The 56680-nt window shown below is 68.2% G+C and carries 53 protein-coding genes (1 of these 53 running past the window's edge); 37 read left to right on the top strand and 16 right to left on the bottom strand.

All coding sequences use genetic code 11. From position 1 onward, the window contains the following. Positions 1 to 29 precede the first annotated feature (29 nt). Both HLH28_RS11545 and HLH28_RS11540 read left to right on the top strand, forming a co-directional pair. Positions 30 to 1160 carry a type III PLP-dependent enzyme gene (locus HLH28_RS11545; RefSeq protein ID WP_182959212.1) on the top strand — a complete coding sequence of 377 codons (1131 nt, stop codon included), beginning with the start codon at positions 30 to 32 and terminating at the stop codon, positions 1158 to 1160. Between the two features lie 31 nt (positions 1161 to 1191). Then, complete coding sequence (locus HLH28_RS11540) at positions 1192 to 1542, top strand: copper resistance protein CopC (protein ID WP_182959210.1); 351 nt, start codon at positions 1192 to 1194, stop codon at positions 1540 to 1542. Between the two features lie 34 nt (positions 1543 to 1576). Here the strand turns inward: HLH28_RS11540 and HLH28_RS11535 are convergent, their stop codons facing one another. From HLH28_RS11535 to ccmA, 3 genes are read right to left on the bottom strand one after another with little or no spacing between them, the layout of a single operon-like run. Then, a complete protein-coding gene (locus HLH28_RS11535; protein WP_220790054.1) occupies positions 1577 to 2014 on the bottom strand; it encodes a GNAT family N-acetyltransferase in 438 nt (145 codons plus the stop codon). A 30-nt stretch (positions 2015 to 2044) separates the two neighbouring features. Next, a complete protein-coding gene (gene ccmB, locus HLH28_RS11530; RefSeq protein ID WP_182959208.1) occupies positions 2045 to 2725 on the bottom strand; it encodes a heme exporter protein CcmB in 681 nt (226 codons plus the stop codon). Next, entirely contained in the window at positions 2722 to 3369 is a 648-nt protein-coding gene (gene ccmA, locus HLH28_RS11525) for a heme ABC exporter ATP-binding protein CcmA (RefSeq protein ID WP_182959278.1), read from the bottom strand. Before ccmA ends, ccmB begins: the two co-directional genes overlap by 4 nt. A 253-nt stretch (positions 3370 to 3622) precedes the next feature. Between ccmA and acnA the strand changes: the two genes are divergently transcribed. From acnA to HLH28_RS11505, 4 genes are all read left to right on the top strand, one after another. Next, entirely contained in the window at positions 3623 to 6316 is a 2694-nt protein-coding gene (acnA, locus tag HLH28_RS11520) for an aconitate hydratase AcnA (protein ID WP_182959206.1), read from the top strand. Positions 6317 to 6392: 76 nt separating this feature from the next. Next, positions 6393 to 7136: an ATP-binding cassette domain-containing protein gene (locus HLH28_RS11515; protein WP_182959203.1), complete on the top strand. Its 744-nt coding sequence runs from the start codon at positions 6393 to 6395 to the stop codon at positions 7134 to 7136. 353 nt (positions 7137 to 7489) lie between these two features. Then, on the top strand, positions 7490 to 8989 hold the full coding sequence (locus HLH28_RS11510) for an ABC transporter substrate-binding protein/permease (protein ID WP_182959200.1): 1500 nt from the start codon (positions 7490 to 7492) through the stop codon (positions 8987 to 8989). 125 nt (positions 8990 to 9114) lie between these two features. Then, positions 9115 to 10008 (top strand): LysR family transcriptional regulator, encoded by an 894-nt coding sequence (locus tag HLH28_RS11505; RefSeq protein ID WP_182959197.1) that lies wholly within the window; start codon positions 9115 to 9117, stop codon positions 10006 to 10008. Positions 10009 to 10144: 136 nt separating this feature from the next. On the opposite strand, the gene HLH28_RS11500 is transcribed toward HLH28_RS11505, so the two are convergent. From HLH28_RS11500 to HLH28_RS11490, 3 genes are read right to left on the bottom strand one after another with little or no spacing between them, the layout of a single operon-like run. Further along, positions 10145 to 11143 carry a hypothetical protein gene (locus HLH28_RS11500; protein ID WP_182959195.1) on the bottom strand — a complete coding sequence of 333 codons (999 nt, stop codon included), beginning with the start codon at positions 11141 to 11143 and terminating at the stop codon, positions 10145 to 10147. A gap of 35 nt (positions 11144 to 11178) precedes the next feature. Next, positions 11179 to 12447 (bottom strand): AAA family ATPase, encoded by a 1269-nt coding sequence (locus HLH28_RS11495; RefSeq protein ID WP_182959191.1) that lies wholly within the window; start codon positions 12445 to 12447, stop codon positions 11179 to 11181. Beyond that, the gene (locus HLH28_RS11490; protein WP_182959188.1) at positions 12444 to 13046 is read right to left on the bottom strand and encodes a hypothetical protein; all 603 of its coding nucleotides are present in this window, start codon (positions 13044 to 13046) and stop codon (positions 12444 to 12446) included. Before HLH28_RS11490 ends, HLH28_RS11495 begins: the two co-directional genes overlap by 4 nt. A 199-nt stretch (positions 13047 to 13245) precedes the next feature. Between HLH28_RS11490 and rimP the strand changes: the two genes are divergently transcribed. The 6 genes from rimP (at position 13246) to HLH28_RS11460 (ending at position 20401) form a co-directional block, all read left to right on the top strand. Next, the gene (rimP, locus tag HLH28_RS11485) at positions 13246 to 13851 is read left to right on the top strand and encodes a ribosome maturation factor RimP (protein WP_182959185.1); all 606 of its coding nucleotides are present in this window, start codon (positions 13246 to 13248) and stop codon (positions 13849 to 13851) included. A gap of 18 nt (positions 13852 to 13869) precedes the next feature. Then, positions 13870 to 15429 (top strand): transcription termination factor NusA, encoded by a 1560-nt coding sequence (gene nusA, locus HLH28_RS11480; RefSeq protein WP_182959181.1) that lies wholly within the window; start codon positions 13870 to 13872, stop codon positions 15427 to 15429. Positions 15430 to 15472: 43 nt separating this feature from the next. Continuing rightward, the gene (locus tag HLH28_RS11475) at positions 15473 to 16129 is read left to right on the top strand and encodes an RNA-binding protein (RefSeq protein ID WP_182959178.1); all 657 of its coding nucleotides are present in this window, start codon (positions 15473 to 15475) and stop codon (positions 16127 to 16129) included. A gap of 12 nt (positions 16130 to 16141) precedes the next feature. Next, positions 16142 to 18850: a translation initiation factor IF-2 gene (gene infB / locus HLH28_RS11470; RefSeq protein WP_182959174.1), complete on the top strand. Its 2709-nt coding sequence runs from the start codon at positions 16142 to 16144 to the stop codon at positions 18848 to 18850. Further along, the gene (gene rbfA, locus HLH28_RS11465; RefSeq protein ID WP_182940619.1) at positions 18847 to 19284 is read left to right on the top strand and encodes a 30S ribosome-binding factor RbfA; all 438 of its coding nucleotides are present in this window, start codon (positions 18847 to 18849) and stop codon (positions 19282 to 19284) included. The genes infB and rbfA overlap by 4 nt, the downstream gene beginning before the upstream one ends. 367 nt (positions 19285 to 19651) lie before the next feature. Beyond that, positions 19652 to 20401, top strand: coding sequence for an SDR family oxidoreductase (locus HLH28_RS11460; RefSeq protein ID WP_338029721.1), 750 nt, complete (start codon positions 19652 to 19654; stop codon positions 20399 to 20401). Positions 20402 to 20456: 55 nt separating this feature from the next. Here HLH28_RS11460 and HLH28_RS11455 read toward each other — a convergent pair whose 3' ends face one another. Next, positions 20457 to 21476 (bottom strand): MlaD family protein, encoded by a 1020-nt coding sequence (locus HLH28_RS11455; protein WP_182959171.1) that lies wholly within the window; start codon positions 21474 to 21476, stop codon positions 20457 to 20459. A 159-nt stretch (positions 21477 to 21635) separates the two neighbouring features. Here HLH28_RS11455 and truB point away from each other — a divergent pair, with 159 nt between their 5' ends. From truB to HLH28_RS11435, 4 genes are all read left to right on the top strand, one after another. Then, complete coding sequence (gene truB, locus HLH28_RS11450; RefSeq protein ID WP_182959168.1) at positions 21636 to 22556, top strand: tRNA pseudouridine(55) synthase TruB; 921 nt, start codon at positions 21636 to 21638, stop codon at positions 22554 to 22556. Between the two features lie 24 nt (positions 22557 to 22580). Beyond that, a complete protein-coding gene (gene rpsO, locus HLH28_RS11445) occupies positions 22581 to 22850 on the top strand; it encodes a 30S ribosomal protein S15 (protein ID WP_182959165.1) in 270 nt (89 codons plus the stop codon). 320 nt (positions 22851 to 23170) lie between these two features. After that, positions 23171 to 25312, top strand: coding sequence for a polyribonucleotide nucleotidyltransferase (gene pnp, locus HLH28_RS11440; protein ID WP_182959161.1), 2142 nt, complete (start codon positions 23171 to 23173; stop codon positions 25310 to 25312). Between the two features lie 133 nt (positions 25313 to 25445). Beyond that, positions 25446 to 26864 carry an NAD(P)H-dependent flavin oxidoreductase gene (locus HLH28_RS11435; RefSeq protein WP_182959274.1) on the top strand — a complete coding sequence of 473 codons (1419 nt, stop codon included), beginning with the start codon at positions 25446 to 25448 and terminating at the stop codon, positions 26862 to 26864. A gap of 147 nt (positions 26865 to 27011) precedes the next feature. Here HLH28_RS11435 and HLH28_RS11430 read toward each other — a convergent pair whose 3' ends face one another. Next, positions 27012 to 27941 carry a cupin domain-containing protein gene (locus HLH28_RS11430; RefSeq protein WP_182959158.1) on the bottom strand — a complete coding sequence of 310 codons (930 nt, stop codon included), beginning with the start codon at positions 27939 to 27941 and terminating at the stop codon, positions 27012 to 27014. A 187-nt stretch (positions 27942 to 28128) separates the two neighbouring features. Here HLH28_RS11430 and HLH28_RS11425 point away from each other — a divergent pair, with 187 nt between their 5' ends. Beyond that, positions 28129 to 29091 (top strand): LysR family transcriptional regulator, encoded by a 963-nt coding sequence (locus HLH28_RS11425; RefSeq protein ID WP_338029720.1) that lies wholly within the window; start codon positions 28129 to 28131, stop codon positions 29089 to 29091. A gap of 113 nt (positions 29092 to 29204) precedes the next feature. On the opposite strand, the gene HLH28_RS11420 is transcribed toward HLH28_RS11425, so the two are convergent. From HLH28_RS11420 to rph, 3 genes are all read right to left on the bottom strand, one after another. Continuing rightward, a complete protein-coding gene (locus HLH28_RS11420; protein WP_182959155.1) occupies positions 29205 to 30722 on the bottom strand; it encodes a hypothetical protein in 1518 nt (505 codons plus the stop codon). 104 nt (positions 30723 to 30826) lie between these two features. Beyond that, positions 30827 to 31462, bottom strand: coding sequence for an RdgB/HAM1 family non-canonical purine NTP pyrophosphatase (rdgB, locus tag HLH28_RS11415; RefSeq protein ID WP_246396012.1), 636 nt, complete (start codon positions 31460 to 31462; stop codon positions 30827 to 30829). Then, a complete protein-coding gene (gene rph / locus HLH28_RS11410) occupies positions 31459 to 32208 on the bottom strand; it encodes a ribonuclease PH (RefSeq protein ID WP_182959152.1) in 750 nt (249 codons plus the stop codon). Before rph ends, rdgB begins: the two co-directional genes overlap by 4 nt. Positions 32209 to 32371: 163 nt before the next feature. Between rph and hrcA the strand changes: the two genes are divergently transcribed. From hrcA to HLH28_RS11355, 11 genes are all read left to right on the top strand, one after another. After that, positions 32372 to 33439, top strand: coding sequence for a heat-inducible transcriptional repressor HrcA (gene hrcA / locus HLH28_RS11405; RefSeq protein WP_182959268.1), 1068 nt, complete (start codon positions 32372 to 32374; stop codon positions 33437 to 33439). 84 nt (positions 33440 to 33523) lie between these two features. Further along, complete coding sequence (locus tag HLH28_RS11400) at positions 33524 to 34414, top strand: aldo/keto reductase (protein ID WP_182959149.1); 891 nt, start codon at positions 33524 to 33526, stop codon at positions 34412 to 34414. A gap of 139 nt (positions 34415 to 34553) precedes the next feature. Continuing rightward, on the top strand, positions 34554 to 37280 hold the full coding sequence (locus tag HLH28_RS11395; protein ID WP_182959146.1) for a penicillin-binding protein 1A: 2727 nt from the start codon (positions 34554 to 34556) through the stop codon (positions 37278 to 37280). Between the two features lie 60 nt (positions 37281 to 37340). Next, positions 37341 to 38472 (top strand): peptide chain release factor 2 gene (prfB, locus tag HLH28_RS11390; protein ID WP_182959143.1). Its coding sequence is split into 2 segments (ribosomal slippage): positions 37341 to 37409 and positions 37411 to 38472, totalling 1131 coding nucleotides; the frame shifts between segments, so codons are not numbered across the junction. Positions 38473 to 39080: 608 nt separating this feature from the next. Further along, complete coding sequence (locus tag HLH28_RS11385; RefSeq protein ID WP_182959140.1) at positions 39081 to 39740, top strand: energy transducer TonB; 660 nt, start codon at positions 39081 to 39083, stop codon at positions 39738 to 39740. A 90-nt stretch (positions 39741 to 39830) separates the two neighbouring features. Further along, positions 39831 to 40871 (top strand): MotA/TolQ/ExbB proton channel family protein, encoded by a 1041-nt coding sequence (locus HLH28_RS11380; protein WP_182959137.1) that lies wholly within the window; start codon positions 39831 to 39833, stop codon positions 40869 to 40871. 2 nt (positions 40872 to 40873) lie between these two features. Further along, on the top strand, positions 40874 to 41299 hold the full coding sequence (locus HLH28_RS11375) for an ExbD/TolR family protein (protein WP_182940647.1): 426 nt from the start codon (positions 40874 to 40876) through the stop codon (positions 41297 to 41299). 143 nt (positions 41300 to 41442) lie between these two features. After that, a complete protein-coding gene (locus HLH28_RS11370) occupies positions 41443 to 41877 on the top strand; it encodes an ExbD/TolR family protein (protein ID WP_182959135.1) in 435 nt (144 codons plus the stop codon). A gap of 46 nt (positions 41878 to 41923) precedes the next feature. After that, positions 41924 to 43123 (top strand): tetratricopeptide repeat protein, encoded by a 1200-nt coding sequence (locus tag HLH28_RS11365; protein ID WP_182959266.1) that lies wholly within the window; start codon positions 41924 to 41926, stop codon positions 43121 to 43123. Positions 43124 to 43283: 160 nt separating this feature from the next. Beyond that, complete coding sequence (locus HLH28_RS11360) at positions 43284 to 44063, top strand: response regulator transcription factor (RefSeq protein ID WP_338029719.1); 780 nt, start codon at positions 43284 to 43286, stop codon at positions 44061 to 44063. Positions 44064 to 44068: 5 nt separating this feature from the next. Beyond that, complete coding sequence (locus HLH28_RS11355) at positions 44069 to 45469, top strand: ATP-binding protein (RefSeq protein ID WP_182959132.1); 1401 nt, start codon at positions 44069 to 44071, stop codon at positions 45467 to 45469. On the opposite strand, the gene HLH28_RS11350 is transcribed toward HLH28_RS11355, so the two are convergent. Then, positions 45427 to 46401: a YncE family protein gene (locus HLH28_RS11350; protein ID WP_246396009.1), complete on the bottom strand. Its 975-nt coding sequence runs from the start codon at positions 46399 to 46401 to the stop codon at positions 45427 to 45429. The genes HLH28_RS11355 and HLH28_RS11350 overlap by 43 nt on opposite strands. 383 nt (positions 46402 to 46784) lie before the next feature. On the opposite strand from HLH28_RS11350, the gene HLH28_RS11345 reads away from it, so the two are divergent. The 4 genes from HLH28_RS11345 to rimI are packed head-to-tail and all read left to right on the top strand — an operon-like array spanning position 46785 to position 49123. Continuing rightward, positions 46785 to 47348 (top strand): NifU family protein, encoded by a 564-nt coding sequence (locus tag HLH28_RS11345; RefSeq protein ID WP_182959126.1) that lies wholly within the window; start codon positions 46785 to 46787, stop codon positions 47346 to 47348. Between the two features lie 37 nt (positions 47349 to 47385). Then, positions 47386 to 47970 (top strand): malonic semialdehyde reductase, encoded by a 585-nt coding sequence (locus HLH28_RS11340; protein WP_182959124.1) that lies wholly within the window; start codon positions 47386 to 47388, stop codon positions 47968 to 47970. Between the two features lie 5 nt (positions 47971 to 47975). Next, on the top strand, positions 47976 to 48662 hold the full coding sequence (tsaB, locus tag HLH28_RS11335; RefSeq protein WP_182959121.1) for a tRNA (adenosine(37)-N6)-threonylcarbamoyltransferase complex dimerization subunit type 1 TsaB: 687 nt from the start codon (positions 47976 to 47978) through the stop codon (positions 48660 to 48662). After that, positions 48659 to 49123 (top strand): ribosomal protein S18-alanine N-acetyltransferase, encoded by a 465-nt coding sequence (gene rimI, locus HLH28_RS11330; protein ID WP_182959118.1) that lies wholly within the window; start codon positions 48659 to 48661, stop codon positions 49121 to 49123. The genes tsaB and rimI overlap by 4 nt, the downstream gene beginning before the upstream one ends. Here the strand turns inward: rimI and HLH28_RS11325 are convergent. Next, positions 49120 to 49398, bottom strand: coding sequence for a sulfurtransferase TusA family protein (locus tag HLH28_RS11325; protein ID WP_182959115.1), 279 nt, complete (start codon positions 49396 to 49398; stop codon positions 49120 to 49122). The genes rimI and HLH28_RS11325 overlap by 4 nt on opposite strands. Positions 49399 to 49488: 90 nt before the next feature. Between HLH28_RS11325 and HLH28_RS11320 the strand changes: the two genes are divergently transcribed. The 5 genes from HLH28_RS11320 to HLH28_RS11300 all read left to right on the top strand — a co-directional run bounded on the left by HLH28_RS11320 (position 49489) and on the right by HLH28_RS11300 (position 53806). Continuing rightward, on the top strand, positions 49489 to 49893 hold the full coding sequence (locus HLH28_RS11320; RefSeq protein WP_182959262.1) for a MucR family transcriptional regulator: 405 nt from the start codon (positions 49489 to 49491) through the stop codon (positions 49891 to 49893). Between the two features lie 91 nt (positions 49894 to 49984). Then, positions 49985 to 50482: a Fur family transcriptional regulator gene (locus HLH28_RS11315; RefSeq protein WP_246396007.1), complete on the top strand. Its 498-nt coding sequence runs from the start codon at positions 49985 to 49987 to the stop codon at positions 50480 to 50482. Then, positions 50479 to 51324, top strand: coding sequence for a GNAT family N-acyltransferase (locus HLH28_RS11310; RefSeq protein WP_182959112.1), 846 nt, complete (start codon positions 50479 to 50481; stop codon positions 51322 to 51324). Before HLH28_RS11315 ends, HLH28_RS11310 begins: the two co-directional genes overlap by 4 nt. Positions 51325 to 51415: 91 nt before the next feature. Beyond that, on the top strand, positions 51416 to 52897 hold the full coding sequence (lnt, locus tag HLH28_RS11305; RefSeq protein ID WP_182959258.1) for an apolipoprotein N-acyltransferase: 1482 nt from the start codon (positions 51416 to 51418) through the stop codon (positions 52895 to 52897). A 384-nt stretch (positions 52898 to 53281) separates the two neighbouring features. Further along, on the top strand, positions 53282 to 53806 hold the full coding sequence (locus HLH28_RS11300) for a helix-turn-helix domain-containing protein (protein WP_182959110.1): 525 nt from the start codon (positions 53282 to 53284) through the stop codon (positions 53804 to 53806). Positions 53807 to 53909: 103 nt separating this feature from the next. On the opposite strand, the gene HLH28_RS11295 is transcribed toward HLH28_RS11300, so the two are convergent. The 3 genes from HLH28_RS11295 to sdhA form a co-directional block, all read right to left on the bottom strand. Continuing rightward, positions 53910 to 54572, bottom strand: coding sequence for a beta-lactamase hydrolase domain-containing protein (locus tag HLH28_RS11295; protein ID WP_182959107.1), 663 nt, complete (start codon positions 54570 to 54572; stop codon positions 53910 to 53912). A 107-nt stretch (positions 54573 to 54679) separates the two neighbouring features. Beyond that, positions 54680 to 55462 carry a succinate dehydrogenase iron-sulfur subunit gene (locus HLH28_RS11290; RefSeq protein ID WP_182959104.1) on the bottom strand — a complete coding sequence of 261 codons (783 nt, stop codon included), beginning with the start codon at positions 55460 to 55462 and terminating at the stop codon, positions 54680 to 54682. A 28-nt stretch (positions 55463 to 55490) separates the two neighbouring features. Next, positions 55491 to 56680 carry the 3' portion of a succinate dehydrogenase flavoprotein subunit gene (gene sdhA, locus HLH28_RS11285; RefSeq protein WP_182959101.1) on the bottom strand. Its footprint extends 622 nt past the window's final position, so 1190 of the gene's 1812 nt are visible here — the last part of the coding sequence; its start codon lies beyond the right edge, outside the window; its stop codon occupies positions 55491 to 55493.

Below are 56680 nucleotides of genomic sequence, written 5' to 3'. Positions count from 1 at the left end.
ATGGATCATACAGAAGGGATTTGGGTGCGATGACTCCCAAAATCGCCCGTTTTCTGGCCGAACAGGCCCCCGCGACGCCATGCCTGGTCGTCGACGTCGATCGTGTCGAGGCCCGGTACCGTGCATTGCGCACGGCCCTGCCCCTGGCGCGCGTCTATTACGCCGTGAAGGCCAACCCGGCGATGGAGATCCTGCGCCGGCTGGTATCGCTCGGCTCGTCGTTCGACGCCGCGTCGGCCGAGGAAATCCGCCTGTGCCTCGCCGCCGGGGCGGAGGCCGGGACCATTTCCTTCGGCAATACCGTCAAGAAGGCCTCGGCCATCGCCGAAGCCCATCGGGCCGGCGTCAACATGTTCGCCTTCGACAGCATCGAGGAGCTGGAGAAGCTGGCTCGCCATGCCCCGGGCGCGCGCGTCTATTGCCGCCTGATCGTCGAGAACGAAGGCGCGGAATGGCCGCTGTCGCGCAAGTTCGGCACGACGCTGGACAGCGCGCGCGACCTGATGCTGCGTGCGCGCGACATGGGCCTGGATCCCTATGGCCTGTCGTTCCATGTCGGCAGCCAGCAGACCACGACCGATGCCTACGAGGCCGCGATCGCGCGCGTCGGCATGCTGTTCACCGATCTGGCCAGCGCCGGGCTGAACCTGCGCATGGTCAATCTGGGCGGCGGCTTCCCGATCCGCTACCGCGAGGACGTGCCGGAGATCGACCGCTTCGCGCTGGCCATCAGCCACGCGATGACCGCGCATTTCGGTAACGACCTGCCGGAAATGATCGTCGAGCCCGGCCGTTTCATCGTCGGCGACGCCGGCGTGGTGTCGGCCGAGGTCGTGCTGGTCACCCGGCGCGGCCTGCCGGGCGACACGCGCTGGGTCTATCTGGATATCGGCCGCTTCGGCGGCCTGGCCGAGACCGAAGGCGAGTCGATCCGCTACGGCATCCGTACGCCCCGCGATGGGGCGCCGACCGGACGCGTGGCGATTGCCGGCCCGACCTGCGACGGTGCCGACATCATGTATGAAAAGGCGCCCTACGCCCTGCCGCTGGACCTCGCCAGCGGCGACCGGATCGAACTGCTGTCCACCGGGGCGTATGTCTCGACCTACTGTTCCACCCGCTTCAACGGCTTCGCGCCGCTGAGCGAGCATTATATCTGACATGGCGGGGGGCGCCGTCGGCATCCGGTCCGTGCGGCGTCTTGCCCTGCTGTCGGTCCTGCCGGTCCTGCTGGCGCCCGTGTCCGCCTCGGCACGGGTGCATCTGCTCTCGGCGACGCCGGCCGCGGGGTCCATCGTCACCGCCGGGACCGTGCCCGTGTCGCTGCATTTCGACGCGGCGCTCGATCCCGTGCGGTCGCGCGTGATGCTGACCGGGCCGTCCGGCGCGCCGATGCTGATGATGGTGCCGCCGTCCCCCGACGACCATGCCATCTCGACCACCGCCCCGGTTACCCCCGGATCCTATCAGCTGCACTGGCAGGTCTGGGACCGGGGTGGCCGGATGGCGCAGGGCGACCTGCCCTTCTCGGTGGCACCGTAGGACTGTGGTCGCACAGAAGGCGTAACGGCGGATATCACGCCAGGGTCTTCCGCATGAAATATCGGGGATAATAGGGGGACGGGCCGTCGATCTGGCCGAACACCTCGAAGCCATGTCGTTCGTAGAATCGGCGGCCCTGAAAGGCATGCGTATCGAGCCACATGTGATGACACGCACGTCGCCGGGCTTCCTGTTCCGCCGCGGTAAACAGACGGGCGCCCAGTCCTCTCCCGCGCAGCGCCTCCGGGAGCGCCAGCATCTCGATATGAAACCCACCCCAGCGTGAGGACGCGATCAGACCGCCAAGTATCTTGCCGGTGTCTGCGGTCACCAGCGCCGCAAAATCACGATTATCGAGAACCGGAACGGCATCACGCGTAAATTGCCTCAACGTGTCCAAAACGGCGGCGCACTCGTCAGGGGAGGGCTGATCCGTGATCCGTATTGTCGTTTCTGTCATCCCCTTGCTCATGCCTCGCTCCTAAGGGCAGCGTTCCGGGTGTTATTCCACCGCCGCGCGTAGACCCGCCCCGGCCGCCAGCGGACACAGCGGCAGGGCCGCCGCCAGGAACGCGCCCAGCAATTCCAGGTCCGGCTGCCAGGACAGGCCGGTCTGGGCCGCGTCCAGCGCCGCCGCGCCGAAGATCAGGGCCGGGGTGGCCAGCGGCAGGACCAGCAGCGGCAGCAGCACCCCGCCGCGCCGCGCCCCCAGCACGACCGACGCCGCCATCCCGCCGATCAGCGACAGCACCAGCGTGCCCAGCAGCAGCCCGGTCAGCAGGACCGGCAGTACGGGCGCGGGCAGGCCCAGCATGATCGCCAGCGGCCCCGCCGCGAACAGCAGCGGCAGGCCCGTCGTCAGCCAGTGCGCCGTCATCTTGGCCAGCGCCACCAGCGACGGCGGCAGGCCGGTCAGCATCAGCTGGTCCAGCGACCCGTCCTCCAGCTCGGATCCGAACAGGCGGTCCAGCGGCAGCAGGGCGGCCAGCAGGGCGCAGACCCAGACGATGCCCGGCGCCATCCGGCGCAGCAAATCGGGCGACGGCCCCAGCGCCAGCGGAAACAGCGCGCCCGCCAGGACGAAGAACAGGACGGCGCCCAGCGTGTCGGCCCCATGCCGGACGGCCAGGCGCAGGTCGCGGCCCACGACCGCCAGGACCAGGGCAGGGATCGGCAGGTTCATGTCGCATCGTCCACGGTTGCGCGGACGTCGTCGCGGGCCGCATCGTTCAAATCGGGCAGAATCAGGGATTTCGGGTGGGCCAGCGGCAGGGGGACGTGGGTGGTTGCGATCACGATTCCGCCAGTGTCCCGATGGGCGCGAAACAGCCCGTCCAGCAGCCCGATCGCGCGGCTGTCCAGCCCAAGGCTGGGTTCGTCCAGCAGCCACAGCGGTGCCCGCGCCAGCTTCACCCGTGCCAGCGCGGCACGGCGTTTCTGCCCTGCCGACAGCATGCGGGCCGGCAGGTCGGCCAGTCCCGAAAGGTCCAGCGCCGCCATGGCCTCATCCGGATCCGACCCGGCCGCGCGCGCCGCCAGCGACAGGTTTTCCCGCAGGGTCAGCCCGGCCTTCAGCGCGTCCTGGTGGCCCAGATAGGCGACGCGGGCGGCATGGGCCGTCCGGTCGGCCAGGGCGTCGATCCCTGCCCACAGCACATGGCCGCCTTCCGGTTTGCGCAGTCCTGCCAGAACGCGCAGCAGGGTCGATTTTCCGGCACCGTTCGGCCCGGTCAGCAGCAGTGCGTCACCCGCGTCCAGTGCCAGCCCGACCCCGTCCAGGACCAGCCGTTCCCCGCGGAAAACGGAGATATTTTCAACATCCAGCAGCGGGCGGGCCGGGGTGGGGGAGGCAGGAATGACGATGCTCCTCGGGTCGTGCGCGGCGGAACCGGTCGGGTAGCGGAACAAGGTCTTCCCGCGTTCTTGTTACCGGGGCCAGCTTGTGTCGGAACCGGGTCCGGGTATGTTCTACCACCGTTGGGAGATCAAGCCGGTTGTCCAGATGGATCACACCGCCATCGAACGCGGATGTCGTGCTTCAATTGGATAATCCGTTGCTGACGCCTCGGAGGAAAAACCAATGAAGTCGGTTGGGCACGATTCACTTAAGACGGGCCGTTCGCTCGAAGTAGACGGCAAGACGTACCATTATTTCTCGATCCCTGAAGCGGAGAAGACGATCGGCGATGTCAGCCGACTTCCGGTCAGCCTGAAGGTGCTGCTGGAAAACGTGCTTCGTTTCGAGGACGGGCGCTCCTACAGCGTCGACGATGCCAAGGCGATCGCCGCCTGGCTGCCGAAGGGCTGCAGCACGCAGGAAGTGCCGTTCAAGCCCGCGCGCATCCTGATGCAGGATTTCACCGGCGTTCCCGCCGTCGTCGATCTGGCGGCGATGCGCGACGGCATCCTGAAGCTGAAGGGCGACCCGCAGAAGGTGAACCCGCTGGTCCCCGTCAACCTCGTCATCGACCATTCGGTGATGGTGGACGTCGCCGGCACGCCCGAGGCGCTGCAGAAGAACGTCACCATCGAATTCGAACGCAATGGCGAGCGCTACGCCTTCCTGCGCTGGGGCCAGGAAGCGTTCGAGAATTTCTCGGTCGTGCCGCCGGGAACGGGCATCTGCCACCAGGTGAACCTGGAATACATCGCCCAGGCGGTGTGGACCGCGCAGGTTGACGGCAAGGACTACGCCTACCCCGACACCCTGTACGGCACCGACAGCCACACCACGATGGTGAACGGCATGGGCGTCCTGGGCTGGGGCGTGGGCGGCATCGAGGCCGAGGCCGCGATGCTGGGCCAGCCGATCGCGATGCTGATCCCCGACGTCATCGGCTTCAAGCTGATCGGCAAGCTGCCCGAGGGCGCGACGGCGACCGATCTGGTGCTGACCGTCACCCAGATGCTGCGCAAGAAGGGCGTGGTCGGCAAGTTCGTCGAATTCTTCGGCCCGGCGCTCGATCACCTGCCGGTCGCCGACCGCGCGACGATCGCCAACATGGCCCCGGAATACGGCGCGACCTGCGGCTTCTTCCCCGTCGACGACCTGACGCTGGATTATCTGCGCCAGACCGGCCGTGACGAACACCGCATCAGCCTGACGGCCGAATATCTGAAGGCCCAGGGCATGTTCCGCACGGCCGACTCCGCCGAGCCGGTGTTCACCGACACGCTGGAACTGGACCTGTCGACCGTCGTCCCGTCGCTCGCCGGCCCGAAGCGTCCGCAGGACCGCGTGCCGTTGAACAACGCCACAAGCGCCTTCGAGACCGAACTGACCGGCGGCCTGGGCGTTCCGGCCGCCGACGCGCACAAGAAGGCCAAGGTGGCCGGCACGAATTACGAGATCGGCCACGGCGACGTGGTGATCGCGGCCATCACCTCCTGCACCAACACGTCCAACCCGGCGGTGCTGATCGCGGCCGGCCTGGTCGCGAAGAAGGCCCGTGCGCTGGGCCTGAAGCCGAAGCCGTGGGTGAAGACGTCGCTGGCCCCGGGCTCGCAGGTCGTGACCGACTATCTGGACCGCGCCGGCCTGACGGAAGAGCTCGACGCGATGGGCTTCAACACCGTCGGCTATGGCTGCACGACCTGCATCGGCAATTCCGGCCCGCTGGAAGACCACATCGTCGACGCGATCGAGGGCAACAAGCTGGTGGCGGTGTCGGTCCTGTCCGGCAACCGCAATTTCGAGGGCCGCATTTCCCCGAACGTGCGCGCCAACTACCTGGCCAGCCCGCCGCTGGTGGTCGCGTACTCGCTGCTGGGCACGATGCGCGAGGACATCACCACCGTGCCGCTCGGCACTTCCACGGACGGCAAGCCGGTGTACCTCAAGGACATCTGGCCCACGAACAAGGAGATCGCGGACCTGATCGGTTCCTCCATCACGCGTGAGGAATTCATCCACCGCTACAGCCAGATCAGCAAGGGCACCAAGGAGTGGCAGGCCCTGAAGGTCGCGACCGGGTCCGAGACCTACAAGTGGGATCCGACCTCGACCTACGTGCAGGATCCGCCGTACTTCCAGGACATCACGCCGGAGCCCAAGCCGAAGGGCGACATCGTCGGCGCGCGCGTCCTGGCGCTGCTGGGTGACAACATCACCACCGACCACATCTCGCCGGCCGGCGCGATCAAGGAAAGCGCGCCCGCGGGCGTCTACCTGAAGGAACATCAGGTTTCCAAGGCGGACTTCAACTCCTACGGGTCGCGTCGCGGCAACGACCGCATCATGGTGCGCGGCACGTTCGCCAACATCCGCATCAAGAACGAGATGCTGCCGGGCACCGAAGGGGGCCTGTCCAAGCACTTCCCCGACGGGAAGGAAGGCTCGATCTATGATGTGGCGATGGAGTACAAGCAGGAAGGCGTGCCGCTGGTCGTCTTCGGCGGCAAGGAATACGGCATGGGTTCGTCGCGCGACTGGGCGGCGAAGGGGACCCTGCTGCTGGGCGTTCGCGCGGTGATCGCCGAAAGCTTCGAGCGCATCCATCGCTCCAACCTGGTCGGCATGGGCGTCCTGCCCCTGCTGTTCAAGGACGGCATGACGCGCAAGACGCTGAACCTGAAGGGTGACGAGGTCATCGACATCAAGGGCCTGGACACCATCACGCCTCGCATGACGCTGACGATGTCGATCACCCGCGCCGACGGCACGACCGAGGAAGTGCCGCTGCTCTGCCGCGTCGATACGCTGGACGAGGTCGAGTATTACCGGCATGGTGGCATCCTCCAGTACGTCTTGCGTGGGATGACCAAAGCTGCCTGAGCCGCTTTTTTCTCTGTCTGACGAGTACCGCGCCGGCCCGGATCATTCCGGGCCGGCGTTTTTTGCCGAACCCGTCGTGCGCGCCGAACAGGTGCGCAAGATCTTCGACGGGCACGAGGTCCTGCGGGGCATTTCGCTGTCGGTGACGCGCGGCGAACTGGTGTCGATCATCGGGCCTTCGGGCTGCGGGAAATCGACCTTCCTGCGCTGCCTCAATTTCCTGGAAATTCCCGATGGCGGCGCGGTCACGATCGCCGACGTCGCCATCACCCGCACCGGCGGCCGCTGGACCCGCGCGGACGAGGATGCGGCCCATCGCCTGCGCGCGCATGTCGGCATGGTGTTCCAGTCCTTCAACCTGTTTCCCCACCGCACCGTGCTGGACAACGTGATGCTGGCGCCCATGCGGGTGAAGGGCCTGCCCGCCGAGACGGCCCGGGCCGAGGCCCTGGCCCTGCTGGACAAGGTCGGCCTGTCCGCCATCGCCGCGCGTTATCCCGACACCCTGTCGGGCGGCCAGCAGCAGCGCGCCGCCATCGCCCGCGCACTGGCGATGCGTCCGGACGTGATGCTGTACGACGAACCGACCTCGGCCCTCGATCCCGAACTGGCCGAGGAGGTCCTGTCCGTGATGCGCACCCTGGACGAAGACGGCATGACCCAGATCGTGGTGACGCACGACATGCGCTTCGCCCGCGCGGCGTCGGACCGCGTCGTGTTCATGGAAGGCGGCGAGATCGTGGAAATCGACGACCCCGACATTCTCTATGTGTCGCCACAGGACGTGCGGACCCGGCGCTTCCTGAGATCCGTCCTGTGAATTTCGGCCAGCAGACGCGGTTTGCCGGCGATCCGACGTGCGTTTGCTGCGCTCCGGTGCTCACGGCCGATAAGGCCGCTCCGCTCCGGTGCTCGGAAACACACGCCGGGCGTGCCGCTTCGCGGCACTCTCACTCGGCAAACCGCGTCTGCTGGCCGAAATTGCTGCCGGATGCGGGCCCGGCGACGATGTCTGCCGGCGATCCGACGTGCGTTTGCTGCGCTCCGGTGCTCACGGCCGATAAGGCCGCTTCGCTCCGATGCTCGGAAACACATGCCGGGCGCGCCGCTTCGCGGCACTCTCACTCGGCAAACCGCGTCCGCTGGCCGAAATTTATACTTTCTGCGTGTCTGATGGCCGTGCTGCTGATGATGGTGACAGGGCTTGCGGGTATCGCCCGTGCGGCGCCGCTGCGCTGGGCGTCGGATGCCGAGGCGAATGTGCCGTTCGTCTTTCACGATCCGGCGAATCAGTCGCGCCTGATCGGATATGAATATGAAATCGCCCAGGCCATCGCCCGCCGCCTGGGCCGGCCGACGCAGTTCGTGCAGAACGATTGGGACGGACTGATCCCCGGCCTGCAGCGCGGCCTGTACGACATGGTGATCGACGGGATCGAGATCACGCCGGAACACGAACAGGGCGTCGCGTTCAGCCGTCCCTATTACGTGACGTCTGAACGCATCACCGTCCGCCGCGATCAGCAGGGACTCGACACCCTGGCGGCGCTGCGCGGCCATGTGGTCGGCACGCTGAAGGACACGACGGCGGAACGGCTGCTCCAGGCCGATCCCGGCGTCCGCGTCCGGTCTTACGAGGAAGAAACCAACGCCTATACCGACCTGAAGAACGGACGGCTGGACGCGGTGCTGCTGGACGGCACCATCTCGCTCTATTACGGCGCGCCGGATCCGGACCTGAAGCTGGTGGGCGGCCCGATCGGGCGCATTTCCTACGGCGTCGCCTTCGCCACCGGCAATACCGCCCTGCGCGACCAGGTGAACGGCGCGCTGGACGCGATGATGCGCGACGGCGAACTGCACCGGATCCTGGCGCGGTGGAAATTGTGGACGCCCGAAATGGCGGACCTGACCGGCGATCACGGCACTTCCGACGTCGCTCCCGACGCCTGGCAGCACTACATGCAGGCCACCGCGCCCACTACGGGCTGGCACGCGCGGCTGGCGCGCTATGTCGGCTTCCTGCCGCTGCTGCTGCACGGGGCGGTCCTGACCCTGGCGGTGTCGGCCTGCGCGATGGTGGTGGCCGTGGGGCTGGGGCTGGCGTTGGCGCTGGCCCGGCGCTACGGGCCGCGCTGGCTGGCGATGCTTGCGACCCTGTATGTCGAAATCGTGCGCGGCACGCCGTTGCTGATCCAGATCCTGTTCATCTTCTATGCCCTGCCGGGCATCGGGCTGCGCCTGTCGCCCTTCGTCGCCGGCGTGCTGGCGCTGGGCATGAATTATGCGGCGTACGAGGCCGAAAATTATCGCGCCGGCCTGCAATCGGTCGCACGCGGGCAGATCGAGGCCGCGCTGGCCCTGAACATGACGCATATGCAGGCCCTGCGCTTCGTCGTCGTGCCGCAGGCGGTGCGGATGGTCATCCCGATCATGACCAACGATTTCATCTCGTTGCTCAAGGACTCGTCGCTGGTCAGCGTCATCACCCTGACCGAACTCAGCCAGACCTATGTCCGGCTGTCCTCGACCTATTACGATTATTTCGGCACCGGCCTTCTGATCGGCGCGGCATACCTGCTGCTGGGCCTGCCCTTCGTGCGCCTGGCGCGCATGGCAGAGGCCCGGTTCCTGACGGGACAGCGTCGGCAGGGGCGCAGCGGGCATCCCTGATCGCCTGATCTGACGACATTTGGCCAATGCGTCTGGCACATGTCGGCGCTGTTTTATGCTACATTGTGCATAAATGAACCGAAGTTTAGAACGGCGTTCATTGAAATACTGAAAAATCGGTGGCCATGGACCTGCTATCTGCCCTCCACAGTTTCGTCCGCGTCGCCGCGACGGGCTCGTTTTCGGCGGTTTCCCGTGAAACCGGGGCCAGCCAGCCGACGATTTCCAGGCATATCGCATTGCTCGAGGCCCATTACGGCGCGACCCTGTTCGCCCGGACCACGCGCAGCCTGATGATGACCGAGGACGGGCGCAGCCTGCTGCCCCATGCCTACGAGGTCCTGGAAATCCTGGAAACCGCCGAAACCGCGCTGGGCCGCCGGCGGGCCTCGGTCTCCGGCCTGGTGCGGCTGGGCGTGACCACGGCGTTCGGCCTGTACATGACCGGCCGGCTGGGCGAACTGCTGGACAAGCATCCGGACCTGTCGGTCGAACTCATCATGCGCGACGGCTTCGGCGACCTGGTCGAGGAAGGGCTGGACCTGGCGGTGCGCGTCGGCGAAATCGCCGAAGGCTCGCTGATCGCCCGCCGTCTGGGCACGGTCCGGCGCATCGCGGTGGCGTCGGGCGACTATCTGGCCCGGCGCGGCATGCCGGAACATCCGCGCGACCTGCTGTCCCATCCCTGCATCGCCTACACCTATGGCGGCACCCGTCACGACTGGCATTTCGAAGGCAATGGCGAGGAAAGCGTCGTCGCCGCCAGCGGCCCCTTCCGCGCCAACAGCAGCGAGGCCGTGCTCAATGCCGTCGTCGCCGGCCTGGGCATCGGCCTGCTGCCGTCCTTCCAGGTGCGCGAGGAAATCGCGGCCGGTCATCTGGTGCATCTGTTCCCCGAATGGTCGGTCCCCGATCTGCCCTTCTATGCCGTGCATACCGGCCCGCGCACCCTGCCGCTGCGGACCCGGACCGTGCTGGATTTCCTGATCGATATCTCGGACGTTCTGCGCCAGGGGTGAAGGAAGGTCGGGCGCTGCCCGAACCCGGCAAGGGCCTCGGCCCTTGCATCCCATTCGTTTTATGAAATCCCGGGTTTGGGTTTCCTAGGGGGATACGCCCCTTGGCGGGTCAAGGGCACAAAGCCCTTGCCGCATGTCAGTCCGCATTCATGACCGACGCCGGATCGCGCGCGGCGACCGCCAGGTCCGGGGCGCCCGCGGACAGGGTACCGTGGAAGCCGCGGCGCAGCATCGCGGTCCAGCCCTCCATCCAGTCATTGGCCTGGTGCACGAAGCGTTCGGCCCCCGGGTTTTTCGGCAGAAGCTGCTTCATCCACTGGTCGGGCGGGGCGGGCAGGGTCATCGTGCCCTTGCGCGCGGGACTCAGCAGGATGGTCACGTTCTCGATATTCGCACCGTGGTCGGCGGAGATTTCGGCGTAATCCCAGGTCGCGACCAGCATGATGTAGGGAATCGGGAAGCCCAGCACATGCAGGCGGTTGAAGGCGGTCTGGATATCGACGCTGTCGCTCAGCGGCTGTCCCTCGATCTGGACGTGGCCGGTGAACCAGCATTCCATTACCTTGGGATCGGTCGTCACCAGGCGCGAGAGGTAATTCCGGTCGTCGTGGCAGCCGTTGTTCATGGCATCGACGGTCGAGAGCGGCAGGGATTGCGTGCTGCCGCGCGCGATCACCACGCCAGTGACGACGCCGCCTTCGGCCCGGACCAGGACATTGCTCAGCAATTCGCCGTGCGGGCCGCTCTGCGTCGTCAGCACCGGATGCCAGATCCCCGCCGGCAGCGGCAGGATGCGCCCGGCGAACGGAATCGCCCCCGACAGGTCCGATGTGATGGGCGGGGCCGCGACCTGCGTTCCCCCCGGGCCGGCCGGCGGCGCGCCGGCTCCGTCGGCCTGCTGGCCGGCCGGCGCATCCGGCGGCGCATCGGGCAGGGGGGGGGTATCGGGCACGGGCGCGGGCGTGGTGCGGCCCAGCGTCCGGTTGATCCGGTCGATGACGGGTTGCAGCGCCGGAATCGCCCGCGTCAGGTACGCCGGCGGATACAGCAGCGTCAGCGCCGTGAAGATCAGGATGGAAAACACGCACGTGCGCCACAACGGCGCACGGTGCCAGAGACGGGAGGCAGCGGACATTCAGACGAACCGGGACAAGGGAAGGGAGGGACGGATCAGCGGGCGATCCGTGCCCGCTGTGCCTCGGCATCGTTCGCGATTTCGGCAGTGACGCCGTTTTCGCCCGACACGACGCGCACCAGCTTGGCGCCCTGCTGCCGGGCGGAAATCAGCGAATCGCTCATCATGTCCTCGATCGAGCGGACCAGGTCGCGGGCGCTGGCGGCCGCGCCCATCCGGTTCTGCCGGCGCATGACCTCGAACAGCAGCGTCGGGTCGATGCCGCCGGTCTCGACCTTCAGGCCGTAGCTGTCGATCATCGCCTCGATCTCCAGCGCCGCGACGCGGGCGACGTCCAGGCCCGTCAGCGACCGGAAGACGAAGATCCGGTCCAGGCGGTTCAGCACTTCCGGGGCGAACCCGGCCTGGCGCAGGGCCTCGACCGACTCGGCGCGCATGCGGTCGGGCTCGTCCGCCAGGCGATCGGCGATTTCCGACAGCGCCTCGGTCGCGATGTTGGACGTCAGGACGAAGATGGACCGCACGGTCGAAACCTGCTGCCCGGTCGAGGCCTCGGTCACATGCCCGTCATTCCACGCGGTCAGGAATTTCTTGAAGACGTCGGGATGCGCCTTCTCGATCTCGTCCAGCAGCACGACGGCGTCGGGCTTTTCCTTCAGGCCGCCGGTCAGCTTGCCGAACGTGTCGGACCCGACATACCCCTTGGGCGAGCCGAACAGCTGCGTCGCTGCGTGCGGCGAGCTCATCTGCGTCATGTCGAAATGCAGCAGCGGCCGGTCCAGCAGCCGGGCCATCTGCTTGGCCAGGTAGGTCTTGCCGGTGCCCGGCGGGCCGGCCAGCAGGAAGATCCCCACCGGCTTGCCGCGCACCTGCAACGCCATGCGGCGGCGCAGCTGGGCGGCGATGTCCTCGCACACCTGGTCCTGCCCGATGACGCGGGCGCGCATCCCCGCCGCCAGCTCCTCGGCGTCGATGACCGTTTCCCTGCGTTCCTGCGCCATCATCTCTTCCAGCGCGGTGCGGTTTGTCAGCCTGGCTAATACGTCCATCATCCATCCCCGTCGGCGTCGGAGCCCCTTGCGTGCCAGCCGTTCGGCGCGGGTCTCGAACATCAGTCCCGCCAGGGCCAGAAGGCTGCTCCCGGCCGTCAGCACGGGAAAGGCCGGTGCACACCATTCCATGAAATGCGCAAGGCTGGCGAGTGAAAGATGCAGCGACGCCGCGGCCTGCAGGCTCGCCAGGATCAGGAAGATCACCATCATCACCGGCATCAGCCGGTTCAGGGCGGGCAGAAGCGCCTTCATTGAACGATCACATTCAGCACAAGCATTTCGTCCCGATGGATGACGGGCAACGGGGTCGGACCCAGCACCGTGATGGCCCCTGGCGCCACCCCTGCCGGTCCGGGATCGGCGACCGGCGTGATGTCGACCTCGCCGGATATGCGGATCGGCAGCAGCACGACACGCGGCTGCGCGCCCAGCGGCACGGTCTGGGCGATGCCACCCGACCGTACGGTGACGACCCCGCCCGTGCCGGCCTCGTCATAGATCGGCATGCGCACCAGACGGTATTCGCGGCGCCGGATACCCGCCAGGATCGTCGCCTGCTGGTTCGGCGTCAGGCCGGATTGCGCCAATGCCTGCGGGGCGTTGTCGGGTGATATCATGGCGAACTGCTCGGCGGCGGTCAGGGTGTGGGCGGCCGCGGGGATGGCCCCGGCGGTCGTGCCGTCGCTGATGGCAGGGGCCGGCGCGCGCTGCGGGCTGTCGTTCGCCATCCGCGCGCTGAAGCCTGCGGCGACGATCACGCCCGCCGCAAGCCCGTACCACAGCGCCCGGCGGCTGCCGGGGCCGGATTCGTCCGGTGCGGGTCGTGTCGCGGGATCTGGCACCTGCGTCATGTCCGGCATCATGCGGGTGACGATGGCCGGCGTGCAAGTATCGAAAGAACGATCTTATTGTAATGTAATGTGCCGCACACGAGCTTGTGTGACGCCCCCGCGCCGGGACCTTGCAGAGCGGAGCGTTGTGCCCTATATCCGCACCATTCCTTCATCTTCCGCTTTTTGGGGGGTGGCCTGACCGGCCGCCTTTTTTGTCTTGGACGCAGATCTGCCTTTCCTGACCGGCCTGGATGCCAAGGTGGCCGCCATCGTGGCGCCCGTCGTGGCGGACATGGGATTCGAACTGGTGCGGGTCGCGATCCTTGGCCGCGAAAGCCCGACGGTCCAGATCATGGCCGACCGCGCCGATGGCACCCTGATCAGCATCGAGGATTGCGAGCAGATCAGCCACGCGGTGGGTGCGGTCCTGGATGTCGAGGATCCGCTGCCTGGCATGTGGACGCTGGAAGTGTCCTCGGCGGGAATCGACCGTCCCCTGACGCGGACGAAGGACTGGAACCGCTTCGCCGGCCATCTGGCCAAGGCCGAGGTGAATATCCCGATCAACGGCCGCAAGCGCTTTTCCGGCATTCTGCTGGGCGCCGAGGACGGTATCGGGCGGTTGCGCCTGGATGACGGGACCGAGGCGGCGCTGCCGCTGTCGGACCTGCGCAAGGCGAGGCTGGTCCTGACGGATGAACTGATCGCGGCCAGCGCCCAGATGATGCGTGCGCCCGACGCGGAGGCAGAGCCCTCTGCCGGGGCCGAGGCCCCGGAATCGACCCCGCAGCCCGGCGCCGCGCCGGTGCGCAAGACCCACTGAGACGCCTTGGAGGCTCTGATGGATACGTCCGTTTCCCGTCCTGAACTGCTGCTGGTGGCCGACGCCGTCGCGCGAGAGAAGGCGATCGACCGGGAAGAGGTGCTGGAGGCGATGGAGCAGGCCATCCAGAAGGCCGGCCGCGCCAAGTACGGGCATGAAAAGGACATCCGCGCGACCATCGACCGGCGGACTGGCGACGTGCGCCTGTCCCGCTGGACCGAGGCCGTCGAGGTCGTGGAGAACGAGGAAACGCAGATCCCGCTCCATATCGCGCGCAAGTTCAAGCCGGAGATCCAGCTCGGCGAGCATCTGATCGACCCGCTGCCGCCGATCGATTTCGGCCGCATCGCCGCCCAGACCGCCAAGCAGGTGATCGTCCAGCGCGTCCGCGAATATGAGCGCAAGCGCCAGTACGACGAATTCAAGGATCGCGTGGGCGAGATCGTGAACGGCACCGTCAAGCGGACCGAGTACGGCAACCTGATGGTCGAGATCGGCAGTTCCGAGGCCCTGCTGCGCCGGGACGAGTTGATCGCGCGCGAAAGCTTCCGCAATTCCGACCGCGTGCGGGCCTATATCTATGACGTGCGCGACGAACCGCGCGGCCCGCAGATCTTCTTGTCGCGCACCCATCCGGCTTTCCTGGCCAAGCTGTTCGCGCAGGAAGTGCCCGAAATCTATGACGGCATCATCGAGATCAAGGCCGTGGCCCGCGATCCCGGATCGCGCGCCAAGATGGCCGTGATTTCCCGCGATGCCTCGATCGACCCGGTCGGTGCCTGCGTCGGCATGCGCGGATCGCGCGTCCAGGCGGTGGTGCAGGAACTGCAGGGCGAGAAGATCGACATCATTCCCTGGAGCCCGCAGGCCGCGACCTTCGTGGTCAACGCGCTGGCGCCGGCCGAAGTCACCAAGGTGGTGATGGACGAGGAAGCTGGCCGGGTCGAGGTCGTGGTCCCTGACGAACAGCTCAGCCTCGCGATCGGCCGGCGCGGCCAGAACGTCCGCCTGGCCAGCCAGCTGACCCGCTGGGACATCGACATCCTGACCGAGGCCGAGGAATCCGAGCGCCGGCAGGAAGAATTCCGCCGTCGCAGCAATTTGTTCGTCGAGGCGCTGGACGTCGATGACGTCATCGCCGGCCTGCTGGTGACCGAAGGCTTCCATTCGATCGAGGAACTGGCCTACGCCGACGCCGACGAACTGGCCGAGATCGAAGGCTTCGACGAGGACGTGGCCGGCGAACTGGTCCGCCGCGCCGAGGGCTTCCTGGCCCGGCGCGAGGACGAGCTGGATGAGAAGCGCCGTGGACTGGGCGTGTCGGACGACGTCGCCGTGCTGGGCGTCTTCTCGAACCAGATGCTGGTCACCCTGGGCGAGAAGGGCGTGAAGACGCTCGACGACCTGGCCGACCTGGCGGGCGACGAACTGGTCGAGATTCTCGGCAGCGACGTGATCGACGAGGAAGCGGCGAACGAGATCATCATGGCCGCCCGCGCCCACTGGTTCGAGGGCGAGGAGGCCGCGCCGACCGCCGCGACGGATGCCGCGGCAGATGGGGAGGCATCCGACGCCTGATCGGCGCGCGATCGCACGGGACGGCATGGATCGGGATATGGACATGGGCGGGGACCTGGACGAAAACCAGGAGATCGACCGGGAGGACGAGGCGGAACGCGGGCCCCTGCGGCGCTGCATCGTCACCCGCGACCGCGCCGCGCCCGAGACCATGGTGCGTTTCGTGCTCTCCCCGGACCGGGTTCTGACGCCTGATCTTTCCGCGCGTCTGCCCGGACGGGGAATCTGGTTGAGCGCGCGGCGGGATGTGCTAGAAACGGCCCGGACACGGGGGGCGTTTGCACGTGCCGCCCGTGGGCAGGTTGTTGTTCCGCCCGATTTGGCCGACATTCTGGAGAGCGGGCTTCTGCGCCGGATGATGGAGACAGTGGGACTTGCGCGGCGCGCCGGGCAGGTCGTCTGCGGTTTCGCGAAGGTGCGGGAATGGATTGCGGGCGGTCGCGCCGGTCTGGTCATCCAGGCCGAGGACGGCAGCCCGGACGAGAGGACGAGGCTGTTGTCCGGCGCACGGGACCTTCCGGTTGCGGAAGTTCCTACGGCGGCGGGTCTGGGGGCGGCATTCGGCCGTGACCATGTCGTGCATGCGGCAATGTCGCATGGCGAGCTGGCGCGGCGTTTCCGCGTCGATAATGAACGTTTTACGGGGTTGTCCGGCAGGACGGTCCCCGGTTCGGCGGACCGATCCGCCGGACGGGTGTGAACAGGCGGGTACATGAGCGAAGGCAACGATCAGGATCAGGGTAAGGGACGCTTGTCCCTGCGGCCGGCGGGCCGGAGGGAGGTCGGACGGACGGTCGATGGTGGCTCCGTGCGACAGAGTTTCAGCCATGGTCGTTCGAAGGTGGTTCAGGTCGAGGTGCGCAAGAAGCGCGGCCCCGGTCCGGCCCCCGCGGGCAGCGGCTCCGGTCCGTCCGGCGGCGGCAGGGCCGGCGGCCGGGGCGGGAGCGGTGGCCGTGCGCTGACCGCGGCCGAGCTCGCCACCCGCCAGCGCGTCCTCGACGAGCAGCGGGCCGAGGCCGTCCGCCGCGAACAGGAACGGCGCGAGCAGGAAAAGATCATGATCCTGTCGGCCGCCGAAGAGGCACGCCGGCGGGAGGAAGACGCCCGCCGCGCCGCCGAGGACGAGGCCCGCGCCCAGGAAGAAGCCCAGGCCGAGGCCCGCGCGCAGGAAGCCGAGCGCCGTGCGGCGCAGACCGCCGCCCGGCCCGAGCCCGAGCCCGAACCCGCCGTGGGCGGCCCGGTCGTGTCGGCCGTGCCGATCCCCGGCGCGGTCACCCTTGCCCCGCCGATGGAGCGTCTGCGCCCGCTGGCCGAGCGCGCCATCATGCCGACCCGTCCGGTCACGCCCAGCAGCCGTCCGGCCGCGGCCCCGGCACCGGCGGCAGCGCCGGGCGAGACGCTGCGCCTGCGCACCGGCCGCGCCGCGGAAGGCGAGGACGACCGTCGTCCCGCGCGCCGTCCCGGCGGCAGCGTGGTCCCTCCCCGCAAGCCGTCCGCCTCGCCCAAGAAGGGTGGCGACAGCCGCCGTTCGGGCCGCATCGACGTCCAGGCGGCGATCGAGGGCGACGACGACAAGACCCGTTCGCTGGCCTCGGTTCGCCGTCAGCGCGAGCGTGAGCGTCGCCAGGCGGAGCTGGAGCGCCTGCGCGCCGACCAGGTGCGCGTGGTGCGTGATGTCGTGCTGCCGGAAACCATCACGGTCCAGGAACTGGCCAACCGCATGGCGGCCCGCCAGGGCGAGGTCATCAAGGCCCTGATGAAGATGGGCGTGATGGCGACCGTCACCCAGTCGCTGGACGCCGACACCGCCGAACTGGTGGTGCAGGAATTCGGCCATCGCGTCCGCCGCGTCGCCGACAGCGATGTCGAGATCGGCATCGAAGGCATCGAGGACCTGCCCGAGGATCTGCGGCCGCGTCCGCCGGTCGTCACCGTCATGGGCCATGTCGATCACGGCAAGACGTCGCTGCTGGATGCGCTGCGCACCACCGACATCGCCGCGGCCGAGGCCGGCGGCATCACGCAGCATATCGGTGCCTATCAGGTCACGCTGGAATCCGGGGCGAAGATCACTTTCATCGACACCCCGGGCCACGAGGCGTTCACCGCCATGCGCGCCCGCGGCGCGTCGGTGACGGACGTGGTCGTCCTGGTCGTCGCGGCGGATGACGGCGTGATGCCGCAGACGATCGAGGCGATCAAGCACGCCAAGGCGGCCAACGCCCCGATCATCGTCGCGATCAACAAGTGCGACAAGCCGGGCGCCAACCCCGCCCGCGTGCGCCAGGAACTGCTGTCGCACGAGATCGTGGTCGAGGAGATGGGTGGCGAAACCCAGGATGTCGAAGTCTCGGCGCTGAAGCGCACCGGGCTGGACAAGCTGGAAGAAGCCATCCTGCTGCAGTCGGAAATCCTCGATCTGCGGGTCAATCCCGACCGCGTGGCCGAAGGTTCGGTGATCGAAAGCCGGCTGGACCGCGGACGCGGTCCGGTGGCGACGATCCTGGTCCAGAAGGGCACGCTGCGGCGTGGCGACATCGTGGTGGCCGGGGCCGAATGGGGCCGCGTCCGCGCGATGCTGGACGACCGCAACCGCCAGATCCAGGAAGCCGGTCCCTCGACCCCGGTCGAGGTGCTGGGCATCACCGGCGTCCCCGGCGCCGGCGAGCCCTTCGTGGTGGTGGAAAACGAGAATCGCGCCCGCGAAATCTCGGAATTCCGCCAGCGCGTGATCAAGGACCGCATGGCCGCCGGCCAGACGGCCGCCCGCGGCACGCTGGACCAGATGCTCGCCCGCATCCAGGCCGGCGCGCAGAAGGAAGTCGCCGTCCTGATCAAGGCCGACGTCCAGGGTTCGGCCGAGGCGCTGCAGACCACGGTGCTGAAGCTGGAGCATGAAGAGGTCAAGATCCGCGTCCTGACGGCTGGCGTCGGCCAGATCACCGAAAGCGACGTGCAGCTGGCCAAGGCGTCTGATGCGATCATCATCGCCTTCAACGTTCGCGCCACGACCCAGGCCCGCGAACTCGCCCAGCGCGAGGGCGTGGACATCCGCTACTACTCGATCATCTATCAGGTGGCGGACGACGTCGAACAGCTGGTCAAGGGCAAGGTGGCGCCGAAGCACCGCGAGAAATTCCTCGGCTATGCCGAGATCCGCAAGGTGTTCGACATCACCAAGGTCGGCAAGGTCGCCGGTTGCTACGTCACCGAAGGCGTGGTCAAGCGCGGCTGCGGCGTGCGCCTGCTGCGCGACAACGTGGTGGTCCACCAGGGCGAACTCAGCCAGCTCAAGCGCTTCAAGGACGACGTCAAGGAAGTGGCGCGCGGCTACGAATGCGGCCTCTCCTTTGCTGGCTACAACGACCTGCGCGAAGGCGACATGGTCGAGTGCTACGAAATGGAGCTCGTCCCTGCATGAGCCGCAATCCCACACGCGGGAAGGTGACTACGGCGGGGCCGGCGGGGAAACTCGCCGGCCACGCTGCTTCCGGGCCCTCGCAGCGCCAGCTCCGCGTGGCGGAAGAGGTCCGGCGCGTACTGGCGGATCTGTTCGCCCGCACCGAATTCCGCGATCCCGATCTGTCCGACGCCCGCATCACGGTGACCGAGGTCCGGATTTCCCCCGACCTCAAGCACGCCACCGCGTTCGTCGCCCGGCTGGGACGCAGCGATGTTGAATCGCTGCTGCCGGCGCTGAAGCGCGCGGCGCCGTTCCTGCGCTCGCGCCTGTCCTCCGGCGTGCGCCTGCGCCAGGTGCCGGAAATCCATTTCCAGCCGGACACGGCGCTGGATTACGCCATGGAAGTCGACGCGCTGCTGAAGCAGCCGGACGTCGCTCGCGACCTGGATTGAAAATCCGTCCGTAGACGCGATTTGCCGGCGATCCGACGCGCGTTTTCTGCGCTTCGGTGCTCACGGCCATCAAGGCCGCTTCGCTCCGATGCTCGGAAACACACGACGGGCGTGCCGCTTTGCGGCACTCTCGCTCGGCAAATCGCGTCTACGGACGGATTTTTCGTGGCTGACGGACCCCGGGCACGCTGACGGTTGAGACCGTTGCTCGCTCCGGCCCCACCGGCTATCGTTGAAGTGGTCAGGGAGTTTTCGAAATGATCCAGCGTCACCGCTGAAGCGGCAAGACATTCGCATGCGGGGCAACCCGCCGACTGGTCTCTATTTCGAGAATATCATGCAAAGACTGAATGGAAAGACGTGCGTCGTGACCGGCGCCGCGCGCGGCATCGGCCGTGCGATTGCCGCCCGCTTCCACCATGAAGGCGGCATCGTCTTCGTCACCGATCTGGATGAAACCGCCGGCGCCGCGACAGCAGCGGAAATCGGGTGCCGGTTCGAAAAGCTCGATGTGCGGGAAGAGGCCGATTGGCTTCAACTCGCTGACCGTGTTCCTGTGGCCGACGTGGTGGTCAACAACGCCGGCGTGACGGGATTCGAGCAGGGCATGGTGGCCCACGACCCCGAATACGCCAGCCTTGCGGACTGGCGGGACGTTCATCGGGTCAATCTCGACGGGACGTTCCTTGGCTGCCGCTACGCGATCGGCGCGATGAAGGGGCAGGGCAGCGGCTCGATCATCAACATTTCGTCGCGCTCCGGCCTCGTCGGCATTCCGCTTGCCGCGGCCTATGCGTCGTCCAAGGCGGCCATTCGCAATCACAGCAAGACGGTTGCCCTCTATTGCGCGCAACAGGGGTGGAAGATTCGATGCAATTCGATCCACCCCGCCGCGATATTGACGCCGATCTGGGAACCGATGCTCGGCACGGGACCGGACCGGGAAGCGAGGATGCGGGCGCTGGTTGCCGACACGCCCCTCAAGCGGTTCGGCATGCCCGATGAAGTGGCCGCGATCGCGGTCACTCTCGCGTCGGACGAAGCAACCTACGTGACGGGGACAGAGGTGAATATTGACGGCGGCCTGTTGGCCGGATCCGTCGCGTCACCCGGCTGACAGGGCGGAGCCTTATGCGGAACGGCCGGATTTCAAAGACAAGCCTTTGATGGGTTCAAGGGGCAAAGCCTCTCGGCGCACCCACGATCGTGGCCGGATTCCGCTCCACCTTCCGGGTGGCGCGGTGCAGGGCGGGGCCGGCGGCGGCGATGTCGCGTTGGGCGGCCGCCAGGTCGGCCCGGGCCGGCGATCCCGCGTCCAGTATCGTGTGCATATCGTCGTGGATCTGTCGCGCCTCGGCCCGGGCCGCGCGGGACGACGTGGCCAGGGTGCGGATGTCCGCGCCGCGCGCGGCGGCCTGCTGGCGGGCGGTGGTGGCCATACGGGCCAGGTCCGTCCGGGTTGTCGCCAGTTCGCGGCCTGCCCTGCGCTCCGTGCGCTGCATTGCATCCCCCAGCGCGGCCGCGTCGGCGCGTAGCGCGCCCAGGCTGTCGCGTACGGGCGGCAGGGCGCTGGACATGTCCGCCGCGATGTGTCGGCCATGGGCCGCAGCCTGCCGGGCCTCGGTCGCCACGGCGTGGATCGGCAGGGTCGTCAGGGTGTGGCGCAGTGCCTGCCAGGCGGACAGATGGGCCGGGATTTCCACCAGGGGGGACAGGCCGGGATGGCGGGGCGGGGATGTTTCCTGCGATGGGTCGGGCGCGGTGAAATCCAGATCGATCCCCACCCGTCCGGTCACCACGCCCTGGCGATGCAGCTCGGCCTCCAGCCCTTGTCCGACCAGATAGGCCACGGTCACGCGCTGCACGGTGCGTGACGCCAGGCGGATGCGGTCGGGCTGGATGCGGATGGTCACCGGCACGGCAAGGGTGCTTCGTGCCGGGTCGGCCACGACCGCGACCTGTTCGACGCGGCCCAGCGCCACGCCCCGGAACGTGACGGGCGCGCCGGGACGCAGGCCCCCCACCGGCGTGTCGAAGACGACGACGGCCCGTTCGGTCCGGGCGGAGATGCCGAACTGTCCGATCGATGCCAGGACGCCCAGCCCGACCCCGAGCCCGCCCGCGATGAACAGGGCGGTCGTCACCCGTCCCACCCATTCGTGCCGGCCTGGCCCGCGCGGGCATGTCGTCATGGGGCGGGCGCTCTCCGGCCGGGGGTGAAAGGATGGGTTCGTTTTCGCCGCCGGACGGGCCGGGGGGAACGGGGCGCCGCACAATCCGGCATTGCTCCCCGCTCAGGGCTCGTCTACACGCACGCCTCTTCCAGAGATTTTGAAAAAAGGTTCTGCCCCATGCGACGCAAGCGCGGACGCCCGATAGACGGCTGGCTGGTCGTCGACAAGCCATCGGGCATGACATCGACCGACGTCGTCAACCGGGTGAAGCGCCTGTTCGACGCGCGCAAGGCGGGGCATGGCGGCACGCTGGACCCGCTGGCGACCGGCTTGCTGCCCATCGCCTTCGGCGCGGCGACCAAGACCGTGCCGTATATCATGGACGGCACCAAGCGGTACCAGTTCACCCTGCGCCTCGGCGAGGCCCGCGACACTGACGACGCCGACGGCGCGGTGACGGAAACGTCCGACGTGCGCCCGACCGACGACGCGTTCCGCGCGGCGCTGCCGGCCTTTCGCGGCGACATCATGCAGGTCCCGCCGGTCTATTCCGCGATCAAGGTGGCGGGCGAGCGCGCATACGACATGGCGCGCGACGGCCGCCCCCCGGACCTGCCGCCGCGCCCGGCTCGGATCGACCGGTTCGACCTTGTGGGCCGCCCCGACATCGACACCGCGATTTTCGAGGTGGAGTCCGGCAAGGGCGTCTACATGCGCTCGCTGGCGCGCGACATCGCCCGGGCCTGCGGCACGGTCGGGCATGTCGTCGCCCTGCGCCGGCTGCGCGTGGGCCCGTTTTCCGAGGATAATGCAATTCTGCTGGACAAAATTGTCCCAACCGACGACAACGCGCCTGCCTCACCGGATCTGCTGCTTCCGGTCGCGACCGCGCTGGCCGACATCCCGGCGCTGGCCTTGACCGAGGAAGAAGCGGGGGCCCTGTCACACGGGCAGGCGATCAGCCTGCTCGACCTGATGGGGCGGATTCCGGACGCCGTCGACCCCGCGCAAGGGGTCGTGCGGGGAATGGACGGGGGGCGCGTGATCGGGCTGTGCCGGCTGGAAGATGGCTGGCTGCGCCCGGACCGCATGCTTTAACCCTATTGTATCATGGAGAACACGATGTCGATTACCGCAGAGCGTCGCACGACGCTGATCGGCGAATACCAGACCGCCGCCACCGATACCGGCTCGCCCGAGGTCCAGGTCGCCCTGCTGACCGAGCGGATCACCAACCTGACCGAGCATCTGAAGACCCACGCGAAGGATTTCCACTCGCGTCGCGGCCTGCTGGTGATGGTCGGCAAGCGCCGCGGCCTGCTGGACTATCTGAAGCGCAAGGACAGTGCCCGCTACCAGACCCTGATCGGCCGTCTGGGCCTGCGTCGCTGACCCGTTGCGCGATCGGGCGCGCGTGACCATGTGTTCCATGGTCATGGCCCGTGCCTGATCGCGCCGGTCCGCCCGGCGGGCGGGGGGCACGGGCCACCCTGCCTGGCCAGGCAGGCCACCCCCGTCGCCCAATCGTGGGCCGGGCAACATGCTGCCGCCACGACGGTGGAGACATCCGGACCGGGTCGCAGCGTTTCAGGCCACATGGTGTTTTGATGGGTGACCGTCATCGCTCCATGCCGTCCGAGGCGCTGTCTCTCATCCCTTTGTCCGGGATGCTTCGTTCCGTCCGGGCCGGCCGCCCGACAGGACATGTCTGAATGTTCAATTACTACCGCAAGGAAATCGAGTGGGGCGGCCGCCCCCTGGTGCTGGAGACCGGCAAGATCGCCCGCCAGGCCGACGGCGCCGTCGTCGTGACCTATGGCGACACGGTCGTGCTGTGCACCGCCGTCGGCGCCCGCAGCGTCAAGCCGGGCCAGGATTTCTTCCCGCTGACGGTCAACTACCAGGAAAAGGCCTTCGCGGCCGGCAAGATCCCCGGCGGCTTCTTCAAGCGCGAAGGCCGTCCGTCCGAGATCGAGGTCCTGAATTCCCGCCTGATCGACCGCCCGATCCGCCCCCTGTTCCCCGACAATTTCCGCAACGAGGTCCAGGTCGTCGCGACGGTCCTGAGCCACGACCTGGAGAACGATCCGGCGATCGCCGCCCTGATCGGCTGCTCGGCGGCGCTGACGCTGTCGGGCATTCCCTTCTTCGGTCCGGTGGCCGCCTGCCGCGTCGGCTACAAGGATGGTGCCTACATCCTGAACCCGACCATCGCCGAAATGAAGGAAAGCGCGCTCGACCTCGTCCTCGCCGGGACGTCGGAAGGCGTGCTGATGGTCGAGTCCGAGGCCAGCGAACTGTCCGAAGACGTGATGCTGGGCGCCGTGACGTTCGGCCATGACGCCTTCCAGGTCGTGATTGACGCCATCATCGCGCTGGCCGAGCACGCGGCCAAGGCGCCGTGGGACCTGGCCGAGCCGTCGGCCGAGGCCATCGCCCTGCAGAAGCGCATCGACGAGCTGGGCCGCGCGTCCATCGCCGAGGCGTATCAGGAGCGCGTGAAGCAGGAGCGCTACAAGAAGGTCGGCGCGGCGAAGGACGCGGTCCTGACCGCCCTGGCCGCCGAGGGCCTGGACACCGCCGCCGCCAAGCCGCTGCTGAAGGAACTGGAGGCCGACGTGGTGCGCAGCGCCGTGCTCGACACCGGCTATCGCATCGACGGCCGCGACCTGAAGACGGTCCGTCCGATCGTCTCCGAGGTCGGGATCCTGCCGCGTGCCCATGGCTCCGCCCTGTTCACCCGTGGCGAGACGCAGGCCCTGGTCGTGGCGACGCTCGGCACCGCGCAGGACGAGCAGGTGATCGACGCGCTGGAAGGCGAATACCGCACCAACTTTATGCTGCACTACAACTTCCCCCCCTATTCGGTGGGCGAGTGCGGCCGCATGGGCTCGCCCGGCCGGCGCGAGATCGGGCATGGCAAGCTGGCCTGGCGCGCCATCCATCCGCTGCTGCCGGGCAAGGACACTTTCCCGTACACGATGCGCGTGGTGTCCGAGATCACCGAGAGCAACGGGTCGTCCTCGATGGCCACGGTCTGCGGCACCTCGCTGGCGCTGATGGATGCCGGCGTGCCGCTGAAACGTCCGGTGGCGGGCATCGCCATGGGCCTGATCAAGGAAGATCGCGGCTTCGCCGTGCTGTCCGACATCCTGGGTGACGAAGACCATCTGGGCGACATGGACTTCAAGGTTGCGGGTACCGAGGAAGGTGTCACCTCGCTGCAAATGGACATCAAGATCACGTCCATCACGCCCGAGATCATGAAGATCGCCCTGGCCCAGGCGCGCGACGGCCGCCTGCACATCCTGGGCGAGATGGCCAAGGCGCTGACCGAAGGCCGCGCCGACGTGTCCTCCTCCGCGCCGAAGATCACCACGATCTCCGTGCCGAAGGAGAAGATCCGCGACGTGATCGGCCAGGGCGGCAAGGTCATCCGCGAGATCGTGGAATATTCGGGCGCCAAGATCGACATCAACGACGACGGCACGATCATGATCGCCGCCACGTCCGAAGATCAGTCGGAAAAGGCGATCGAACGGATCCGCGGCATCGTGGCCGAGCCCGAGATCGGCAAGATCTATAACGGCAAGGTGGTCAAGACCGCCGATTTCGGTGCGTTCGTGAACTTCATGGGTGCGCGCGACGGACTGGTCCATATCTCGGAACTGTCGACGGCACGCGTCGCCAAGACCACCGATGTCGTCAACCAGGGCGATATCGTGAAGGTCAAGGTCCTGGGCTTCGACGATCGCGGCAAGGTCAAGCTGTCGATGCGCGTTGTGGACCAGGAGACGGGTGCCGACATCACCGAAACCGTCGGCGCCAAGCCGGGCCGTCCGCCCGCGCGCTAAGGCGGCCGGCGGACGGGGGCGGACCGGGGGCGACGGTCCCCCGACCATCCCGTCGCGGCGTCCCGTCCACCGGGCGGGGCAGAACCAGTGAATGCCGGCCCCCGGTGCGGGCGCCGAGGACGATAGGGTAGTGATGAAGGCGATCAATGCGATCCGCATGGGCGGGGTGGATGTCCTGCCGCTGGTCGAAGGCGGAAAGGGCGTGTCGGTCTCGACCGGCGTATCGTCCGGGCATTGGGCGGCGGCCGGCGGTGCCGGCACGGTCTCGATCGTCAATGCCGATTCGTACGACGCGGACGGCCGGCCTGTTCCGCAGGTCTATCATGGCCGCACCCGGCGCGAACGGCATGACGAACTGGTGGAGTACGCCATTCGCGGCGGCATCGCCCAGGCCCGCATCGCCCACGATCTGTCGGGCGGCCAGGGCCGGGTCCATGCCAACATCCTGTGGGAAATGGGCGGCGCCGAACAGGTCATCACCGGCGTGCTGGAAGGCGCGCCGGGCCTGGTCCATGGCGTGACCTGCGGCGCGGGCATGCCCTATCGCCTGTCGGACATCGCGGCGCGCTTCGGCGTCCATTACTACCCGATCGTGTCCTCCGCCCGGGCGTTCAATGCCCTGTGGAAGCGGTCGTTCAGCAAGACCGCCGACCTGCTGGGCGGCGTGGTGTACGAAGATCCATGGCGGGCCGGCGGCCATAACGGCCTGTCCAATACCGAGGACCCGCAGACCCCCGAGGATCCGCTGCCGCGCGTGCTGGCGCTGCGCCGCCTGATGCGGACGTTCGGCCTGCACGACACGCCGATCATCATGGCCGGCGGCGTCTGGTGGCTGGAGGAATGGGAGGACTGGATCGACAATCCCGAACTCGGCCCCATCGCCTTCCAGTTCGGCACCCGCCCGCTGCTGACGCAGGAAAGCCCGATCCCCGATGCGTGGAAGCGCCGCCTGCGGACCTTGCACAAGGGGGATGTGTTCCTCAACCGCTTCTCGCCGACCGGGTTCTATTCCTCGGCCGTGAACAACTCGTTCCTGCTGGAGCTGCAGGGCCGGTCGGAACGCCAGGTTGCCTATTCGACCGAACCGGTGGGCGAGCACACGGCCCCCTATGGCGTCGGCGCGCGTGCCCGCCAGGTCTTCATGACCGAGGCCGACCGCGAGCACGTGCGCCTGTGGGAGGCCGAAGGCTACACCGAGGCGATGCGCACCCCGGACTCGACGCTGATCTTCGTGACGAAGGACAAGGCCCAGGAAATCCTGGCCGACCAGGTCGCCTGCATGGGCTGCCTGTCGGAATGCCGCTTTTCGAACTGGAGCCAGCGTGGACCCGGCTACACCAACGGGCACAAGGCCGACCCGCGCTCGTTCTGCATCCAGAAGACGTTGCAGGAGGTCGCCCACGCCCATGGCGAGGGCGGCGATGCGGTGATGGACAACAACCTGATGTTCGGCGGCACCAACGCATGGCGCTTCGCGACCGACCCGTTTTATGCCGACGGCTTCGTGCCGACTGTCGGGCAGCTGGTCGATCGGATTTTGACCGGGCGCTGAAGGGAAGGTCGGGTTCTGCCCGAACCCGGTAAGGGCCTCAGGCCCTTGCATCCCATTCGATTTACAAAGCTCCGGTTTTTCAGAGGGCTAGGCCCTTTGGCGGGGCGAGAGCAAAGTCCTTGCCTTCGCCCTTGCCCCGCCCTCGATTCAGCCGAACCGGATATCCAGCGACCGCAGATAGGTCTGCAATCCCGCATCCTGGATGGGCATCAGGAACGCTTCCTCGTCGCTTTCATTGTAATGGGCATGCCACAGGCCCGGCGGCGTGATGAAGGCCATGCCGGATTGCCAGTCCTGGCGGACCGGGTTGGCGATCTGGCCCTGCGCGTCGAGTGATTCCCCGATCAGCGTGTAGCACCCGTCGGGGCAGGACACAATGTAATCCAGCGCCACCGACTGGTGCCGGTGCGGCTTCTGCACCGATTGCGCCGGCAGCAGGCCGAACATCGTCCAGATGACATGGGTGATGGTGCGCGAACTGGGAAAATTCGTGTTGCCCAGCAGGACGGACACGCGGCTGCGCGACCGGGCCTCGGGGCTGGCGGCGACGGCGCGCAGTTCGTCCATCGTCCGTTCGGCGGGATACAGCGTGGGTTCGAAACGGGCCTGCTCCACCCGAACCCCCAGATAGGTCAGTAGCGGCGCGTCATGCACCAGGTACAACGTCGCGTCGTCGCTGGCGGTATGGGCATATCCGGTGCCGCCGGGCAGGGCGACGATGTCGCCGCGCTGCCAGTCGACCGACGGCAGGTGGGCGGCCGTGGGTTCGGTGCGGCCGGCGCCCCGGATCACGTAGAAGACCTGCGACGTCGCCGCGATGTCGGGGCGCAGCGTATCGCCCGCGTCGATCCGCACGAAGGCGGCGCACAGGGCCGGCGACGTCGCCGGACCGGGGCAGCGCAATTGTTCCGAGATATCCAGCGGGATGATCCGGCTCGGCCCCTCGGCCCAGGTTTCCGGCCCCCACGACATGAAGGGCAGCCGGGGCGTCAATCCGGGCCGGATCGGGTTCGCGGCACGGCTGTATTCGAACCATTCGGCGTCGCGGGTGACGGGGATGCTGGTGCGATCGAGCATGGTCTGGTCCTCCTGGTTTTCCCGTCCGGTTCTGTGTCTTGCCGGACTGCCGAAGCACAGTAGGGTGGCTCCTGGTCCCGGCGGAACGCCTGGATATGGAAAAGAGTTTTGCGTCGCGCGGCATGCGCACCGGCGGCGGGTGCTCCGGGCGTACAAAACCGGGCGCGCAAATCCTGGGGGGACGGGCGTGGATTACGTGACCTGCCTGCGCGTGCTGCTGGCCACCGCCGACGCGGGCAGCCTGTCGCGTGCGGCGGGCCTGCTGGACCTGAACGTGTCCTCGGCCTCCCGCGCGATCGCCGAGCTGGAGCATGACCTGGGCGCCGCCCTGTTCAACCGGTCGACGCGCGGGTTGCACCTGACGGAAATCGGCGAACGGTTCCTGGGCCGGGCGCGGCGGATCCTGGCCGACCTGGACGACGCCCGGGCCGAGGCCGCGTTGTTGAACGCCGCCCCCCGGGGCTGCCTGCGCGTGCTGGCGTCGCCCTCGGTGGCGCGCGCGGTGGTCGCCCCGCTGCTGCCGGCCTTCCTGCTTGCCTATCCCGATATCGACGTGGAAGTGCGCAGCGGCCCGGCCTTCGGCGACCTGTCGCACATCCTGATCGAAAGCGGCGCGGACGTCGCGGTGCTGTCCGGCCGCCCGCCCGATTCCGGCTTGCTGTTCCGCCCGGTGCTGACCGGCACCTGGTGGGCGGTCGCGGCCCCCAACCTGATGGCCGGCATGGGCCTGGCGGACAGTAATCCCGCGGCTGATACGGTGCTGGGGGACGGGCCGCTGTCCGGCGTGACATGCCTGTCGCGCATCGGCACTGCGCCGGCCTGGCGCTGCGACCGTGCCGGTCGGGCGCAGTTCCTGTCCTTTCCCACCCGCCTCTCGGCGGATTCGCTGGACATGCTGCGGACCTTGGCCGGCGCGGGCGCGGGCCTCGCTCTGCTGCCGGACTGGATGTTCATGGACCGCCCGCCTGCCGCGTTCGGGCTGGAACGCATCCTGCCCGGCTGGCGGGTGGCGCCCGATCCCGACGAATCCTGCGACCTGTCCGCGGTCTATCCCCGCAAGAAGGTGGTGCCGCCCAAGACCCGGGCCTTCGTGACCGCACTGGGCGCCGCCGGCCGCGCCTTCGACGCCCAGACGACTCCGACGTCCTGATCGGCCGTCCCTGTTCGGTCCCGGAGGCCGGTTTGAAATTCGGTCTGTGGAGCGGGAGCGCCGCGCAGCGGCACGCCGCGCGTCGCCGACAGGGCGAATTTTGAATCAGTCTTTCAGCCGTGCGGGTTCGCTTCCCGTTGTGTCAGGAATCCCGGCGTCAGGAACACGATGTGGCCCGGGCCGTGGAAGGCCGGGTCGTAGCCCGCCGCATGCAGGGGATCGACGATCGGATCGTGGCCGCTGGCGGCCACGGCATTGCGGTGGCGCGTTGCGTCGGGGTCGTATTCGATGACGCCGAAGACCCGTCGCCGGGCCATGTCGTCCAGGGGAAACGCCTGCCGGCTCGCCAGCATGGCCTGCGTCAGGTTGAAGAAATCGACCGTCTCGGTCTTCCCCGCCCAGTAGCAGACGGCCAGCATCTCGCATGCCGCGGGGCCGGGAATGCGGCCGACGCGCGCGATGGCCGCCTGCCAGCGCCCGGCCGTATCGGGCAGGTGGCGCAGGTCGGACCACGCATGGATCAGTCGCGTGGGCACCGCCAGGACCAGCGGCAGCGCCGCCACGCACAGCAGGCGCGCGGGCGTCAGGCGCAGGCGGCCCACCCTCAGCGGCGGGCGCGACAGGGCCAGCCCCACCGCAATGCAGGCGGCGATGAGGGTTTCGAAATGCGCGTTGTAATTCACGCCGTCGCCCATCCGCTGCGTCAGGCCGGTCGCCAGAGCCAGGCCCAGGAACAGCAGGGCGAACAGCCCCGCCCGCCGGTCGCGTACATCGGCGGGACGCGGCGCAGCGCACAGCATGGCCCCGACCACCAGCAGGCCCAGGATCTCGGGCAGTTTGCGGATCCCGATCAGCAGCCGCGCCGGGGCCATGACGCGGTGATGGCCCGCGACGTCGGCGAAGACCGCCGGACCATAGGCCCATTCCGCCAGCCCCAGCCCCAGCAGCCCGGCCAGCAGGCCGGTGCCGCACCAGACCAGCAGGGCCCGCCGGTCGCACCAGGCCAGCCAGACCGTCACCGCCAGCGGCAGGGCGACCAGATTATGTTTCACGAACCCGCCGGCGACCATCAGCACCGCCGCCGTTGCCACGCGTGCCACGCCCCGCTGGGGGCGGCGTGCCCCGCCCAGCAGGACCGCCAGACCGCCCAGCATGACGGCATGGGCCAGCCATTGCGGGTCGTCCATCGCGACATAGGCGGAAAAGACCGTGGCGGCATTCAGCAGCAGCAGCAGCCCGGCGGCGACGGCCGCCCGGCCCGTGCCGCCCAGGCGCCGGACGCAGCACGCGACCAGCGCGCCGCAGGCCAGCAGCGCCAGCAGCGCGACGATCCGCCCCGCCACGATCATGTCGCCGGTGACGTAGGTGCCGACCAGGCCGACGAGGGGAAAGGCCAGCGGTGGATAATTGTTGAAGACCATGCTGCCGGCTGGCGGATAAAGCGGCAGCGCCTGGTTCGCCCCCATCGCGCGCAGCGCCAGATAGGCATTCCACCCCTCGTTGTAGTTCAGGGGAATCCGGTACGGAATCATCAGCACCGGCACCAGCAGAACCAGGATCAACACTCCCGCCCCGGTCCGGATCAGGCGGTCGAAGGTCATGCGGTACGGGTGGGGTGGGCGATGCGGCACATGCCGGTATCTCTCCAGGACGTTCTTGGCGACAAGATGGCCGCCGTGCGCGCCGGCGGGAATATCCCGCCGGGTTAGGATATGTCGCGGCGGGGCACGTCCATTCAGTCCAGGGGCAGGCAGGCGGCACGGAACAGGTCGAAGGCCCGGCCGCGATGGCTGATGGCGTTCTTTTCGGCGTCGGTCATGTCGGCGAAGGTCCGGCCGCCGCCTTCGGGGGCGAAGACCGGGTCGTAGCCATGGCCGTTGGTGCCGTGCGGCGGCCAGCTGAACCGGCCGTCGATCCGTCCCTCGAATGTCTGCACGGTCCCGTCCGGCCATGCCAGACACAGGACCGAGATGAACCAGGCCGAGCGGTCCGCGGCGTCGCCCATCTGCGTATGGATGCGGGCCATCGCGGCGGGAAAATCCTTGGACGGGCCGGCCCAGCGCGCGGAATAGATCCCCGGCGCCCCGTCCAGTGCGGCCACGCAGAATCCGGAATCGTCGGCCAGCGCCGGCAGGCCGGCCGCCGTCGCCGCGGCGACCGCCTTCAGCACCGCATTGCCGGTGAAGCTGTCGGCGGTCTCCTCGGGTTCCGGCAGCGCCAGGTCTCCGGCCGACAGCACGGTGATGCCATACCCCGCCAGCAGGGCGGAAAATTCCGCCAGCTTGCCCGCGTTATGGCTGGCCAGCACCAGCCGCGTGCCACGCGCCAGGCGGTGGTCCACCCCTTGGCCCTCGTCCATTGGCGCGCTCATCGGGTCCCTCCAGTCGTGCCCAGGGCCGCCTCGACGGCCTCCCGCTGGGCGGCGAACAGCTGGCCGGTGCCGATCCGCGCCAGCCGCATCAGGTCGTGGAACTGCGTTTCGCTGAAGGGCGCCTGCTCGGCGGTGCCCTGGATCTCGACGATGCCGCCGGCCTCGGTCAGCACGAAATTGGCGTCGGCGGCGGCGTTGCTGTCCTCGTCATAATCCAGGTCCAGCACCGCCCCGGCCCCGGTCAGGCCGCAGGACACGGCGGCGACCTGCGCCGTCAGCGGCACGCCGGCCAGCACGCGGTTGCGGACCAGCGTCTCCAGCGCCAGGCGCAATGCGACCCATGCCCCGGTGATCGACGCGCAGCGCGTGCCGCCATCGGCGTTCAGCACGTCGCAATCGACCGTGATCGACATCTCGCCCAGTGCCTTCAAATCCACGACGGCGCGCAGCGACCGGCCGATCAGGCGCTGGATTTCCTGCGTACGGCCCGACTGCTTGCCCTTCGCGGCCTCGCGGCTGCCGCGGCTGTGGGTGGCGCGGGGCAGCATGCCGTATTCGGCGGTCACCCAGCCCTTGCCCTGCCCGCGCAGGAACGTGGGCACCCGGCTCTCGACGCTGGCGGCGCACAGAACCTCGGTCCCGCCCATGCGGATCAGCACGGACCCTTCGGCGTGGCGGGCGAATCCGGGTTCGATGGAAACCGGGCGCAGCGCGTCGGACGCGCGGCCGGACGGACGTGTGACCATGGGCGGGAACTCCAGATCGGGGGCAGGGTCAGGCCGGGGCATAGCCCGAGCCGGGGGGCGATTGCCACCCCCTGCTTGTCATGGCGGCGGCCACGTTCCAGATTTAGCATGGCGGTGTTTTTTCGTCGGCCGGGGGCCGAAGCAGGGAGGGGGGCAGATGGTCATGGATCTCAGCGCGTTGGCATCGCGTTCCGCCCTTCCGCCGGGGCTGGACGCACGATCCGCCGCGATCCTGCGCGAAATCGTCGAACAATATGTGGAAACCGGGGAACCGGTGGGGTCGCGCACCCTGTCGCGACGCCTGCCGCTGCCGCTGTCGCCGGCGACGATCCGCAACGTGATGGCGGACCTGACCGAGGCCGGGCTGCTGTTCTCGCCCCATGCCTCGGCGGGGCGGCTGCCGACCGAACGCGGCGTGCGGCTGTTCGTCGACGGGCTGCTGCAGTTCGGCAGCCTGACGGATGACGAGCGCGAGACGATCACCCGTTCGCTGGAGGTCCGGGGCCGCTCCCTGCAGGACACGCTGTCCGAGGCCTCGTCCATGCTGTCTGGCCTGTCCTCGGCCGCCGGCCTGGTGCTGGCGCCCAAGGGCGACGGCGCGGTGAAGCATATCGAATTCGTGGCCCTGGGTCCGCGCCGCGCGCTGGTGATCCTGGTGGGCGCGGACGGGCAGGTGGAAAACCGGGTGATCGAAACCCCCGCCGGCCTGCCGCCCTCGGCGCTGGTCGAGGCCGGGAACTACCTGAACGCCCATCTGACCGGCCGGACGCTGGAAAACCTGCGCGAGCATGTGAATGCCGAAATGACGGCCAACCGCAGCGAACTGGACCATCTGACCGCCGAAGTGGTGGCTAGCGGCCTGGCGACGTGGAGCGACGTCGATCGCGGCGGCACACTGTTCGTGCGCGGCCAGGCCCGCCTGCTGGCCGACGTGACCGAGATCGAACGCCTGTCGACCATCCAGATGCTGTTCGAACGGCTGGAAACCCAGGAAACGATGCTGCGTCTGCTGGACCTGGCGCAGGAATCCGAAGGGGTGCGGATCTTCATCGGGGCGGAAAGCGGGCTGTTCGGCCTGTCGGGCATGTCCGTGGTCGTCGCCCCGGCGCGGACCGACAGCAACCGCATCGTCGGTGCGATCGGCGTCATCGGCCCGACACGCATCAATTACGGCCGGATCATCCCCGTGGTGGACTACACGGCGCGGGTCATCGGCCGGATGCTGGGCTGACCCTCGCCTCCGCCGCCTTGCTCCTGCCATCTTCTGTTCCTAGCCCGATCCTGACGCCCGAAACCTGAAACCAGGAGGCCGCTCATGCCCTATCCCGACGCGCACCAGGCCGGACTCTTCCGTATCGGCGGCGACCTGCCGGTGGCCCGGCTGGGGTTCGGCGCGATGCGGATCACCGGGCCTGGAATCTGGGGCGACCCGCCCGACCGCGACCGTGCGCTGGCGACCCTGCGCCGCGCGGTCGAATGCGGCGTGACCCTGATCGACACCGCCGACAGCTACGGCCCCTATGTCAGCGAGGATCTGATCCGCGCGGCGCTGCATCCCTACCCGGCCGGCCTGGTCATCGCTACCAAGGGCGGGCACACGCGCCACGGCCCGGATATCTGGCGGCCGGTCGGCAACCCGAACTACCTGCGCCAATGCGTGCTCATGAGCCTGCGCCGCCTGGGCGTCTCGCGCATCGACCTGTGGCAGCTGCACCGTGTCGGTCCCGACTGCCCGCCCGAGGCGCAGTTCGAGGTGATCGCCGCGATGCGCGACGAAGGACTGATCCGCCATGTCGGCCTGTCCGAGGTCTCGGTCGACATGATCGAACGCGCCGCGCGCTTCTTCCCCGTCGCCACGGTGCAGAACCGATTCAACCTGGTGAACCGCGCGTCCGAGGACGTGCTGGACTATTGCGCCGCCCGGGGCATCGGCTTCATCCCGTGGGCGCCGCTGGCGGCCGGCGGTCTGGCGGCGGGGGACAATGTGCTGGCCCGGGTGGCGCGGGACATGGGCGCCACGCCGGGACAGGTGGCGCTGGCCTGGCTGCTGCGCCGGTCGCCGGTCATGCTGCCGATCCCCGGCACCGGCAGCCCGGCGCATGTGGACGACAACGTGTCCGCCGCCGGCCTGACGCTGGACCCCGGCGTCTTCGACCTGCTGGACCGGCACGGCCGCGCGGAATGGGAACGCGCCGCCGCGTCATGAGGTCCTCCCGCCCGCCGCCGCGGTGCCCGCAAGGGGCGACTCGCACCGCGGACAGTGCTAGGAGATCCCCCCGATCACCCCGCCCGGACCGTGTCCCGGCGGATTCATGCCCCTTGGACCTCGCCCCGTTGGACCCCGGATGACGCTTCGTAATGGATCAGGCCAGGACGGCCGGATGCTCGTGACCTCCCGCATCGGCGGCAGCGGCGTGGCCGATGGACGGCATCCGTCCGGGGGCGCCGGGGCGTCGGGGTTCGGCGGCCCGGGCGGCCCGCGCCGGCCGCGCTATCGCCTGATCCGCCGCATCGCCGGGGGCGGGATGGCGCTGCTGCTGCTGGCGTCGGCGACGAGCGGGCTGGTCCTGTGGACGAAGTACGAGCAACTGGTGGCCGACCTGCCGACGGTCGACGGCCTGCGGACCTACCAGCCCCCGGTCATGAGCCGCCTTTATTCCGGCGACGACCGGGTCATGGCCGAGCTGGCGGCGGAACGGCGTATCTTCGTGCCCTACAGCGCCATTCCCGACCGGGTGAAGAACGCCTTCATCGCGACCGAGGACCAGAAATTCTACACCCATGGCGGCGTCGATCCGTTCGCGATCATCCGCGCCGGGCTGACCGACCTGACGATGCACAAGGGGCACCGGCCGCTGGGGGCCTCGACCATCACGCAGCAGGTGGCCCGCGTCATGCTGCTGGGCTCCAACGCCGTGTCGCTGCAGCGCAAGGCCAAGGAAGCCCTGCTGGCGATCCGCATCGAGCAGACGCTGTCCAAGGAAAAGATCCTCGAGATCTACCTGAACGAGATCTATCTGGGGGCCGGCGCGTACGGCATCGGGGCGGCGGCGCAGACCTATTTCAACAAGCCGCTGGACCAGCTGGACGATGCCGAGGCCGCGTTCCTCGGCGGGCTGCCGCGGTCGCCGACCAACTACAATCCCTACCGCTATCCCGACGCGGCACGGGCGCGCCGCAACTGGGTGCTGCAGCGCATGGCCGAGGTCCACGACATCACGCCCGAGGCCGCGCGCGCCGCCCAGCAGGAACCCCTGATGCCGCAGGCCTTCACCCGGCCCGGCCCGGTTCCCGGATCGGAATGGTTCGCCGAAGAGGTCCGGCGCCAGTTGATCGACCGCTACGGCGTCGACACCACGATGCAGGGCGGCCTGTCCGTCCACACCAGTTTCGATCCCCATCTGCAGCAGATCGCCACCGCGGCGGTGCGCGACGGGCTTGCGGCCTATGATCGTGACCATGGCGGCTGGCGCGGGCCGGTGGGCCAGCTGGACGGCATCGGCGCCGGGCGGACCACTCCGCCGTCCGACCAGTGGATGCCCGGGCTGACGGCGGCGCCCCGCCCCGCCGGCATGCTGGACAGCTGGCGCCTGGGGGTGATCCTGTCCCCCGCGACCGGCGAGGTCGGCTGGGCCGAGGGGACGCCGGCCGCCGCCAGTCCGCGCACAGGCCGGCTGCTGGCGCGCGACATGGCGTGGATGCGGCGCTGGCGCCTGCCGCGCGCCGGCGACCTGGTCCTGATCGAACCGCAGGCCGAGGGCGGCACCGTCGCCCTGCGCCAGATCCCCAAGGTCGAAGGCGCGCTGGTCACCATGGACGTTCGCACCGGCCGCGTGCTGGCGATGGTCGGCGGCTGGTCGTTCAACGCGTCCCAGTTCAATCGCGCGACGCAGGCGCTGCGCCAGCCCGGTTCGTCCTTCAAGCCGTTCGTCTATCTGACGGCGATGGAACAGGGGATCTCGCCGTCGCAGAAATTCGACGATTCCCCGGTCTCCTACGGGACATGGCACCCCAACAATTTCGAAAAGGATTTCTGGGGCCCGACGACCCTGCATGACGCGCTGCGGGAATCCCGCAACCTGGTGACCATCCGGCTGGCCGCCCATATCGGCATGAAATCGGTGGCCGCGATGGCCGCGAACCTGCACCTGGTCGACAGCATGCCCCATGTCCTGCCGGCGGCGCTGGGGGCGGTGGAAACCACCGTCCTGCGCGAAGCCGGGGCCTACGCCACCATCGCCGCCGGTGGACGGCTGGTGACGCCGACCCTGATCGACGACGTGCAGGACCGCGACGGCCGCGTCCTGTGGCGGCCGGACGGGATCGGCCTGCAGCCCGCCGCCCCGACCCAGGCCCCCGCCACCACCCCACCGGCGTCGCCCGCAGGCTCGTCCCCCGCCACGCCGCTGCCCGCGCCGCCCGCCCCGGCCGACGGGCCGGAGATGACGGACACCCGGCCGCAGGTGGCCTCGCCGGCCAGCGCGTTCCAGATCACCACGATGATGCGCGACGTGATCCGGCGCGGCACCGGCGTGCAGGCCGGCGCGGGGATCGACTACCCGATCGCCGGCAAGACCGGCACCAGCCAGGATTTCAACGATGCGTGGTTCGCCGGCTTCTCGCCCGACATCGTGACGATCGTCTGGGTCGGGTTCGACACGCCGCAGACCCTGGGCAAGAACGAAACCGGCGCCGCGATCGCCGGACCGATCTGGAACCGGGTGATGAAGGCGGTACTGGCCGACCGCCCCCGGCTGGACTTCCCGGTGCCCGAGGGCATCACGCTGGCGCGCTACGACACCGGGATAGGGGTGACGGTCGATGCGTTCAAGCCCGACCAGGTGCCGGGCATCAGCTCCGATCTGTACGCCAACGTGACCGGCGCGCTGACCTCCGCCGACACCGGGGCCGAAAACATGCCCGATTCCGAGGACGACATGGCCGCGTCGCCGGCAACGCGGCAGGTCGGGTCGACCGCCGCGCCCCCGCCCGGTGCGCCGGGTCAGCCCGGGGTCCCCGCCGCGGAGAAGCCCCCCGCCGGGGGTGACATCGGCATGGGCGGCCTGTATTGACGCGACGCAGGATACGCGTGCGCGTTTTGCCCATTCCTTCCTGACGGGAGATCGATTTCCATGTCCGCCGAGACCGAGGCCCTCAACGAACAGATCAAGCAGTCGGTGGCGCTGCTGAGGAGGCATCTTTGACTGGGATGTCGCTCTTGGCCGCCTCGCGGAACTGAACAACCGGGCCGAAGACCCGGATCTGTGGAATGACCCCGACCTCGCGCAGAAGCTGATGCGCGAACGTACCCTGCTGGCCGGCCAGGTCGAGGGCGTGCAGCGGCTGGAGGCCGACGTGCGCGATGCGCTCGACCTCAGTGAACTGGCCGAGATGGAAGGCGACGAGGGCGTCCAGAAGGACGCGCTGCTGATGCTGCGCGCCCTGGCCGAGGAGGCCAAGCGGCGCGAGACCGAGAGCCTGCTGTCCGGCGAGGCCGACGCCAACGACTGCTATCTGGAAGTCAACGCCGGTGCCGGCGGGACCGAGGCCCAGGACTGGGCCGAGATGCTGCTGCGAATGTACACCCGCTGGGCCGAGCAGCACGGCTACAAGGTCACGCTGATGGAAAGCTCGGAAGGCGAGCAGGCGGGGCTGAAATCCGCGACCATCCAGGTGTCCGGCCCCAATGCCTATGGCTGGCTGAAGACCGAGGCCGGGGTGCATCGCCTGGTCCGCATCTCGCCCTTCGACGCGGCGGCGCGGCGGCAGACCTCGTTCGCGTCGGTCTGGGTCTATCCCGTGGTCGATGATTCGATCGAGATCGAGGTGAATGAATCCGACCTGCGGGTCGATACGTTCCGCGCGTCCGGCGCGGGCGGCCAGCACGTCAACAAGACGGAATCGGCCATCCGCATCACCCACGTGCCCTCGGGCATCGTCGTCGCCTGCCAGACAGACCGCTCGCAGCACCGCAACCGCGCGACGGCGATGACGATGCTGAAGGCCCGGCTGTACGAGCAGGAGCTGCAACGGCGCGAGGCCGCCGCCGCCCAGACCGAGGCCGCCAAGACGGACATCGGCTGGGGCCACCAGATCCGCTCCTACGTGCTGGCGCCCTACCAGCTGGTCAAGGATCTGCGGACGAGCGTGGAGCGCGGCAATCCGTCCGCCGTACTGGATGGCGACCTGGACGATTTCATGGCCGCCGCCCTCGCCGCCCGCGTCGGCGCCACCCGGTCGGAGGCCAGTGCCTCGGCGCAGTGACGCGCCCGGAGGCTGGCCCGAAAGGGGCGGGAACGGCAGGACCGTTCCCGCCCCTTTTTCGTTGCGCGACCGTACGGCCCGGAAGGATCGCGGACGGTCGGCAAAAGACGGAATCGAACCGGACGGTGCCTCGCGCGTTACCCAAGATTGCGTGATTTTCGTGTACCGGACATGTCCGGCAGGATCGGATACCGTGTACGCAACGAAAAGCGGCACGGCGCGAAAAACGGCAGAATCTGGGCACCTCCCTCAAAAATCGCCGGTTTTTAGCCATTTATGACATGTTGTTAATATGAGCATTTTTTGGGCCTCTGATGACAAAATGCTCGTTTCAAATTCGATAAATATCTTGCTTGACATGAGGGGGGGGCGATAGCCCAATTCAAGGGCTTGGCGGCATTTCGGTGCCCGTCGAGCCAGGTCGGAACGCAGGGGATCGCCGATCTCCGATGCGGTTTTCACGTGCTTTTGTCGTGCCGACGGTCCGCGCCGCGGTACGGGTTCCGGGTCATCCGGGACGGAGCCGGAACCCGTTTCAGTGGTCCTGATTTGTTGTGGTTTTGAGTGCCGAAACCGGCGCGGACGATGAGGTTTAAGGAGGTTTCGACATGAACTACGCGGAACAACAACGCAGTCCGATGAAACATATCATCGGGATCACTGTCGTTGTTCTCCTGCACGTGGTTCTGATCTGGGCGTTGATGAACGGGCTCGGGGCAAAGATTGTCCAGGAACTGCATCCGCCCATCCAGACCAAGATTATCACGGAACCCAAGCCGCCGCCGCCACCACCGCCGCCGCCCCCGCCGCCGGTGATGACGCAGCCGCCGCCGCCGTACATCCCGCCGCCGAAGATCCAGATCCAGCCGCCGCCGCAGCAGGTGATCCGGCAGGTGACGCACACGCCGCCGCCGAAGCCGATGCCGCCGGCCGCGCCGACCCCGCCTGCGCCGAACGCGCCAGTGGGCCCGCCGGTTCCCGACCACCTGGCAGGTGCGCGTCCGGTCAACAACATCAAGCTGGATTACCCCGAGGACATGCTCGAGGAAAACCGTGAGGGTCGTGTGACCGTGGTGTGCGACGTCGAGGCGACGGGTGCGACCGACAACTGCTCGGTGACCAGCGTGCAGGGTGGCCAGGCATTTGCTCAGGCGGCTTTGGATTACGTCCGCCGCGCCAGGTATCAGCCTGCGGTCAAGAATGGCGTTCCCATCAAGGAATTCCATCATCCGTATACGATCACCTTCAGGCTCAGCAACGACGACTGAAGTTAACCGAGGTTATCGGAACCGTTCGGATATCCCCGACGGTTCCGGGGTTCCGGTAAACGGGCCATCTACACAGAGGATTTGGAGTACATGACCAGACTGCACCGTGTTCCTGTTGTCGCCGCTTCGGCTCTGGCGGCCGTGCTGAGCCTCTCGTCGCCCGTGATTGCGGTCGCCCAGGATGCACAGTCCGCCGCTCCGGCCGCCGCTCCCGCTCCCGACGCGTCGGCGCCTGCCGCCGCCCCGGCCGCACCCGCGCCCGACGCCGCCGCCCCGGCCGCGCCTGACGCGTCGGCCCCTGCCGCGCCCGCTCCGGATGCGTCCGCTCCGGCCGCGCCCGATGCCGCCGCTCCTGCCCCGGCTACCCCGCCGGTCGAAGACGCCGCCCCCGCCAAGCCCGCCGGCAACCCGTACGGCCTCGATGCCCTGTGGCGCAACGGCGACATCATCGCGCGTGGCGTCCTGCTGATCATGGTCGTGATGTCGCTGGGCACCTGGTACATCATGATCACCAAGTTCTTCGAGCAGGCGCGCATGTTCTCCGCCGCCAAGGAAGCGGCCAAGACGTTCTGGACGAAGTCGTCCATCCAGGAAGGCGCCGCCGCCCTGAAGCCGACCTCGCCGTTCCGCTATATCGCCGACACCGGCATCGTCGCGGCCGAACATCATGAAGGCACGATGCAGGAATCGATCGACCTGCACACCTGGACGTCCATGTCGATCCAGCGCGCGGTCGACACCATCCAGAACCGCATGCAGGGCGGCCTGGCGTTCCTGGGCACCGTCGGTTCCACCTCGCCGTTCGTCGGTCTGTTCGGCACCGTCTGGGGCATCTATCACGCCCTGACCGCCATCGGCATCGCCGGCCAGGCTTCGATCGACAAGGTTGCCGGCCCGGTCGGTGAATCGCTGATCATGACCGCCATCGGTCTGGGCACCGCCGTTCCGGCCGTGCTGGGCTACAATCTGCTGGTCCGCCGCAACAAGGGCGCGATGGACAAGGTCCGCAACTTCGCCGCCGACCTGCAGTCGATCCTGCTGGGTGGCTTCCGTCACGGCGTGACGCCGGACATCGTGGTGCGTCCCGACAGCTCGCCGACCACGACGACGACCTCCAACCGGGTTGCCTGAACATGGCGATGCAAGTCGGAGGCGGCGGCGATGAAGACGAGGTGGTGTCCGCCATCAACACCACTCCGCTTGTCGACGTCATGCTGGTGCTGCTGATCATCTTCCTGATCACCATCCCAGTCGCGACGCATACCGTGAAGGTGAACCTGCCGCGGGACGCGAACCAGCCAACCCAGACCAAGCCCGGGAACGTGGTCCTGGCAGTGACGGAGAACGGACAGGTCTACTGGAACGAAGTGCCGATCAAGGGCCACGCCGATCTTCTGGATCGGCTGGAGAAGGTTGCCGTCCTCAAGCCGCAGCCCCAGATCCAGGTCCGTGGTGACGCCAAGTCGCGTTACGAATCGGTCGGCCGGGTGGTCGCGACCTGCCAGGAGGCCGGGATCTACCACGTCGACTTCATTACAGAGCAGCCCCACTCCGACTGAACGACAGGGTGCCCGGTTCCGGCTTCCGGAACCGGGGATCCCGGGGATCACATCAGGGCGCCAGCACCGGTAAGGCGGTCCGACCATGCGGTCGGGGGACGCCACCAGTCCGCTGACCCGCGTTTTTTAGAGAGTACACCGCCATGGGCATGAATGTCGGCTCCGAAGGCACCACTGAAGACGAAGGCATGGTCGACATCAACACGACGCCGTTGATCGACGTCATGCTGGTGCTGCTGATCATGCTGATCATCACGATTCCGCTGCAGACCCATTCGGTTGCGCTGGATCTGCCGCAGGGCAACCCGCCGCCGTCGACCGAGGTGCCGAAGGTCGTGACGGTCGCCATCGATTTCGATAACAGCATCAGCTGGAATGGCGAGCCGGTGACGGACGAAGGCTCGCTGCAGGCGCATTTCACCGCCGCGGCCGCCGAGCCCGACCAGCCCGAAATGCATATCCATCCGAACCGCCTGGCCGACTACAAGACCGTGGCGCATGTCCTGGCGGACGCCCAGAGGCTTGGCATCACCAAGCTGGGTATCGTAGGTCAGGATCAGTTCATGGAAGGACAATGAGCTGATGTCGTCCCGTTTGTTCCGCGCCGGCCTGTTTGCCGGTGCGATGGTTGCGCTCCCTCTCTCGGTTTCCGCCGTTCGGCCCGCCCTTGCCGCGGACACGCTGTCCGTCAAGGTCGGCAAGCCGCTGCAGCAGGCCCAGTCCGCCCTCGCGGCGCATAATTATGCCAAGGCCATGAGCGCGGTGAACGCCGCCGACGCCGTCGCCGGCAAGAGCGATTACGAAGAATACACCATCAACCAGATGCGTGCCGCCATCGCGGCGCAGTCCGGCGATGTGGCGGCCGCGACCTCGGCTTACGACAAGCTGATCGCATCCAGCCGGACGCCCCGCGACGCCAAGCTGCAGATGATGATGGCCGAGGCCACCATGGCCTACACGGCGAAGGATTATCCGCGCGCCGTGACGGGGATCGAACGCTATCTCAAGGTCGCCGGCAGCAATCCGGCCATGGAAACGCTGCTGATCCAGTCCTACTACCTGCAGCAGGACTTCAAGAACGCCGCCCGGGTCCAGCAGGACCAGATCGACGCCGAGATCAAGGCGGGCAAGGTGCCGGCGGAATCGCAGCTGCAGCTTCTGGCCGCCTGCCAGACGCAGCTGAAGGACCAGTCCGGCCTGAACCATACCTACGTGCAGATGGTCAGCTATTATCCCAAGCCGGAATATTGGGCGCTGATCATCCACGGCCTGATCGTCAATCCGCGAATCCCGCCGGGCCTGCAGCTCGACGTCTATCGCATCCGCCTGTCGGCGGGCGTGCTGACGGCGCCGGCCGATTTCATGGACATGACGGAACTGGCGATGCAGGCCGGCCTGCCGCAGCTGGCCCTGGACCTGATGAATGCCGGATATGCCAGCGGCGCGCTGGGCAAGGATGCCGGCGCGGCGCGCGAGGCACGTCTGAAGGCGCTGGTGGTGAAGACGGTGGCCGACAAGAAGGCCTCCATCGCCGCCGACGAGGCCGCGGCCGCGAAGGCGCCCAGCGGCGGCGACCTGCTGACCGTCGGCTACAATTACGTGACTTTCGGCCAGGCCGACAAGGGACTGGCGCTGATGCAGCAGGGTATCGCCAAGGGCCCGCTGGACGTGAACATCGCGAAGCTGCATCTGGGCCTGGCCCAGATGGCGGCGGGCCGGAACGCCGATGCGATCGCGACCCTGAAGACGGTCGCGGGCGACAACGGCGCGCGGGATATCGCGCAGCTCTGGATCCTCAAGCTTACCCCCGCCGCCAAGCACTGACACGGGGGCTAATTCCCGCCCCGGCGGGGACAGACACGGCGCAAGGGCCGGGTGGGGCGATCCACCCGGCCCTTGTCGCGTCCGGCCGGTCCTTTTCGCGGGCAGCGCTTTTGCGCTATCATCGACACTCCCGCCGGTTTTGCAGAGTATCGACGCCACCGTGACGACGACCCAGATTTCCTCCGATACCGATCTTCCCGCCCGCATCCTGGTCGTCGAGGACGATCCTGGCATGCGCACGCTGCTGGTCCGCGTGCTGCAGGGCGACGGCTACCGCGTGCGCGGGGTCCAGGATGGACGCGAAATGTGGTCGGCGCTGGAGGCCTCGCCGGCCGACCTGATCGTCCTCGACGTCATGCTGCCCGGCACGAACGGCCTGGACCTCTGCCGCATGCTGCGCCGGGGTGGGGCCGGCGCGAACGGCACGCCGGGACCGGAAAGCCAGACGCCGGTCATCATCGTCTCGGCCCGGGGCGAGGAACTGGACCGCGTCCTGGGACTGGAACTGGGGGCCGACGATTACGTCGCCAAGCCGTTCGGCCAGAAGGAATTGCTGGCGCGGGTGCGGGCCGTCCTGCGGCGCGGCGCGGGGGGCACGACGGCCGGCAACCCCGCGGTACCCCGGCGTGAAACCCTGAAATTTGCCGGATGGACCCTGGATCTGCGACGCCGGGAACTGACCGATCCCTCGGGCGCCGCGGTCGAGATCTCGGGGGCCGAGCACGATCTGCTGGCCAGTTTCCTCGACAACCCGCAACGGGTGATCGGGCGCGACCGGCTGCTGGAACTGTCGCGGACCCGACTGGGCGATGTGTCCGATCGCAGCGTGGATGTGCTGGTCAGCCGCCTGCGCCGCAAGCTGGGGGCGGAATCGGATACGCTGATCCGCACCGTCCGGGGCCTGGGCTACATCTTCACGGCGCCGGTGGAACGCCTCTGACCGGCATGGCCGTGCCGGGACGCGGGGGCGGGGTGCAGCCCAGTCCCCCTCGGCGCATTACGCTGTGGCCGCGCGGGCTGGTCGGGCGGGTGATGTTCGTGCTGCTGGCCGCCGTCGCCCTGGTCTTCATCGGCAGTTCGGTCTTCTACGAGGAGGCCGAGACCTACACCGTCGACGACACCCAGTTGGAACAGATCGGCGAACGCCTGGCCATCGACGCGCGCGTGCTGGCGGCGACGCCGGTGTCGCAACGGCCGATCCTGGCCGTGATGCTGTCGACGGGCGATCTGTCGATCGACTGGCGCGCGCCGGAAATCGTCCGGCCGGGCCGCCCCGAACCCTCCGGCCTGCGCGACCTGCACCTGCGCCTGGCGGGCACGCATGAAATCCTGCAGGGCAACGTGATGGACCTGTCGCCGACCGATATCGGCACGGCCGATATTCGTGGCATCCTGCGCCTGCCGGATGGCAGCCGGGTCGGCTTCGTCGCGCCCGACATCCTGCAGCCCCACCACATGACCCGAGGCGTCGCCTCGGCCGCGGTACTGGCGGGGGCGGTGCTGCTGGCCGCGGGCATGCTGGTCCGTACCCTCAGCATGCCGCTGCGGGCGCTGGCGGACGTGGCGGATGGAGTGGGCTCCGGCCAATGGATCCCGGTCGAGGAAAAGGGCCCGCGTGAGGTCCGCTACCTGGCACGGGCGATCAACGCCATGCAGGACCGTATCCGCCGGCTGATCGCCGACCGGACCGAGGCCCTGGCGGCGGTGTCGCACGACCTGCGGACCCCGCTGGCGCGTCTGCGCCTGCGCGCGGGCTTCCTGGAGGATTCGGAACTGCAGAGCGCGATCGAGGGCGACGTGGCGGAGATGGAGGCCATGGTGGGCGGCGTCCTGGCCTATCTGTCCGGCGAAAACGATCCCGAGCAGCCGCGTCCGGTCGATGTGGCGTCGATCCTGGCGACCCTGGCGGACGATGCGGCAGACCAGGGTCGGGACGTGCGCTATGACGGGCCGGACCATGCCTCGGTCCGCGTCCGGCCGCTGGCGATGAAGCGGGTCTTCGGCAATCTGATCGACAATGCGGTCAATTACGGCGGGGCGGCACGGATCGGACTTGCGATGGACGCCGACTGGCTGCGCGTCCGGGTCGAGGACGACGGCCCCGGCCTGCCCGAGGCCGAATTGTCGCGGGTGACGACCCCGTTCTACCGGGTCGAGGGCTCACGTTCGCGCACGACGGGGGGCCTGGGACTGGGGCTGGCCATCGTCAGCCGAGAGGTCGCACGCGAAGGCGGGCAATTCGTCCTGCAGAACCGTCCCGAAGGCGGGCTGCGGGCCGAAATCGCCCTGCCGCGCACGCCGGTTCAGGGCGTCGGCAAGACCGGGCGGTCGGCCATCGACAAATGAAGGGCCGGCTCGTTGGTGTTCAGCCAGATGCCATGCGGTGACCGGCCGGTGCGGATGCTGTCGACAACCTCGCCGCTGGCCGGATCGATGATCGCGACATGCTGCCGCCAGCGCAGCGTGGCCCACATCCTGCCGTCCGGGGCGAAGACGATGTCGTCCGGTCCGCCCGCCACGTGATAGGACTGCACGACGTTCAGGCTGTCCCAATCCAGCCGTTCGATGACGCCCGACGCGCGGCAGGTGACGAACAGGCGCTTGCCGTCCGGTGACACGAACAGATTGTGCGGCCCTGGCGCCATCTCGATCTTGCGCTCGACATGCCCGTCCGCCGGATCGACGACGGCGACGTAATTGGTGCCCATCACGCCCACCAGGATCCGGTCATTATGCCACAGCACGCCGGCGGGGGTGGATCCGACGTCCGAGGTCCACAGGACCTTGCCGGTCGCGGTCTCGATCGCCGTCAGCTTCCCGCTGTCCTGCAGGCTGACATAGACGACCGAGGAATCGGGCGCATAATTCATGTGGCTCGGCATCGCGTCGACATGCAGCCGATGCAGCAGGTGATAGTCCGACGCGTCGTAGATATCGACCTGGTTGCGGGCCAGGCCGGCGATGGTGAAATATTTGCCGTCCGGGCTGAATTGCAGCTGGTACGGATCGGCCATCGGGATCTGTCGTACCCGCTCGCCCGTCACGGCGTCGAGGAAGAACAGCATGTTGCCCGACGTGTCGCCGACCAGCAGGTACTTGCCATCCAGCGTGGGGGCGGTGTGATGCGGTTCGCGCAGTACCGACACCCGGCGCACCTGCTGGTGGCTGTCGATGTCGTACTCGTCGACGGTGGCGTCTGCGGAATTCAGCACGAAGGCCAGGCGTTCGGCGCGGGCGGGGCCCGCGGCCAGCACGGCCACGCCGGCACAGGCCGCCATCAGCCAGCCTGTGCGGCGGGCAGGGCGGGATGGGCGTTGGTGGGGAAGGAAACTCATCGGGGGACGATGCCTCGGAAACGCGGAAACGATGGGCGCTCCGGTCTGGCGCGCATGCACCGGTCGGACGACCGTCCATGCAAGGCCAGAGCGGGGCCGGATATGTCAATGCATTTCAATCCCGTCCGCACCATTTCGCCATGACATTTCTCAAGGCGTTGCCGCGGCGCCCGCGCGGCCCGGCCCCTTCTGCCGGCAGGCCGTCCGCCGACTTGTCCCTCCCATGCAAGGAAGGGGCTTGTTTCGGCTGGCGTCTTGGCACATCTGGACAGTAACCGGACTGCCGTAGTCCGCTTTCCCATGACCAGGTTGGACGAGGCCCCCCGATGTTCATCGAAACCGAAGATACCCCCAATCCCGCCACCCTGAAGTTCCTGCCCGGGCGCGAGATCATGCCCGGTCGCGCCACTGCGGACTTCATCAGCCCCGACTCGGTGGCCGGCCGGTCGAAGCTGGCTGACGCGGTGTTCGATCAGCCGGGCGTGGCCCGCGTCTTCCTGGGCGGCGATTTCGTGGCGGTGACCAAGGACGACGCGGCCGACTGGGCGGCGCTGAAGCCGCAGATCCTGTCCGTCCTGGTCGATTTCTTTGTCTCCGGCCTGCCTGCGGTCGAAGCCGACGCCGCGGTGGATGAGGAAGCGATCGCCCCGGAGGACGAGGAAATCGTTCGCCAGATCAAGGAACTGCTGGACACGCGGGTGCGGCCGGCGGTGGCGGGCGACGGCGGCGACATCGTGTTCCGCGGCTATCGCGACGGGATCGTCCGCCTGACGATGCAGGGCGCATGTTCGGGCTGTCCGTCGTCGCGCGCGACGCTGAAGCATGGCGTGGAAAACATGCTGCGTCATTATGTGCCCGAAGTGGTCTCGGTCGAGCAGGTGGATGCCTGACCGCAGGAGGGCCTGAGGGACAGCAGGGGAAGACAAGATGAGTCTGGACGAGGCGGGGCTGGACCTGCTGTTCCGCACGGCGCGCACGCCCCAGGGCTGGCGCGATGCCCCGGTGTCGGACGACACGCTGCGGCAATTGTACGATCTGGTGCGGCTGGGCCCGACCTCGGGCAATTGCTCGCCCGCCCGGTTCGTGTTCCTGCGGACGCAGGACAATCGCGAACGGCTGCGCGCCACCCTGTCGGACGGCAATGTGGATAAGGTGCTGTCCGCGCCGGTGACGGTGATCGTCGCCCATGACCCGCTGTTCTTCGACCGGTTCGGCGTGCTGAATCCCGAACCCGGCCTGCGCTCATGGTTCGCCGCCGACGTGGGCCTGGCCGAGGAAACCGCCTTTCGCAACGGCACGCTGCAAGGCGGCTACCTGATCCTGGCGGCGCGGGCGCTGGGGCTGGACGTGCTGCCCATCTCCGGCTTCGACGCCTATGCCGTCGAGGATGCGTTCCTGGCCGGGCAGGGCTGGCGGGCCAATTTCCTCGTCAGTCTCGGCTATGCGGACGGACCGCCGGCGTTGCCGCGCGCGCCGCGCCTGAGCTTCGACGAAGCCTGCCTGCTGCTCTAGCCGGGATGCGGATCCTCGTCCTCAACGGTGCTCCGGCAGGTGCCGCCGGGTCGGCGCTGCTGGCCTGCGTTGCCGTGACCGATGGCGATGCGCGGCCGTTGCGGGTGCTCGACCTGCCCGGCCGGGGCGGGGCCGAGGCGATGCCTGCCCGGTGCGCCGCCCTGCTGGCGGACTGCGCATGGCGGCCCGATGCGCTGGATCTGATCGCGGCGGTGGTCGGGCCGGGCTCCTTCACCGGCCTGCGGGCGACGCTGGCGCTGGCGCATGGGCTGGCGCTGGGGACGGGATGCCCGGTCGTGGGCGTAACGACGGGCGATGCCCTCGGGCCCGTCCTGCGGGCCGAGGCCGGGGACGGCCGTGCGGTGCTGTGCGTGTCGGCGGCCCGTCGCGGGCGCGTCTTCATCGAACAGGACGGCCAGGTCCGGGCGGCGGCCGTGGATGATTTGGTCCTGCCGGAGGGGCCCCTGCTGCTGGCCGGGGATGTCGCATCCGACATCCGTGCGGCGCGGGGCGCCGGCCGGGATGATATCGCGCTGTCGTCCTGGACGGCGCCGGATGCCCCGATGATCGCCCAGGCCGCGCTGGCCGCGCGCGCGGGGATCGCGCCCGCGCGCGCGGCATTGCCGCTGTACGTCGATCCGCCCGAGGCCAAACTGCCCGCCGCCGGCCTGCGCCCGGCCCCGCGCGGATGACCCTGCCGCCGGTCGCCCACGCGGGGCCGCAGGCCGGCGCCCTGCTGGCGGTGCTGCACGCGGACGCCTTCCCGGCCGCGGAGCGCTGGGACGCCGAGGCGATGGACGTCCTGCTGGCCATGCCCGGCACCTTCGCGGGCGTGGCACGGACGGGGGCCGGAATCCCCGGGGGCTTCGTCATGGGTCGCGTCGCGGCCGACGAGGCCGAAATCCTGACCCTCGCGGTGCGGGGGACGGCGCGCCGGCAGGGGCTGGGCCGTGCCCTCCTGGCGTGGTTACGGGCCGAGGCCGCGTCCCATGGCGCTCGTCGCCTGTTCCTGGAGGTCTCGGCGCATAATGCGGCCGCCCGCGCCCTGTATCGCGCCGCCGGATTCGCCGAGGCCGGACGCCGCCGGGCCTATTATCCCGACGGGTCGGACGCCTTCGTGCTGGCGGCGCGGCTGGACGACCCGGAAGGCTAGCGCGGGGGCAGCCCGTCGCCCCCTGCCGCCTTGACGACCAGGATCTCATGCATGTCGCCGCCGTCGTCCGGCTGCCGGGTCACGGCATGGCCCAGCTGGCGGGCGCTGCGCGTGACATTGTCCAGCGGGGTCGCCCCGCGCAGCCGCACGCGCAGCACGCCCCCCGGCGGCAGCCGGTCCAGGGCCAGGCGGGTCCGCACGAAGGTCATGGGGCAGACGTCGCCGGTGACATCTATCGCGACGATATCCGCGGTCTCCGGTTCAGTATCGATCATGTCCTGGTGTCTCCAGCCCGGATGCGGTTGCGGGCACGCCGGGTTCAATTATATAGGAACGCGGTTTGTTTTACTGGCGGGATTGTGGTGATGGCCAACGAAACGGGTAATGGCGGTCTGCGGGAACTGACGGCGCAGATTGTCGCGGCCTATGTCTCGGGAAATGTACTGGAGGCATCGGCGGTACCGGGCCTGATCGAGAAAACCTACGCGACGCTGGACGGCATGGGCCGCGTGGCGCCCGAGCCGGAACGGCCCGTGCCGGCGGTGCCGGCGAAAAAGTCGGTGTTTCCCGATTACATCGTTTGCCTGGAAGATGGCAAGAAGCTGAAAATGTTGAAGCGCCACCTGAAAACGGCCTATAACCTGACCCCGGACGAGTATCGGGAACGGTGGGGCCTGCCGCACGACTATCCGATGGTTGCGCCGAATTACGCCAGCCATCGGTCATCCCTGGCGCGGAAAATCGGACTGGGAACGAAGCGCGAGGAATGAGCAAAGGTGGCCCGATGACGGCAAGGCCCTATCGAGGGAAGGCAATAGCTTCGTTGGACCAGACGTCTGATGTTCGACCGGGGCCGCTGACATGGTAGCGGCCGGCGACGCCATGGAATCGCGCATCGGGCGCATGTGCATCGAGCGGGGTCTCAAGATGACGGGCCAGCGGCGCGTGATCGCCCGCGTCCTGTCCGAGGCCGAGGACCACCCCGACGTGGAGGAACTGTACCGCCGCGCGGCCACCCTGGACGCCCGGATCTCGGTCGCGACCGTCTATCGTACCGTGCGCCTGCTGGAGGAAAAGGGAATCCTGGAACGCCGGGATTTCGGCGGCGGACGTGCGCGCTACGAAGCGACCGAGGAAGGCGACCATTACCATCTGATCGACGTCGATACCGGCAAGGTCGTCGAATTCGAGGACGCCGAGCATACCGCCCTGATGCAGCGGATCGCGGAGCGCCTGGGGTTCGACCTTGTGTCCCACCGGCTGGAACTGTTCGCGCGCAGGAAACCGGCCCCGGCCGCCGCCGACGGCAAGGCCGGGCAGAAGACGGCCGCCGAAAGCAGGAATGGACCCCGGCGGTGAGCATCGAGAAACCGATCAAGTCCCTGTCGACCCTGGAACTCGAACGAAACGGCTTTCCCGAACTGCGCGGGGGCAATCTGGGCGTGCGCATCGCCGCCAACGAGGCCGAGCGCGACGCCGCCCAGGCCCTGCGCTATCGCGTATTCTACGAGGAAATGGGCGCCCGCCCCGACGAACGCACCCTGCGGCTGCGCCGCGATGTCGATGCGTTCGACGAGGTCGCCGACCATCTGCTGGTGATCGACCATGCGATTTCGTCGGGGGCGAAGGGCGTGGTGGGCACCTACCGCCTGCTGCAGGGCGACATGGCCCGGAAGGTCGGCCGGTTCTACACGTCGGGCGAGTACGACATCTCGCCCCTGACCGACTTTCCCGGACGCCTGCTGGAGGTCGGACGGTCCTGCGTCGATCCGCGCTATCGCGGGCGCGCGGCGATGCAACTGCTGTGGCGGGGCATTGCCTCCTACATCTTCCTGCACCGGATCGACGTGCTGTTCGGCTGCGCCAGCCTGCAGGGGACCGACCCCGGACCGCTGGGCGACGAACTGACCTATCTGTATCACAATCACCTGGCGCCGCCGGCGCTGCGGCTGCGTGCGCTGCCCGACCGGCGGGTGGAAATGCTGCGGACCGATCCGCTGGGGCTCGACCACCGGCGGTGCCTGGCGCGCCTGCCGCCCCTGATCAAGGGCTATCTGCGGCTGGGTGGCTATGTCGGAGACGGTGCGGTGGTGGACGAACAGTTCAACACCACGGACGTCGCGGTGATCGTCAAGAGCGAACTGCTGGCCGACAAATACTACCGTCACTACGAACGCCGGCTGCGTGACGCTCTCGACTAGAACCGCCGGCGACGGGCTCGTCCGTCCGGCCCTGTCCTGGCGGTCGGCGGCGCGCGTGGCCGATTGCCATGGCTGGCGGGCCGACCTGCTGATGCTGCTGGCGGGCGCCGCGGCGGCGCTGGCCTTTCCGCCGGTCGACCTGCTGCCCGTCCTGGCCCTGTGCTTCCCGCTGCTGATGCGGGCGATCGACCGCGCCGGGTCGTGGCGGGGGGCCGCGCGGCGCGGCTTCATGTTCGGGCTGGGGTTGCACACGGCGGGGCTGTACTGGCTGACCGACGCGATCCTGGTCCGGGTGGATACGTTCTGGTGGCTGGTGCCGCTGGCGGCGCCGGGCTGCGCGCTGATCCTGGCGCCGATGGCCGCCGTCCCGGCCGGCCTGTGCCGCCTGGTGCCCGCCGGTTGGCGGCGCTGGCTGGCGTTCGCGGGGCTGTGGACCCTGTTCGACATGGGGCGGGTCTTCATCTTCAGCGGCTTTCCATGGAATCCGCTGGGCAGCGCGTGGGAAATATCCGGACTGCCTGGCGACGTGATGATCCAGCCCGCCGCCTGGGTGGGGGTGGACGGCCTGACCCTGGGCACGGTCCTGCTGGCGCTGCTGCCGCTGGCGGGACGGCGTGGCGTGGCGATGTCCCTCGGTGGGGTCCTGGCCTGGGCGGCGCTGGGCGGGGCATTGCTGGTGCTGCGTCCCGTTCCGGCGGGCCATAATCCCGTGGTGGTCCTGGTGCAAGGCAACGTGCCGGAAACCCAGAAGATCTCGGGCGACGACGATATCGCGATCTTCCGGCGCTATCTGGCCCTGACGCAGCAGGGCGTGGCCCAGGCGCTGGCCGGGCCGGCGGCGGCGGGGCGGCCGGTCGTGTTCGCCTGGCCCGAAAGCGCCTTTCCCGGCCTGCTGCAGGAAGACGATGTGGCGCGGGGGATGATCGCGCGCGCCGGCGCTGGCGCCGCCGCCGGGGTAATCGGCAGCATCCGCCGCGACGAAAACGACCGCTGGCGCAACAGCGTGATGGCGGTGGCCGAACCCGACGGCCGGCTGGCCGACATCTATGACAAGGCGCATCTGGTGCCGTTCGGCGAGTACCAGCCCGCCTTCCTGCCTTTCCACGTGGTGCCGGGCGATGGCATGGCGGCCGGGTCCGGGCTGCGCACCTGGCACCTGCCCGGCGTGGCGCCTGTCGGGCCTCTGATCTGCTACGAGGTCATTTTTTCCGGCCAGGTCGTCGACCGGCGGGATCGGCCGGACTGGCTGGTGAACGTCACCAATGACGGCTGGTACGGCAATACCGCCGGCCCCCGGCAGCATCTGGCCGCCGTCCGCATCCGCGCGGTCGAGGAAGGCATGCCGATCGCGCGTGCCGCCAATACCGGCATTTCGGCCGCCTTCGATGCGCATGGTCACGAAATCGTGCGTTTGGGATGGAACCGGCAGGGGGTTCTCGTCGTTTCTCTGACAGGCACGCTGCCCGTGACGATCTTCGGCCTGTTCGGCCGATGGGTTCCGCTCGCGCTGGCAGTGTGCACGATCCTGCTGGCGGCGCCGTGGCGCGCGGGCGGGTCGCGTCGGCATGCGTAGCGCATCATCCGGGTCGCACGGGAACAGACCCTCGTCCTGATACCGTTCCAGGCCTGCCGATCAGGCGGATCTCCTGCGGCCCTTCGCCATCAGGGCAGGAAACGCGCGACAGCCGGTGATCCCGGCAGATTCCCCCCTTCCGAACCGGGATCATTTTTCCGCCATGTCGCATGGCCTCTGCCCGGTCCCACGGACAGGGCAGTCCCCCGTGCAGGATTCCGCCTTATTTTCATGATACAGTGCTGTAGATAGGAGCGGCTCGCAATCGCAACGTGCAGCCGCCTATGCCGCAGCTTATTGTTTCATCATGTTTTTTTGTCCGATTAGTCAGCTTCGATTCAAGGAAAGGATTTCCAAAATGTTAATTAAAGGGGTCACCATGCAATGGTAAATCAATCGTTAACTCTCCATTATAGCGGCCACGACACGTTTGAAGGGCGGGCGGAACTTTTGACCGAGAAGAGTAGTGCGGGTCCGAGTCCCGTGGACGTCCATGTGGGCAGTCGTATTCGTCTCCGCCGGACCCTGATGGGCCTGTCGCAGGAGCGGTTGGGCGACGCCCTGGGGCTGACGTTCCAGCAGGTCCAGAAATACGAACGGGGAACCAACCGGGTCAGCGCGTCCCGCCTGTTCGAGCTGTCGGGCGTGCTGGACGTGCCGGTCAGCTTCTTTTTCGACGGACTGGACAGCCCGGCCGGCGCGCGGACGATCGGCATGCCGATGCCCGGCTTCGCCCAGGCGCAAGAAGCTTTCGGGGGGGCCGCCACCTCGGGCCTGCCGGCCAGCGAAATGGCGCTGTTTTCTCGGCGCGAGACGATCGAACTGGTTCGGACCTATTACCGGATCGATGATCAGGCCGTACGCCGCCGCGTGCTCGACCTGATCCGTACCATGGCCCCGCAGGCCTGATACCAGCCTCTCTCCAAAGGCCAGCGCCTTTGGGCGCCAATGCCCTACGGACCGGAATCGGGGGGCCGAGGTCCCCCTGCGGTTTCGGGCAGGGCCCGATCCTTCATTCCCGGCGCAGCACCCGATCGGTGATGAACGAGGCGAGGCGGCCGGCCACGAAATCCCGGCGCAGGCGGGCTTCGTCATATTCGGTCCGGACCCATTCCATGAAGGGCAGGCGCCCCTCGGCCTCCGCACGATAGCGCAGGAAGAAAGCGTCCAGGATGCCGGTGCGCGACCGGTTGAAATGGCCGAACCGCCAGGACAACTGCCGCAACGCCTGGTCCGCCGTCCCGCCTTCGAACAGGATGACCAGGCCCGAGGCCAGGCCCGCGCGGTCGGCGCCGGACTTGCAATGCATCAGCATCGGAAAATCCAGCGTGCGGTACATCGCCTCGAACCGCAGGATGCGGTCGCGATGGGGCGCGCCCCGGCTTTCGAACGCCATGTCCAGATGGGTCAGGCCGATTCGTGCCGCCGCCTCGCGCGACAGCGCGTCCGACCCGCATTTCCGGTGCCCGCGCAGGTTGACCAGGGTCCGCAGGCCATAGCGCCGCGTCGCCGCCGCCAGCCGGGCGGGCGTGGGGTGATTGCAGCGATAGACCCGGCCCGGGACCACGGCGGTGAAATTGGTCCAGGGCAGGCGGAAGATCGCGTGATCGACGAACAGGCTGTCGATCCAGGCGCGCCGCCGGTCGGCGGCAGAGGCTGCGGTTCCGTCGAACACCGGCGACTGGTTCCTCGGGCACGGGGTGGAAACACGAAAAAGGGCGCCGGATGTGTCCCATCCGGCGCCCCGTTCGTCAATCCGTCCCGCAGGCCGGGCGATGCCCGTCAGATCTTGCGTTCCAGCTGCAGTTCCTTGATCCGGGCGATCGCCTTCGCCGGGTTCAGCCCCTTGGGGCAGGTCTGCGTGCAGTTCATGATCGTGCGGCAGGCATACAGCTTCAGCGGATCCTCCAACGCGTCCAGGCGCTCGCCCGCATGCTCGTCACGGCTGTCGGCGATCCAGCGATACGCGGCCAGCAGGGTGGCCGGGCCCAGATAGCGGTCGCCGTTCCACCAGTAGGACGGGCAGGACGTCGTGCAGCAGAAGCACAGGATGCATTCCCACATGCCGTCCAGCTTCGACCGTTCCTCGATGCTCTGCCGGCGTTCGGAATCCGGCGGCGGGGCCGTGTCGGATTTCAGCCACGGCTCGATCGAGCGCAGCTGGGCATAGGCGCCGTTCAGGTCGGGCACCAGATCCTTCACCACCGGCATGTGCGGCAGCGGATAGATCGACACCGCCGCCTTCACGTCCTTGATGGGCTTCAGGCAGGCCAGCGTATTCTCGCCGTCGATGTTCATCGCGCACGACCCGCAGATGCCCTCGCGGCACGACCGCCGGAAGGTCAGGGTCGGATCGACATCGTTCTTGATGTGGATCAGCGCGTCCAGCACCATCGGGCCGATCTTGTCCAGATCGATCTCGTAGGTGTCGACGACCGGGTTGGCGCCGTCGTCCGGGTTCCAGCGATAGATTCCGAACGGTTTGACGTTCTTGGCATCCGGGGCGGCCGGAAAGATCCGGCCCTTCCCGATCTTGCTGTTCTTTGGCAGGCTGAATTCGACCATCGTCTCGTCCCTTTTCCGCCGTTTCGTTTCAGTAGACGCGCTTCTTGGGGGGGAAGACCTGGACCTCGTCCGTCAGCGTCTTCATGTGCACGGGGCGATAGGTCAGTTCCACGCCGCCCTTGTCGTCCAGATGGGCGACCGTGTGCTTCATCCATTCCTTGTCGTCGCGATCGGGATAATCGTCGTGCGCCTGCGCGCCACGGCTTTCATGCCGGGCGTCGGCGCCCGCCATGGTGACGGTGGCGTTGGCCAGCAGGTTCTCGAACTCCAGCGCCTCCATCAGGTCGCTGTTCCAGATCAGCGACCGGTCGGCGATCGACAGGTCGGGCACGCCGGTCCAGATGTCCTTGATCTTCTCGACACCTTCCGCAAGGCTCTTGGTATTGCGGAAGACGGCCGCATGCTTCTGCATCGTGCGCTGCAGGGTCTCGCGCATCGCGGCGACATGGGTGCCGCCCTTGGCGTGGCGCAGCTTGTCCAGGCGGTCCAGCGCGGCCTCGCCGGCCTTGGGCGGCAACGGGGCGATCGTCTCGGCCGGCTTGATGATCTCGGCGGCGCGCTTGGCGGCGGCGCGGCCGAACACCACGAGGTCGAGCAGCGAATTGGTGCCCAGGCGGTTGGCGCCGTGGACCGACACGCACGCGGCCTCGCCGACCGCCATCAGGCCGGGCACCACCGCGTCGACATCGTCCTTCGTCGGGCGGATGACCTCGCCATGGTAGTTCGTGGGAATGCCGCCCATGTTGTAATGCACGGTCGGCAGCACGGGCACCGGCTCCTTGGTCACGTCCACGCCGGCGAAGATGCGCGCGGTCTCGGAAATGCCCGGCAGGCGCTCATGCAGCAGCTCGGCGCCCAGATGCTCCAGATGCATCATGATGTAGTCCTTGTGCGGACCACAGCCCCGGCCTTCGTTGATCTCGATGGTCATGGACCGCGACACCACGTCGCGCGACGCCAGGTCCTTGGCGGTCGGCGCGTAGCGTTCCATGAACCGCTCGCCCTCGGAATTGGTCAGGTACCCGCCCTCGCCACGGCAGCCCTCGGTCAGCAGGCAGCCGGCCGGATAGATGCCCGTGGGGTGGAACTGCACGAATTCCATATCCTGGGTGGGCACGCCCGCGCGCATCGCCATGCCGCCGCCGTCGCCGGTGCAGGTATGGGCCGAGGTGCAGGACTGGTAGGCGCGGCCATATCCGCCGGTCGCCAGCACCACCG

Source organism: Gluconacetobacter tumulisoli (genome assembly GCF_014174155.1).
Lineage (GTDB): Bacteria > Pseudomonadota > Alphaproteobacteria > Acetobacterales > Acetobacteraceae > Gluconacetobacter > Gluconacetobacter tumulisoli.
Note: the sequence above shows the minus strand (reverse complement) of the source record. Positions and strands in the feature narration are given on the sequence as shown.

Excerpts from the sequence above, each read along its gene's own strand:
- HLH28_RS11545 (WP_182959212.1), top strand. The coding sequence starts at position 30 with ATGACTCCCAAAATCGCCCGTTTTCTGGCCGAACAGGCCCCCGCGACG.
- HLH28_RS11535 (WP_220790054.1), bottom strand. The coding sequence starts at position 2,014 with ATGAGCAAGGGGATGACAGAAACGACAATACGGATCACGGATCAGCCC.
- ccmB (WP_182959208.1), bottom strand. The coding sequence starts at position 2,725 with ATGAACCTGCCGATCCCTGCCCTGGTCCTGGCGGTCGTGGGCCGCGAC.
- acnA (WP_182959206.1), top strand. The coding sequence starts at position 3,623 with ATGAAGTCGGTTGGGCACGATTCACTTAAGACGGGCCGTTCGCTCGAA.
- HLH28_RS11510 (WP_182959200.1), top strand. The coding sequence starts at position 7,490 with ATGGCCGTGCTGCTGATGATGGTGACAGGGCTTGCGGGTATCGCCCGT.
- HLH28_RS11505 (WP_182959197.1), top strand. The coding sequence starts at position 9,115 with ATGGACCTGCTATCTGCCCTCCACAGTTTCGTCCGCGTCGCCGCGACG.
- HLH28_RS11500 (WP_182959195.1), bottom strand. The coding sequence starts at position 11,143 with ATGTCCGCTGCCTCCCGTCTCTGGCACCGTGCGCCGTTGTGGCGCACG.
- HLH28_RS11495 (WP_182959191.1), bottom strand. The coding sequence starts at position 12,447 with ATGAAGGCGCTTCTGCCCGCCCTGAACCGGCTGATGCCGGTGATGATG.
- HLH28_RS11490 (WP_182959188.1), bottom strand. The coding sequence starts at position 13,046 with ATGACGCAGGTGCCAGATCCCGCGACACGACCCGCACCGGACGAATCC.
- nusA (WP_182959181.1), top strand. The coding sequence starts at position 13,870 with ATGGATACGTCCGTTTCCCGTCCTGAACTGCTGCTGGTGGCCGACGCC.
- HLH28_RS11475 (WP_182959178.1), top strand. The coding sequence starts at position 15,473 with ATGGGCGGGGACCTGGACGAAAACCAGGAGATCGACCGGGAGGACGAG.
- infB (WP_182959174.1), top strand. The coding sequence starts at position 16,142 with ATGAGCGAAGGCAACGATCAGGATCAGGGTAAGGGACGCTTGTCCCTG.
- rbfA (WP_182940619.1), top strand. The coding sequence starts at position 18,847 with ATGAGCCGCAATCCCACACGCGGGAAGGTGACTACGGCGGGGCCGGCG.
- HLH28_RS11455 (WP_182959171.1), bottom strand. The coding sequence starts at position 21,476 with ATGACGACATGCCCGCGCGGGCCAGGCCGGCACGAATGGGTGGGACGG.
- truB (WP_182959168.1), top strand. The coding sequence starts at position 21,636 with ATGCGACGCAAGCGCGGACGCCCGATAGACGGCTGGCTGGTCGTCGAC.
- rpsO (WP_182959165.1), top strand. The coding sequence starts at position 22,581 with ATGTCGATTACCGCAGAGCGTCGCACGACGCTGATCGGCGAATACCAG.
- pnp (WP_182959161.1), top strand. The coding sequence starts at position 23,171 with ATGTTCAATTACTACCGCAAGGAAATCGAGTGGGGCGGCCGCCCCCTG.
- HLH28_RS11435 (WP_182959274.1), top strand. The coding sequence starts at position 25,446 with ATGAAGGCGATCAATGCGATCCGCATGGGCGGGGTGGATGTCCTGCCG.
- HLH28_RS11430 (WP_182959158.1), bottom strand. The coding sequence starts at position 27,941 with ATGCTCGATCGCACCAGCATCCCCGTCACCCGCGACGCCGAATGGTTC.
- rdgB (WP_246396012.1), bottom strand. The coding sequence starts at position 31,462 with ATGAGCGCGCCAATGGACGAGGGCCAAGGGGTGGACCACCGCCTGGCG.
- rph (WP_182959152.1), bottom strand. The coding sequence starts at position 32,208 with ATGGTCACACGTCCGTCCGGCCGCGCGTCCGACGCGCTGCGCCCGGTT.
- hrcA (WP_182959268.1), top strand. The coding sequence starts at position 32,372 with ATGGATCTCAGCGCGTTGGCATCGCGTTCCGCCCTTCCGCCGGGGCTG.
- HLH28_RS11400 (WP_182959149.1), top strand. The coding sequence starts at position 33,524 with ATGCCCTATCCCGACGCGCACCAGGCCGGACTCTTCCGTATCGGCGGC.
- HLH28_RS11395 (WP_182959146.1), top strand. The coding sequence starts at position 34,554 with ATGACGCTTCGTAATGGATCAGGCCAGGACGGCCGGATGCTCGTGACC.
- HLH28_RS11385 (WP_182959140.1), top strand. The coding sequence starts at position 39,081 with ATGAACTACGCGGAACAACAACGCAGTCCGATGAAACATATCATCGGG.
- HLH28_RS11380 (WP_182959137.1), top strand. The coding sequence starts at position 39,831 with ATGACCAGACTGCACCGTGTTCCTGTTGTCGCCGCTTCGGCTCTGGCG.
- HLH28_RS11375 (WP_182940647.1), top strand. The coding sequence starts at position 40,874 with ATGGCGATGCAAGTCGGAGGCGGCGGCGATGAAGACGAGGTGGTGTCC.
- HLH28_RS11370 (WP_182959135.1), top strand. The coding sequence starts at position 41,443 with ATGGGCATGAATGTCGGCTCCGAAGGCACCACTGAAGACGAAGGCATG.
- HLH28_RS11365 (WP_182959266.1), top strand. The coding sequence starts at position 41,924 with ATGGTTGCGCTCCCTCTCTCGGTTTCCGCCGTTCGGCCCGCCCTTGCC.
- HLH28_RS11355 (WP_182959132.1), top strand. The coding sequence starts at position 44,069 with ATGGCCGTGCCGGGACGCGGGGGCGGGGTGCAGCCCAGTCCCCCTCGG.
- HLH28_RS11350 (WP_246396009.1), bottom strand. The coding sequence starts at position 46,401 with ATGGCGGCCTGTGCCGGCGTGGCCGTGCTGGCCGCGGGCCCCGCCCGC.
- HLH28_RS11345 (WP_182959126.1), top strand. The coding sequence starts at position 46,785 with ATGTTCATCGAAACCGAAGATACCCCCAATCCCGCCACCCTGAAGTTC.
- HLH28_RS11340 (WP_182959124.1), top strand. The coding sequence starts at position 47,386 with ATGAGTCTGGACGAGGCGGGGCTGGACCTGCTGTTCCGCACGGCGCGC.
- tsaB (WP_182959121.1), top strand. The coding sequence starts at position 47,976 with ATGCGGATCCTCGTCCTCAACGGTGCTCCGGCAGGTGCCGCCGGGTCG.
- rimI (WP_182959118.1), top strand. The coding sequence starts at position 48,659 with ATGACCCTGCCGCCGGTCGCCCACGCGGGGCCGCAGGCCGGCGCCCTG.
- HLH28_RS11325 (WP_182959115.1), bottom strand. The coding sequence starts at position 49,398 with ATGATCGATACTGAACCGGAGACCGCGGATATCGTCGCGATAGATGTC.
- HLH28_RS11320 (WP_182959262.1), top strand. The coding sequence starts at position 49,489 with ATGGCCAACGAAACGGGTAATGGCGGTCTGCGGGAACTGACGGCGCAG.
- HLH28_RS11315 (WP_246396007.1), top strand. The coding sequence starts at position 49,985 with ATGGTAGCGGCCGGCGACGCCATGGAATCGCGCATCGGGCGCATGTGC.
- lnt (WP_182959258.1), top strand. The coding sequence starts at position 51,416 with ATGCTGCTGGCGGGCGCCGCGGCGGCGCTGGCCTTTCCGCCGGTCGAC.
- HLH28_RS11300 (WP_182959110.1), top strand. The coding sequence starts at position 53,282 with ATGGTAAATCAATCGTTAACTCTCCATTATAGCGGCCACGACACGTTT.
- HLH28_RS11290 (WP_182959104.1), bottom strand. The coding sequence starts at position 55,462 with ATGGTCGAATTCAGCCTGCCAAAGAACAGCAAGATCGGGAAGGGCCGG.